46 protein-coding genes and 2 pseudogenes are annotated in these 46006 nt (G+C 39.1%); 19 read left to right on the top strand and 29 right to left on the bottom strand.

Annotation, left to right across the window (positions count from 1 at the left end; all coding sequences use genetic code 11):
* Window positions 1–250: T9SS sorting signal type C domain-containing protein (locus GR160_RS18680; RefSeq protein ID WP_160751427.1), on the top strand; the 250-nt coding region annotated here is incomplete at its 5' end.
* A 234-nt stretch (window positions 251–484) separates the two neighbouring features.
* Here the strand turns inward: GR160_RS18680 and GR160_RS18675 are convergent.
* The 6 genes from GR160_RS18675 to GR160_RS18650 form a co-directional block, all read right to left on the bottom strand.
* The gene (locus GR160_RS18675; protein ID WP_160751426.1) at window positions 485–874 is read right to left on the bottom strand and encodes a hypothetical protein; all 390 of its coding nucleotides are present in this window, start codon (window positions 872–874) and stop codon (window positions 485–487) included.
* A gap of 12 nt (window positions 875–886) precedes the next feature.
* Window positions 887–1627, bottom strand: coding sequence for a hypothetical protein (locus GR160_RS18670; protein WP_160751425.1), 741 nt, complete (start codon window positions 1625–1627; stop codon window positions 887–889).
* A 132-nt stretch (window positions 1628–1759) separates the two neighbouring features.
* Window positions 1760–2521, bottom strand: coding sequence for a LytTR family DNA-binding domain-containing protein (locus GR160_RS18665; protein WP_160751424.1), 762 nt, complete (start codon window positions 2519–2521; stop codon window positions 1760–1762).
* Window positions 2518–3549 (bottom strand): sensor histidine kinase, encoded by a 1032-nt coding sequence (locus GR160_RS18660; protein ID WP_160751423.1) that lies wholly within the window; start codon window positions 3547–3549, stop codon window positions 2518–2520. The genes GR160_RS18665 and GR160_RS18660 overlap by 4 nt, the downstream gene beginning before the upstream one ends.
* Window positions 3550–3679: 130 nt before the next feature.
* Window positions 3680–4060 carry a hypothetical protein gene (locus GR160_RS18655; RefSeq protein ID WP_160751422.1) on the bottom strand — a complete coding sequence of 127 codons (381 nt, stop codon included), beginning with the start codon at window positions 4058–4060 and terminating at the stop codon, window positions 3680–3682.
* 87 nt (window positions 4061–4147) lie between these two features.
* On the bottom strand, window positions 4148–5731 hold the full coding sequence (locus GR160_RS18650; RefSeq protein ID WP_160751421.1) for an FMN-binding glutamate synthase family protein: 1584 nt from the start codon (window positions 5729–5731) through the stop codon (window positions 4148–4150).
* Window positions 5732–6003: 272 nt separating this feature from the next.
* Between GR160_RS18650 and GR160_RS18645 the strand changes: the two genes are divergently transcribed.
* Together GR160_RS18645 and GR160_RS18640 are read left to right on the top strand one after the other, a co-directional pair.
* Complete coding sequence (locus GR160_RS18645; RefSeq protein WP_160751420.1) at window positions 6004–6492, top strand: hypothetical protein; 489 nt, start codon at window positions 6004–6006, stop codon at window positions 6490–6492.
* A 183-nt stretch (window positions 6493–6675) separates the two neighbouring features.
* Complete coding sequence (locus GR160_RS18640) at window positions 6676–7146, top strand: hypothetical protein (protein ID WP_160751419.1); 471 nt, start codon at window positions 6676–6678, stop codon at window positions 7144–7146.
* 83 nt (window positions 7147–7229) lie between these two features.
* Here GR160_RS18640 and GR160_RS18635 read toward each other — a convergent pair whose 3' ends face one another.
* The 6 genes from GR160_RS18635 to GR160_RS18610 all read right to left on the bottom strand — a co-directional run bounded on the left by GR160_RS18635 (window position 7230) and on the right by GR160_RS18610 (window position 13298).
* Window positions 7230–8426, bottom strand: coding sequence for an aminopeptidase C (locus tag GR160_RS18635; RefSeq protein WP_160751418.1), 1197 nt, complete (start codon window positions 8424–8426; stop codon window positions 7230–7232).
* Window positions 8427–8562: 136 nt separating this feature from the next.
* Window positions 8563–9003, bottom strand: a complete 441-nt coding sequence (locus GR160_RS18630) for a VOC family protein (protein ID WP_160751417.1) — start codon at window positions 9001–9003, stop codon at window positions 8563–8565.
* Window positions 9004–9007: 4 nt separating this feature from the next.
* Window positions 9008–9541, bottom strand: coding sequence for a DUF4199 domain-containing protein (locus GR160_RS18625; protein WP_160751416.1), 534 nt, complete (start codon window positions 9539–9541; stop codon window positions 9008–9010).
* A gap of 113 nt (window positions 9542–9654) precedes the next feature.
* Window positions 9655–10134, bottom strand: a complete 480-nt coding sequence (locus GR160_RS18620; RefSeq protein WP_160751415.1) for a response regulator transcription factor — start codon at window positions 10132–10134, stop codon at window positions 9655–9657.
* Window positions 10135–10143: 9 nt separating this feature from the next.
* Entirely contained in the window at window positions 10144–11187 is a 1044-nt protein-coding gene (locus GR160_RS18615; RefSeq protein ID WP_160751414.1) for a nucleoside hydrolase, read from the bottom strand.
* Window positions 11188–11396: 209 nt separating this feature from the next.
* Window positions 11397–13298, bottom strand: a complete 1902-nt coding sequence (locus tag GR160_RS18610; RefSeq protein WP_160751413.1) for a S9 family peptidase — start codon at window positions 13296–13298, stop codon at window positions 11397–11399.
* Between the two features lie 264 nt (window positions 13299–13562).
* Here GR160_RS18610 and GR160_RS18605 point away from each other — a divergent pair, with 264 nt between their 5' ends.
* The 5 genes from GR160_RS18605 to GR160_RS18585 all read left to right on the top strand — a co-directional run bounded on the left by GR160_RS18605 (window position 13563) and on the right by GR160_RS18585 (window position 19000).
* Window positions 13563–14789, top strand: coding sequence for a dicarboxylate/amino acid:cation symporter (locus tag GR160_RS18605; protein ID WP_160751412.1), 1227 nt, complete (start codon window positions 13563–13565; stop codon window positions 14787–14789).
* Between the two features lie 28 nt (window positions 14790–14817).
* Complete coding sequence (locus tag GR160_RS18600; protein WP_160751411.1) at window positions 14818–15546, top strand: DedA family protein; 729 nt, start codon at window positions 14818–14820, stop codon at window positions 15544–15546.
* Window positions 15547–16671, top strand: a complete 1125-nt coding sequence (locus GR160_RS18595) for an FAD-binding oxidoreductase (RefSeq protein WP_160751410.1) — start codon at window positions 15547–15549, stop codon at window positions 16669–16671.
* Between the two features lie 31 nt (window positions 16672–16702).
* Complete coding sequence (locus GR160_RS18590) at window positions 16703–17476, top strand: AraC family transcriptional regulator (RefSeq protein WP_160751409.1); 774 nt, start codon at window positions 16703–16705, stop codon at window positions 17474–17476.
* Between the two features lie 72 nt (window positions 17477–17548).
* Window positions 17549–19000, top strand: a complete 1452-nt coding sequence (locus GR160_RS18585; protein ID WP_160751408.1) for a S41 family peptidase — start codon at window positions 17549–17551, stop codon at window positions 18998–19000.
* 45 nt (window positions 19001–19045) lie between these two features.
* Here the strand turns inward: GR160_RS18585 and GR160_RS19465 are convergent.
* Both GR160_RS19465 and GR160_RS18575 read right to left on the bottom strand, forming a co-directional pair.
* Window positions 19046–19321, bottom strand: a pseudogene (locus GR160_RS19465) (ORF6N domain-containing protein); the annotation flags it as partial.
* A pseudogene (locus tag GR160_RS18575) lies at window positions 19321–19827 on the bottom strand (RteC domain-containing protein); the annotation flags it as partial. The pseudogenes GR160_RS19465 and GR160_RS18575, both read right to left, overlap by 1 nt.
* A 93-nt stretch (window positions 19828–19920) precedes the next feature.
* Between GR160_RS18575 and GR160_RS18570 the strand changes: the two are divergent.
* The 3 genes from GR160_RS18570 to GR160_RS18560 all read left to right on the top strand — a co-directional run bounded on the left by GR160_RS18570 (window position 19921) and on the right by GR160_RS18560 (window position 21810).
* Complete coding sequence (locus tag GR160_RS18570) at window positions 19921–20112, top strand: transcriptional regulator (RefSeq protein WP_160751407.1); 192 nt, start codon at window positions 19921–19923, stop codon at window positions 20110–20112.
* Window positions 20113–20179: 67 nt separating this feature from the next.
* The gene (gene mtgA, locus GR160_RS18565) at window positions 20180–20857 is read left to right on the top strand and encodes a monofunctional biosynthetic peptidoglycan transglycosylase (RefSeq protein ID WP_160751406.1); all 678 of its coding nucleotides are present in this window, start codon (window positions 20180–20182) and stop codon (window positions 20855–20857) included.
* A 2-nt stretch (window positions 20858–20859) separates the two neighbouring features.
* Window positions 20860–21810 carry a lipid A deacylase LpxR family protein gene (locus GR160_RS18560; RefSeq protein ID WP_160751405.1) on the top strand — a complete coding sequence of 317 codons (951 nt, stop codon included), beginning with the start codon at window positions 20860–20862 and terminating at the stop codon, window positions 21808–21810.
* A gap of 74 nt (window positions 21811–21884) precedes the next feature.
* On the opposite strand, the gene GR160_RS18555 is transcribed toward GR160_RS18560, so the two are convergent.
* The 13 genes from GR160_RS18555 to GR160_RS18495 all read right to left on the bottom strand — a co-directional run bounded on the left by GR160_RS18555 (window position 21885) and on the right by GR160_RS18495 (window position 35703).
* Window positions 21885–23999, bottom strand: coding sequence for a prolyl oligopeptidase family protein (locus GR160_RS18555; protein ID WP_160751404.1), 2115 nt, complete (start codon window positions 23997–23999; stop codon window positions 21885–21887).
* Between the two features lie 44 nt (window positions 24000–24043).
* Window positions 24044–24421, bottom strand: a complete 378-nt coding sequence (locus GR160_RS18550) for a DoxX family membrane protein (protein WP_160751403.1) — start codon at window positions 24419–24421, stop codon at window positions 24044–24046.
* 137 nt (window positions 24422–24558) lie between these two features.
* Window positions 24559–25041, bottom strand: a complete 483-nt coding sequence (locus GR160_RS18545) for a DUF4625 domain-containing protein (protein WP_160751402.1) — start codon at window positions 25039–25041, stop codon at window positions 24559–24561.
* Window positions 25042–25088: 47 nt separating this feature from the next.
* Window positions 25089–25853, bottom strand: coding sequence for a DUF4625 domain-containing protein (locus tag GR160_RS18540; RefSeq protein WP_160751401.1), 765 nt, complete (start codon window positions 25851–25853; stop codon window positions 25089–25091).
* A 41-nt stretch (window positions 25854–25894) separates the two neighbouring features.
* Complete coding sequence (locus GR160_RS18535; RefSeq protein WP_160751400.1) at window positions 25895–26245, bottom strand: hypothetical protein; 351 nt, start codon at window positions 26243–26245, stop codon at window positions 25895–25897.
* Complete coding sequence (locus tag GR160_RS18530) at window positions 26245–28620, bottom strand: TonB-dependent receptor (protein WP_160751399.1); 2376 nt, start codon at window positions 28618–28620, stop codon at window positions 26245–26247. The genes GR160_RS18535 and GR160_RS18530 overlap by 1 nt, the downstream gene beginning before the upstream one ends.
* A gap of 217 nt (window positions 28621–28837) precedes the next feature.
* Entirely contained in the window at window positions 28838–29182 is a 345-nt protein-coding gene (locus tag GR160_RS18525; protein WP_160751398.1) for a hypothetical protein, read from the bottom strand.
* 79 nt (window positions 29183–29261) lie between these two features.
* Window positions 29262–30377, bottom strand: a complete 1116-nt coding sequence (locus tag GR160_RS18520) for a lactonase family protein (protein WP_202390822.1) — start codon at window positions 30375–30377, stop codon at window positions 29262–29264.
* Between the two features lie 168 nt (window positions 30378–30545).
* Entirely contained in the window at window positions 30546–30938 is a 393-nt protein-coding gene (locus tag GR160_RS18515; RefSeq protein WP_160751397.1) for a response regulator, read from the bottom strand.
* A complete protein-coding gene (locus tag GR160_RS18510) occupies window positions 30919–32586 on the bottom strand; it encodes a hypothetical protein (RefSeq protein ID WP_160751396.1) in 1668 nt (555 codons plus the stop codon). Before GR160_RS18510 ends, GR160_RS18515 begins: the two co-directional genes overlap by 20 nt.
* On the bottom strand, window positions 32586–33314 hold the full coding sequence (locus tag GR160_RS18505) for a hypothetical protein (protein ID WP_160751395.1): 729 nt from the start codon (window positions 33312–33314) through the stop codon (window positions 32586–32588). Before GR160_RS18505 ends, GR160_RS18510 begins: the two co-directional genes overlap by 1 nt.
* Before the next feature lie 23 nt (window positions 33315–33337).
* Complete coding sequence (rsmI, locus tag GR160_RS18500) at window positions 33338–34039, bottom strand: 16S rRNA (cytidine(1402)-2'-O)-methyltransferase (RefSeq protein ID WP_160751394.1); 702 nt, start codon at window positions 34037–34039, stop codon at window positions 33338–33340.
* Entirely contained in the window at window positions 34039–35703 is a 1665-nt protein-coding gene (locus tag GR160_RS18495; protein ID WP_160751393.1) for a hypothetical protein, read from the bottom strand. The genes rsmI and GR160_RS18495 overlap by 1 nt, the downstream gene beginning before the upstream one ends.
* Before the next feature lie 102 nt (window positions 35704–35805).
* On the opposite strand from GR160_RS18495, the gene GR160_RS18490 reads away from it, so the two are divergent.
* The 7 genes from GR160_RS18490 (at window position 35806) to recJ (ending at window position 43537) form a co-directional block, all read left to right on the top strand.
* The gene (locus GR160_RS18490; RefSeq protein ID WP_160751392.1) at window positions 35806–36441 is read left to right on the top strand and encodes a thymidine kinase; all 636 of its coding nucleotides are present in this window, start codon (window positions 35806–35808) and stop codon (window positions 36439–36441) included.
* Between the two features lie 46 nt (window positions 36442–36487).
* Window positions 36488–36745, top strand: coding sequence for a DUF6364 family protein (locus GR160_RS18485; RefSeq protein ID WP_160751391.1), 258 nt, complete (start codon window positions 36488–36490; stop codon window positions 36743–36745).
* A 326-nt stretch (window positions 36746–37071) separates the two neighbouring features.
* Window positions 37072–39513, top strand: coding sequence for a bifunctional UDP-N-acetylmuramoyl-tripeptide:D-alanyl-D-alanine ligase/alanine racemase (locus GR160_RS18480; protein ID WP_160751390.1), 2442 nt, complete (start codon window positions 37072–37074; stop codon window positions 39511–39513).
* 57 nt (window positions 39514–39570) lie between these two features.
* The gene (mscL, locus tag GR160_RS18475) at window positions 39571–39957 is read left to right on the top strand and encodes a large conductance mechanosensitive channel protein MscL (protein WP_160751389.1); all 387 of its coding nucleotides are present in this window, start codon (window positions 39571–39573) and stop codon (window positions 39955–39957) included.
* 274 nt (window positions 39958–40231) lie between these two features.
* Entirely contained in the window at window positions 40232–41221 is a 990-nt protein-coding gene (locus tag GR160_RS18470; protein WP_160751388.1) for an aspartate-semialdehyde dehydrogenase, read from the top strand.
* A 66-nt stretch (window positions 41222–41287) separates the two neighbouring features.
* Window positions 41288–41470: a hypothetical protein gene (locus tag GR160_RS18465; protein ID WP_160751387.1), complete on the top strand. Its 183-nt coding sequence runs from the start codon at window positions 41288–41290 to the stop codon at window positions 41468–41470.
* A gap of 366 nt (window positions 41471–41836) precedes the next feature.
* Entirely contained in the window at window positions 41837–43537 is a 1701-nt protein-coding gene (gene recJ, locus GR160_RS18460) for a single-stranded-DNA-specific exonuclease RecJ (RefSeq protein WP_160751386.1), read from the top strand.
* Window positions 43538–43552: 15 nt separating this feature from the next.
* On the opposite strand, the gene GR160_RS18455 is transcribed toward recJ, so the two are convergent.
* Window positions 43553–44158 carry a hypothetical protein gene (locus tag GR160_RS18455; RefSeq protein WP_160751385.1) on the bottom strand — a complete coding sequence of 202 codons (606 nt, stop codon included), beginning with the start codon at window positions 44156–44158 and terminating at the stop codon, window positions 43553–43555.
* Between the two features lie 185 nt (window positions 44159–44343).
* On the opposite strand from GR160_RS18455, the gene GR160_RS18450 reads away from it, so the two are divergent.
* On the top strand, window positions 44344–44697 hold the full coding sequence (locus GR160_RS18450) for a hypothetical protein (RefSeq protein WP_160751384.1): 354 nt from the start codon (window positions 44344–44346) through the stop codon (window positions 44695–44697).
* A gap of 66 nt (window positions 44698–44763) precedes the next feature.
* Here GR160_RS18450 and GR160_RS18445 read toward each other — a convergent pair whose 3' ends face one another.
* Window positions 44764–45513: a UDP-2,3-diacylglucosamine diphosphatase gene (locus tag GR160_RS18445; RefSeq protein ID WP_160751383.1), complete on the bottom strand. Its 750-nt coding sequence runs from the start codon at window positions 45511–45513 to the stop codon at window positions 44764–44766.
* Window positions 45514–46006: the final 493 nt, after the last annotated feature.

The following is a 46006-nucleotide window of genomic DNA, read 5'->3' as shown; positions in this document are numbered from 1 at the left end:
CGGCAACAACCCAAGCCTTGATGCACAAAGCGTGGTAGTGTTTAAACAGGGTACAGCCATAAACATCAAAACACCGGGTGCGGTAATGAGCAGTGTTGCCATCTATGACACCCGCGGCAGGCAGGTGTACCAAAGGGGTGGCATCAATGCCCCAGAAACCGTTATAAGCGGATTACAGGTAGAGCAGCAGGTGCTGATCCTTGAGATCGCTACCGAGAAGGGAAGCGTAAGCAAGAGGATCGTGTTCTAAGCAGATACAGACACTTGTTTTATACATATAAGAATCCTTGGATGGTAAAAAACATCCGGGGATCTTTTTTTGTGGGATGATGGGAAGCCCGCCCTGCCGGAAAGCATCACCCATGGGCGTTAGCCCCCGGGAGCAGCGGTATCCTTTTTTGGAAAGGTAAAAGGTACATTGAATGGCGGAGGGCGAACATAATAAACAAACATTTAATTGGCTTCTCCTGATAGTGCTGATTGGTTATTGTTTTTTGGCTGCTTTCTTTTCCTGCATTCGGGTTTTGATCATTTCCCGGTTTTCTTTTTTCATATCAAGATATGCGGTGTATTGTGTGGAAGAAAGCAGTGGTTTTATTTTAGCGTCTCTGGTCTCTCCAAGAGCTTTTAGGGCTTTTGCTTTTTGAAGTTTTCCTTCACCTGAGTTTTTCAGGGCTTTGGCCTGGGTTAAAAAATCATGGTTAATGGTATAGATACTTTTATACTGGCTTTCGTTTAGCTCCAGTTTGGTTTTCATATTGTCTGTAAGAGCGGTGGCTGCTTCGCCGATATTGTCCTGTGCAGTTGCACAAGCTGTAAATGTCAGGGTTACTAAGAGTATAAAATATAGTTTCTTTGCAATGAATTTTGTCATGATGAATAGGGATTAGAGGTTAATAGTATAGATCGTTCCATTTAATGTTAGAGTTGCGGTATTGTTGGTGTTAAAAGTAATGCTGCCACTGTAGTTGTAGCTGTTGCCGCCTGATCCTGTACCTGCAAATGTAACAGATGCAGTACCACTTTGTATTTGTCGAGTGGATTTATTTACTGTAATGGCATTGACGGTGTAAGTGAGAACACTATTAAAATTGCGTCTTTGCCTTATTTTGCTTTCCTGATAGCCGTTACGTACATAACTGCCATTAAAAACCGCAAGTGTTTGAGTAGGAGAGAGGCCGCTTATGGTTAGTGCACTCTCTGAACTGTCGTTTGAATACATTCGTGGGGTGTCGTAGGTTCCCTGAAGGGCTGTGTTATATTGAAATTCTGAAGGCTCATTGTCCAGGCAGTGCAGTGTGTAATTTCTTGAGCCAGAATAATTGTAAGTGTAGACCGATTGTGATGCCGCAGCGTTGTATGAACCAGTGTATTGGCGGTTGCAGTCTAAATTGGCGTTGGTGGTATATACTGCCTCGGTGGCAGCAAGTGCCGATGCATCGGTCATGGTTTTTGCAAGCCCGTTTGTTTGAGAAGTTACAGATGCCGATATGGCTTCGGCAGCATCTTCCTGGGTTATTGCCGATAATGAGGAAGCATCATCATTATTGCAGGCAACAGTTAGTGCCAACAGCATTATGCCGCAAAAAGGCAATGCTGTTTTTTTGATGGTTTTTACATTTAACATAACTACGTTTTTTATTGATTTATTTATTGTCAAATGTAGCTTGCCTGATCTTTGTTTTTAATAAAACCAATGCGATCGGGACATTTTGTATTATGAATGGGACACCAGTGTGAATGGACGAATTGTGTGGTTTTATTGCCCCATCCATTTTATAAAAGCCGGGGTACGGGCTTTGCTTACAACAATGGGTGCAGGGGTTTTTAAGGCTGTTTTTATCAGAAGCCTGCGTGAGAAATAATGTTCGGCAACTTCGATAGTTTTGCGGTTTACAATATATTGGCGATTAACTTTAAAAAATACATCCGGATTCATCATGTTTTCAAGTTCGTCGAGAGTGTGGTTTACATTATAATGACTGTTACCCATTGTGTAAAGAGCCACTATGCCATTCTCCGAATGGGCAAATGCTACATCTTCAAGTTTAAGAGGTATTATTTTATCGCGGTGATGTATGAGCAGGCTTGTTTTGTATGGTGCGGTTAAATGATTAAGTGTGGCCTGTAAACGGTTTTGGTAATTGGTTGCCGAAGAAAACAGAGAGGAAAGGTTATTGTATTTTGCAAGTGCCTGATCGAGCTTAATCTGCTCTATGGGTTTTAACAGATAGTCTATTCCGTTGGACTCAAAGGCCTGTATGGCATATTCATCAAAAGCAGTACAAAAAATTACGGGCACTATGGTTTGCACCTGCCTGAAAATTTCGAAGCTTAATCCATCGGCTAACTGTATATCGCTAAAAATGAGGTTCACACTGTTTGTACCCAGCCATTGTACTGCCGTTCTTACCGATGCAACAGTGTGCACTACTTTAAAACCTGCATTGGCTTGTTCTATGAGGGTTTTAATTTGCCGGGCAGTTTTTATTTCATCTTCTATAATTAAAACTGTTGTCATGCTATGAGTGGTAGTTTTACTATAAAGTTACTGTTGTTTTTTTGAATGCTAATACTGTTTTGAGAAAGGAGCTTGTAGCGTTCGTTAATATTGTGAAGGCCAATGCCGGTACTGCTGCCACTATTGTAAGGTTTAGGATTGAAGTTGTTTGATACCACAATAAAATTATCCTGGGTAAAGATGTTTATTTGCAGAGGTTCTTCTGCTAAGAGTATGTTATGCTTTATGGCATTTTCTATGAGCAGTTGTAAAGATGCTGAAGGTATTTTTTTAGTCAGATGGTTGGGGGCAATAGTAATGTTTACCTGTAAAGCATCTTCAAAACGTTCTTTAAGTATGTAGAGGTATGACTCTATAAATGCCATTTCGTCTGTTAATGTTGCCAGATGATTGGTATTGCTGTTAAGCAAATACCGATAAATGTTTGAAAGTTGCACAATGTAGCGGTGCACATTTTCATCGGCAGTGAGTGTGTTTAGGATGCCCAGCGAGTTAAATAAAAAATGAGGGCTTAATTGCTGTTTGAGTATAAAAAGGCGTGCCTCCAGATTTTCGTGCTTTAGTATTTCGTTTTCGAGCAGTGACTTTTGATTTTTAGCCGAAAGAAAGAACACGTATGATAAAAAATAAAGGAATGCGTTTACAAAAGTGCCCCTAACAAGAACCATGCGCAGCATTGCCCTTTTTCCTTTGAGCTCCCTGAAAAAGAAAAAGGTTTGTGTGGTTACATGTTTCCTGAAAAGAAAAATCAGAATGAAAGACAATAAAAGGCTTGCCGCAAAGCTGAGAGTTATTTTTATTAATTGTCCTGTTATACCATGAGGTATGCGACCTGATTGTACCAAACGCTGATTGATGAGCCAGCACGCAACCGAGAAAATAAAAATAAGCAATACATTGACAAAAAAGGTGGCTGTAGTAGGCGAAGCATCCTGAGCCATGCGCGGAATAAAGGCAAGCAGGGCAATAAACACCGAAATGATGCACCCTGTTTTTAAATGATAGTTTTTTATACTTTGTTCCTGCATCCTGCAAAGTTATTATTCTAATAATGTACTGGGTATATAATTATAATGAAACAGGCATTTATGCCAATGAGTGGGCAGCATTTTAAATCAACAGGCATAAAAAAACCGGAGGGTTAGCTCCGGTTGAATGTTATTTGGTTTTTTCGGGTAAAAGTTCTTTTAATCTTTTGGTATTTTCTGCCCTGTTAGCAATAAAGGTTTTGTACTGGTCTTTTGTAAGCACCGACTGTAATTTTTTATCCCTTTCTTCTTCATAAAGCTTTATTTTTTTTGCTTTGTCAAGCTTGCTAAGGCTGGTTTTTTCATTGTCTTTTGCTTTTTGCATAAAGGCACGATTGATTTCGTTAATCTTAGCACTTTGGCTTTCGTTTAAAGAAAGCTGTTCTTTCATATAATTATTTAGCGTTGCAAGGGCATCTTTATCCTGGGCGGCCACTGTAGTAGTGGTAAACATAAACAATAAAGCTGCTGCTGCAAGTATTGATTTTAAAGCCGTGATCTTTTTGGTCATTGTGCTGTTTTAATTTTATAGGTTAATGATCTATGCGTTACCTGCAAAAATATAAGATATTTTGGATTGACTGATATTGAAATTATTTTAAAAATGCTCAGCACTTGCTTTTTTCCAGAAATAGAACATATCTGTAGGAACAGAGTGTCCTTCAAGCATACAGCCCGGCACAGGCTCGGGGTAGGTTTGTTCGTATGTTTTTATGGTGGTGCGGTCTGTGCGCATACTCACTACGCTTCGGTCTACATCATCAGGGTGTGCAATGCCTGCCGACGCCATTAAATCCATAGCACTTTTTACTGTTTCGTGCTGAAAACGGTACACACGCACGCTTTTTTCTTCGGGAACCAAACCTTTAACCAATTGCGGATCCTGAGTGGCAACCCCGGTAGGGCAGGTGTTGTTGTGGCACTCCAAAGCCTGGATGCAGCCAAGGGCAAACATCATTCCGCGGGCAGAGTTACAAACGTCTGCACCAATAGAGAGTGCTTTTATAATGTCGAACCCTGTAATTATTTTTCCGCTGCAAATAATTTTAATTTCCTCTTTAATGCCATAGCCTACAAGGCAGTCGTACACAAAGGCAACGGCATCGCGAAGGGGCATACCCACGTGGTCGCTGTATTCCTGTGGGGCAGCACCGGTTCCGCCCTCACCACCATCTACAGTAATAAAATCAAAATAAGTGCGGGTTTGTACCATGGCTTTACAAATGGCAATAAATTCGTGCTTGTTGCCTATACAAATTTTCATTCCAATGGGTTTGCCGCCACTGCCTTTTCGCAGTAGTTTTATAAAGTCCATCAACTCTAAAGGGGTTGTAAAAGCAGAGTGGTAGGGCGGAGAAACAATATCGTGTCCTTTGCTTACCAAACGGATGTTAGATATTTCATCGGTCACTTTTTCTTTAGGCAATATACCGCCATGACCGGGTTTGGCACCCTGAGAGAATTTTATTTCTATCATTTTTACGCTGTCGAGCACGGCACGTTTGGAATATTCCTCATAGCTGAATTTTCCGTCTTTATCGCGGCAGCTAAAATAGCCCGTACCTATATTCCAAACCACATCGCCACCTTCCTGTAAATGGTAGGGCGATAGGCCACCCTCGCCAGTGTTGTGATAAAAGCCTCCCTGTTTGGCACCCCTGTTTAATGCTATTATGGCATTTTTACTCAACGACCCGTAGCTCATGGCACTGATGTTAAAAAGGCTGCTCATATAGGGCTGTGTGCACTGGGAAGAACCTATTTTAACCCTTGGTGAAAGATCTATCTGGCTAAAAGGAATGGCGCGAATGCTGTGGTTTATCCATTCATAGCCTTCGTTGTAAACATCGAGCTGGGTTCCAAAAGGCATAGTATCCGGATCTTTTTTGCTGCGTTGGTACACGAGGCTTCGTTGTAAACGGTTAAAAGGTTTACCATCAAGATCAGTTTCAAAAAAATACTGCCTCATTTCAGGGCCTATAGATTCTAAAAGATAGCGCATGCGCCCAAGCAGCGGAAAGTTGCGGCGTATTGTTTTTTTAGACTGGTACATATCATACAAACCCATTAAAATAAGTGGTAAAAATATGGCAAGCAGCAGTATGGATTTCCAGGTTATGTAAGTAAGCAGGGCTATAATAGCCAGTGATGTTATGCTGAAAACAATGAATATTTTTCTCATAATACAATTAACACGGCACAATTTGAGTGCAGCTATACAAAAATAAAGAATAGAGCCAATATTGGTCTATCGCCTATTCTAAAAGTTAGTTTTAACGGCTTATTTTGAATTGTTCTTTATAATATTGAGGTTCACAAAATGTTTGTTTTGTAAAATAATTGCCCTTAGTTGTTTGTTTTTAGCGGTTTATGTTAAGGAATCTTGTGAATATGTTAAGTTTTATTGCAGCGGAAAAAATACCTATATTTTTATGTTGCTATAAAATAAGAAAGATGAAAAATTTGCAACAACCCATTTTTGGTAATACCTGCGGCAAGCTTTATGAAGAATATATTGTTCTTGCTTCAGCTAACCGTGAAAAAACACTTCCCCTAAATTCTATAAAGTCAATTGCTTTAAGTAGCAGTATTTCGCTTAACAGCCTGCTTTTTATGTTACTCCCGTTAATGTTACTGTTATTACCCCAACTTATGGGTAAAGAAGACGGTGTTATTAAAATATCGTTTTATGTAATGGGATGCCTGTTTTTAGTTTTGAGCATAATTAAGGCACAGAGAAAATACAGGATAAAAATAATCACATCAAACGGAGGCGCTCTTAAGATCAGGGTTGCCCGGGAAAATTTAAAAGATGCACAAAAGTTTACGGCATCGGTGTCTAAACAGCTTTTAAAAAATGATGCAAAAAGCAAAGCTATACTTGCCGAAGAACGCCTTGCAAGTGCTGTTTTTTCTACGGCAAATGTTTTGCCCGGAAAATGAAATAGGATTACTCCTCGAACATATCTTCGCATTAAATATAACATAAGCTTTGTGTAGTGTTATAATAATTTATGATTAAGTTGTTGTTAGTTAAGGTTTTGAGTGTTTGATGTTGATGGAGTGTTAAAAAAATGTTTAGTTTTAATTTTTTTTCTTATTTTGTAGTACCCCAAAAATAATGAAATGAATACACAGGAAGTTCCTTTTTTTAGCAACAATTGCGGAAAGATCTACAAAAACAAAGTTGTTTTTGCATCGCACAAGCAGTTCATAGAGCCGCAAAACATTAAAAGCATATCGGTAGGCAGAGCCATTACAAATAGTGGTAAGTTTTTTACATTGCTGCCGTCGGTTTTTTTTATTATACCCTTTTTTGTGCACGAAGTATATGAAAAAATACTTTTTGCAGGTGCAGGCGTTGGCATAATGATATTGGCCTATACAATGTCCCAAAAATATACATATATAAACGTAGGCCTTATAAACGGTAAAATCCATCGTTTTAAAGTATGGGAGTCTTATGGAAAAGAAGCCCAAAAGTTTGTTAGCGAGACAAAAAAACTTATTGCCAGGAGGTCTCAGCCATTATTTACAGAAGATATGCAGGATGATGATATGGTTGTACAAAACCACGGAGTACCCGTTGTTAAATAAACAGATAGCATTTTACTTATAAAAAACAATCCCGGAGTTGTCAAAAACAGCTCCGGGATTATATTTTGCAATAAACAATAAAATTATTTAATGTTCATTTGTTTGGCAAGAGGGGCAGGTATGCCGCCTTTGTTTACCAATATTGCTGTGCTTTTATACTTTACATAGTTTTTGGTCATGTACAGGTATCCTTTGTAATCGTTACTTGCACCCCATGAGTTTTTAACTATGTAGTACTCTTTGCCGTTTTGGTCTTTGCTTACGCCTACAATGTGCATGCCGTGATCATCCTGAGTCTGGTAGTTGTCAAAAGCTTTCTGGCGCATATCTTCAGTAATGTCAAGTTCCGGTTGCGGCCCCCTGAAAATTCCTTCTTTTTCTTCGGCAGTCATTTCAGTAAATGGTTTTTTAGGTATGTAAGCCACACCGTTTTTCCAGCTAAAGCCTTTTTCGCTCACATCTCCGGCCCAGCCTACAGTATATCCTTTTTTAAGTGCATTGTCTATAATATCGGTAAGGTCGTTCATCTTTACATTATATATAAGATCAAGAGACCAGTTGTCCGGCACCATTAGTACCATTTTTTCATAGTAAGGATGATCGTTAAAAGACGATATCTCTACATACTCATCCGGGTTAATGCCTACAACTTCTTTAGCAAAAGTTTGTGGGGTATATTTTTTTCCTTTGTAGTCAAAAGTTTCTGGAACTGCACCAAGATAGCTGTCTAAAACGGCAGTGTAGGCTTTAACCCAGTTAGGGGTAAGTTCTCCGTTAGGATTTTTAACAACAGCGGCAAGCAGGCCTTCGTTTATGGCAGCCATTTCGGCAAATTTATTGTTTGCAGTGCCATAGTTAAGACCTGTGTACACACTTTGCGGCACAGCACCATACTGGCGATACATGTTTATAACGTCGTGCAGTGCACCACCATCTCCAAGTGTAATGGCACCATGCATGCGCACATAGTTTTTGCCTTTTTCTATATAAGCATTGCGTGCAGTATATATTTGAGAAAGCTCTACAGGCTGTTTGCCCATACGGATCATTTCTGACTCAAGGAATGAGTTCGCAGAGTAGCTCCAGCATGTGCCCGATGATCCCTGGTTTTTTACCGATGTATTATCAAGACTTAGAACGTCTTTAAAAATAAAAGAGTCTTTACTGTTTGCGCTCAGGTTTCCGTTAAGTGAGTTAACAAGGTTATCCTGTGCAAAAGCAGTAAGGCTGCCAAGCAAAAGTGCCGAGGCTACAAACGGCTTTATAGAAAATGTGTACATAATTGCAGTAGTTTTTAATTTATTCGTTTTGAGGTGCTAAAATACATAAAATTTACAAAACGATAACTATTGATGAACATTATACAGATATAACATGAATTGCACGAATTTTCATTAATTTAAGAGCATATGTTTTTTATCCCTCGCTTGTGTTATTACCTGCTTTAGCAGGTTCCCACAATTCTATCTTGTTGCCCTGAGTGTCTATTATATGCACAAACTTGCCATAATCATAGCTCGCAATATCATCAAGAACGGTAACGCCGTTTTGCTTAAGTTTTTCTACCAGCCCTTCAATATTCTGAACAGTGTAGTTAATCATGAACTCTTTTTTAGAAGGAGCAAAATAGCCGCTCTCTCTTTTAAAAGGAGCCCATTGCAGTGGTATTATTTCTTCGGGGTTGTTTATGTTCCTGTATTCAAAGCTCGATGTACCCCAGTCGTTAATGTCTATACCTAAATTTTTAGTGTACCACTCTTTTGTTTCGGCTGCATCGTCAGAATAAAAAAATATCCCTCCAATCCCGGTTACTTTTGGAGTAGTATTGTCATCAATTTCGTTTTGCTTATTGTCCATTGTTTTAAGAATTAGCGGTTTTCTTTTTCAAAATTAACGAACTTATAAGTGTTACAATTATGCCTACAGGTAAAATTTCCATATAGGTCATCAGTACATGAAAAAATGGGTTTTTAAGCATTTTAACCATACCTTCCATTTCTTTTGCCTGTTTGTCTAATTCTGCCTGGCCTGCACCGCTTGCCTTGAGCTGTTCGATTGAATGCGCAGCATATTTTTCCATAAAATCGGGCGCAAAAAAATGCGAATAAATAAGCCAGGTAACAACATAAAATGTAGAAGCTATTAAAGCAATTAAAAATCCTGTTTTAAATGCATTGCCAAAATTTATTACGCCACCATTGTATTTGTCTCTGTAATTACGGATGCCTGTAAATATGAGAGAAAAAGCGATAAGCATAGACGCATACCCAATAAGCATGCTTGTGTCATAATCTACATTGCCTTCGCAATAGCTAAAGTAATTCATGCTGATAAGCATCAAAGCAGCAACAATAACGCCTGCAATAACACCATAAATAAGAATAGTTTTTTTCATTGTTTAATGTTTTTAGAAAGAGCAAATATGGTCAATTACGATTGTTCTATCACTCATACTTTTGGCTGTTTATAGCGTTTTAAGGCAAGTTTCATACTAAAGTATGATTTTTCTTAAGCTATTATATTCAGCTTTTTTGCCTTATCCACGGCTTGGGTGCGCCTCTTTACCTCTAATTTTTCAAAAAGGTTTTGGTTATGGGTTTTAACGGTGCTTAGGGATACAAAAAGTCTCTCGGCAATTTCCTGATTGCTGAGCCCAGCTGCCAGTAAATCTAAAATTTCAAGTTCGCGTTTGCTTATATCGTGTTGGGCAATGGCCAATGCATCCGGCACAAATTTTTCGCGGTGGTTTGCCGGTATTTCTTTTTCTATTATAACAGTTTCTATTTTAGGCTTAGAGAGTTTCAGGGCAAGCCATATACCCAAAGCCGTAAAAATAATGGCTATGCAGCCTATATAAATTTCTAACGAATGATTAAAAATAATAAAACGGAGCTCCAGCCATTTAAGGAAGAATAACAAAATTGCTAAACAGATACTATACAATATCGTAGCCTTATTTTGCTGCCATATATTTTTAATGCCGGGCATCTGTTGTTTTTATTTTTTATTGAACAATGCAAGTTTAGCATAAAAATCCTGCATCATGAGGCGAATGTCTAATTTATTGTACACCCTGATATTCCTGCCCTTATGGTTTGTCATATACTGGCCTGCATCGTTTATTTTGGGTGCCTGAACAGTAACATAGCTGCTGGAAGATGGATCTGCCTCCCAACCCGACTGCAATGCGGTTAAGAGCACAAGCGGACTGTCGCCCAAAACATAAGCCTCGCCTAAATTATTGTTGGCTCTTTTTAAAAGATCTTCAATTCTTTCCACTAAAAACTTTCCGGTCCTGCCTTTATCACCAACTTCATGCAGCAGCTCGGCATAAGATACCAAAGCCTGCCTGTAAGCATCGCGCGGTATTTGCCAAATAGGCATATCAGAAGTATTAAAAACTACCTGTCCCGCTTTAAGGTCAATGCTCAGGTTATATTCAAACGCCTGATAATTGGGTGGGGGTACAGCCATTCCGGCATATTCAGGACCGCCTATCCATACTAATATTATCTTTTCGGCAATTTTTGGTTCTATCAGGTAGGCACTGGCAATATTAGTAAGTCCTGCACCGCAAAGTACATATAAAGGTAATTTGGTATCTGTACGCATAGCCTCACGCACAATAGCCTCGGCACCCTCAGATCTTATGGGTGTTTTAAGATCTGTCAACCCTGTATCGGCACCTTTGTAAACTATGGGGGAGTTTGGCAAAGCCATAGTTTTAAGCAATGCTTTTGCCTGTTCGCAGGCAAAGTCAGGATTTCCGGGCGCGCCATAAAAACCGCCTTTGTGCAGGTGGGAACCTATGATAGCTTCTACCTTTGCCGACGGCGAAAGCAGTTGGTGCGCCAGTTGAAACAAACCATCGGGGTCGCCACCAAAATCATTGTCTATAATAACCCTCATGCGGGTTGTGGTAAATTTGCTTACAGTTTCAGTGTATTTAGACTGTGCGCATAGCTGTAACCCAAAAAGTAAAGCCGTAGCAAACGCCGTAGCTTTACCGATATGTAATAATGTAAGTAACTTTTTAATCATTTTATTGAGGGTAAAGAGATTTACAGCAAGATTACAAAAAATACTATATCGTTTGATATAAAGAATTTTAAATTCTGCCATTAAATAAAAAACTCCGCATATAGCGGAGTAATATATTTTTAAGATAAAACATGTTTAACCTTTTTCAACAAAGCTAAAAGATCTGAGTGTAGCTCCTCCCTCTCCAAAGGAGAGGGTTGGGGAGAGGCTTACAACGTCTCTTTAAGCCATTTAAAATATTCACGTTGCCAAACCATGGCATTCTGCGGTTTCAGTACCCAGTGGTTCTCATCAGGGAAATAAAGGAAGCGGCTTTTTATACCTCGCAACTGCGCTGCCTGAAATGCTTCCTGCCCCTGCCCAATAGGTACACGGAAATCTTTGCCACCCTGAACAATAAGTATAGGGGTGTCCCACTTGTCTACAAAATTAACCGGGTTAAACTGCGAGTACGTTTTTTGGGCTGCGGCATTGTCTTTTTCCCAATAAGGGCCACCACTGTCCCAGTTGGTAAAGAAAACCTCTTCGGTAGTGCCATACATGCTTTGCAGATTAAACACCCCATCGTGTGCAATAAGGGTTTTAAAACGTTTGTTGTGTATGCCTGCAAGATAGAATACTGAGTATCCGCCATAGCTTGCACCCACGGCTGCAAGACGGCTTTTATCTACATACGGTTCTTTGGCTACATCATCAATAGCGCGAAGATAGTCGTTCATTACCTGTCCGCCCCAGTCTTTGCTAATGGCTTCGTTCCACTCCACACCGTGGCCGGGCATGCCCCTGCGGTTTGGTGCAACAACTATATATCCCTGTGCAGCCATAAGCTGGAAATTCCATCGGTACGAATAAAACTGCGTTAGCGCGCTTTGCGGCCCACCCTGGCAATACAATAGCGTTGGATATTTTTTCTTAGCATCAAAGTTAGGTGGCAGGATTACCCAAACCAGCATTTTTTTGCCATCGGTAGTAGTAACGTAGCGTTTTTCGGTTTTGCTCAATGCAAGGGTTTTATAGGTAGCGTCGTTAACGGTTGTTAGCTGTTTCCACGATTTCTTTTTAAGGTCATAGCTGTAAATCTCAGAAGCGTGGTTAGTATCGGCACGTTCTACAATAATGCTGTTGCCGCTAAAACCAACAATGCCATTCACGTCCCAAAAGCCATCTGTAAGTTGTGTTACTTTTATTGCAATTTTTGTAAGTCCCGGAAAGTTTACTTCAAATAGTTGCTTGGTGCCATCAATAGGGGCAAGGAAATATACTTTTTTGCCATCGTTGCTCCATGTAAAGCTGTCAACGGTGCCATCCCATGCGGCAGTAAGGTTTATGGCGGTACCCTTATGTCGCACAATAATATCGTTTTTGTCGGCCTCATAGCCATCGCGTTTCATTTGCAGCCATGTCAGGTCGCCCTGTGGTGAAAATGCAGGGTAAGTATCATACCCGGGGTTGTTTGGGGTAAGGTTCGTGGTTTTTTTTGTAGCCAGATTATACTCATACAAATTAGTGTCGGTACTTGTGGCATAAGCAGTTCCGGCTTTCTTTTTACAAACGTAAATGATGCTTTTGCCATTTGGGCTCCACGTATAATCTTCCTCGCCGCCAAAAGGTTTTTGAGGAGAATCATAAGATTCGCCCTCCATAATATCTGTAAACTTGTCTTTGTCGTTTACAGGATGAAAACCCACATGGTTGTGGCTGCCGTCGTTCCAGGTGTCCCAGTGGCGGTAGTCAAGGCCGTCATAAATTTGCGCTGTGGTTTTATCAAGGTCGGTATAAATATCGTTGCCGTAAAATTTTTCTACTTTAACTTCTTTAGAAGTAAGTTGCAATTTGCCGTCAGCCGAAAGGTATTTATCCGCAAGCAGGTCTTTGATTTCTTTAACCTCGGTAGCGGTGCCCCCTGCAACGGGTATGGTATAAAATTTAGAGTCTGATTTATTCTCGGCCACATTGGGCGTAGATACTTTATATACAATAGATTTTCCGTCTTTAGATATGCCTACGGCACTCACGCGGCCAAGGCTCCAGAGCAACTCCGGGGTCATTGTTTGTTGCGCCGAGGCAGATAATCCCATAATGCTTAAAGTTAAAATAAGTATGCGTTTCATTTAAATAAAATTTGAAGCCTTAAAAGTAATCAAAATCTCAACATCGGTTTTATATAATTGCTGTTCTATGGTTAACAGAATACAGAGATGCTATTTTAAAGTATAGTTGCTTAGATTTTCTAACCTTTAGCTATAAATACATAGTAGCGTGCGTTAAGCAGCTGTTACCGAAACATGAAAATAAAAAAACAGCCTGTATAATAAAGTAAATAAACCTTTGTTTAAAAAAATATCAGTAATTTCACGCACTTAAAACAACTGTATTTGAAAAGCAATAATAAGATATTTATTTTTATCGTAGCAGGCCTGGTGCTGGGTGTAGCCCTTGGCGGACTTGTACATTACCAATATTCTGATAGTGCTGCTGCTTTTGCAAAAAATATAAAATTACTGGGTACTCTCTTTATACGCCTGGTACAAATGATCATTGCTCCGCTTGTTTTTAGTACCCTTGTGGTGGGTATTGCAAAAATGGGCGATATAAAAATGGTGGGTCGTGTAGGCGGCAAAGCCATGGCATGGTTTCTTTCGGCATCGTTCATGTCATTACTGTTGGGTATGGCACTTGTAAACTGGCTTAAACCCGGTAAGAACACCAGTGTTACAATGGAGAGCGTTGCTCCCGCAACAGATTTGGTAAGTAATACAGGCTCTTTTTCCCTAGAAAATTTTGTTATCCATATAGTGCCCAAAAGCCTTTTTGAAGCTTTGGCGACGAACGAAATATTACAGATAGTTATTTTTTCTATTATGTTTGGCATTGCCCTGTCTTCTTTGGGCGAAGTGGCAAAACCTGTTATACGCACGCTCGATACCATTGCACATGTGGTTTTAAAGATGGTGTCTTACATTATGTGGGTTGCACCACTGGGCGTTTTTGGTGCGGTGGCAGGTGCTGTAGCCATTTATGGCTTTGATATATGGAAACTGTATTACAATTATCTTACTGCTTTTGCGTTGGGTATACTGTCTTTATGGGTAGTGCTCCTTAGCGTGGGGTATCTTATATTGGGAAAAAAATTGCCTGCCCTGTTAAAAAGAATTGCAAGTCCGCTGCTTATAGCATTTTCTACTACAAGCAGCGAAGCCGTGTTCCCTAAACTTACAGAAGAGCTGGAACGTTTTGGCTGCGACCCTAAAATAGTATCGTTTACATTGCCTTTAGGATATTCTTTTAACCTGGATGGCAGCATGATGTACATGACTTTTGCCTCGCTTTTTATAGCCCAGGTTTACGGTATAGATATGCCTATAGAAAAACAGTTGTTAATGCTTTTGGTATTAATGCTTACCAGTAAAGGTATTGCGGGTGTGCCCAGGGCATCGCTTATAGTTGTGGTGGCTACCTGTGGCATGTTTGATATTCCTGCCGAAGGGATAGCGCTTATACTGCCCATAGACCACTTTTGCGATATGGCACGCACCGCTACAAATGTATTAGGAAATGCCCTTGCTACTACAGCGGTAGATAAATGGGAAACAAAAAATTGAATTAACTAAAAATAAATACACAAAAAAAATGGGCTTTCAGTGGACCGACTTGCTTAATCCGGAGTTTTATATTAACCTAAAAGTAGGTTCTGTGCCTATTGGCATATATGTAGTATTGTTTATTGTTTTTGCCGAAACAGGTCTTTTTGCAGGTTTTTTCCTGCCTGGCGACAGCCTTTTGTTCCTTGCAGGTATTTACAGCGAGTCGTTAATGGAAACCGTGGTAGATTTTGGCAGCGAGCACGTAAATGTGGTCATGCTATCGGTAATGGTGGCAATAGCAGGTATTATTGGTAACACTTTTGGTTACTGGTTTGGTTCTAAAAGCGGAACTTATCTATACACACGTAAAGACTCTTTTTGGTTTAAAAAGAAATACCTGATACAGTCTCAGGAGTTTTTTGAAAAGCATGGTGGCCGTGCCATTATTTTTGCGCGCTTTTTACCGATAATCCGTACGTTTGCACCCATAATTGCAGGTGTGGTGGGTATGAACAAACAAAGGTTCATGTTCTTTAATATCGTAAGCTCTTTTGCATGGGCATTTGCCTTAATACTTGCAGGACACTACCTTTCTACATTGTTTATGACCCAGTTTAATATAGATCTTAAACACTACATAGAATATATAATCATCATCATTGTATTAATGACAACTGTGCCGCTTATTCTTAATGCCATTAAAGGCAATAAAGTAACCGAAGAGGAAGCAGTTGATGAGGCTAATGATGACGAAACCAACATAATGCCGCGATAAATGCAACTTAGCTGGTGGGAAATAAACAGTTGGTTTGCCAATGTAGATTATACCATTGTAGGCAGTGGCATAACCGGGTTGCATACTGCATTGCGCCTGCGCGAGCGCTTCCCTGCCAGTAAAATACTTATTATAGAAAAAGGGCCTTTGCCTCAGGGAGCCAGCACCAAAAATGCTGGCTTTGCCTGTTTTGGCAGCCTCTCAGAAATTATAGACGACCTTAATTTTCATAACGAAGAAGAGGTAATATCGCTCATACAAAAACGTTGGGAAGGTTTAAAGCTTTTGCGCAAACGCCTTGGCGATGAGATAATCGATTTTAAGCCCTACGGAGGTTATGAGTTATTTTTAAACAGCGATACAGAAGGTTTTGAAAACTGCCTGCGCCGTCTGTCTTTTGTAAACGATGTACTGCGACCGCTTTTTAAAGCCGATGTTTTTGCTAAAGAAACCGATAGGTTTGGCTTTAAAGACACCCAGGATTATTTGATATTCAATCCGTTTGAAGGGCAGATAGATACAGGACGCATGATGCAGGCTTTGCTTAAAGAGGCCATAGCCAATAACATTTTGATATTGAACAGCCAAACGGTTACTGCCTGCCATGAAAAAAGTGATGGCGTTGAGGTTAGCCTTGGTGATTTTTCTTTTACTACAAAAAAACTGCTGTTTGCCACTAACGGTTTTGCCGAAAGCCTAACGGGAGGCGAAGTAAAGCCGGCGCGGGCTCAGGTGCTCATAACAGAGCCCATACCCGGTCTTGATATTCGCGGTACATTTCACATAGACCGGGGGTATTATTACTTTAGGAATGTGGGCGACCGCATACTGTTTGGTGGAGCGCGCAACCTTGATTTTGAAGGTGAGAATACAACAAGTTTCGGCAACACGGCTATTATTCAAAACCAGCTCGAAAAATTATTGCGTGAAGTGATTTTACCCGATACCGATTTTACTGTTGCCCACCGCTGGAGTGGTATTATGGGTATGGGAGCCAGTAAATACCCCATTGTAAAACAACTGAGCAACCATGTATACTGCGGCGTGCGCCTTGGAGGTATGGGGATTGCCATAGGCAGTATAATAGGGCAGGATTTGGCGGATTTGTCTATTCAGGTAGATTAATTTGTATTTTTGTACTTTATATATTGTAAGATTGACAAAAGTACAAGACATCAGTTTCATTTCCATAGAAAATCAGAAATGTGATTTTCCAAAACATTTCCACGAAACCTTCTGCATATCATTGATAAAAAGAGGAATTGAAAAAATAGAATTGGAAAACGAATTTTTATATAGCAATGAAAATTGTATTTCAATAACTAATCCTTATGAAATACACGCTAATCCGATTGTTGACAAGGATATAGAAGTTTGTTTTGACACTATTTATATTTCAACGGAGTTAATGTCATACATACTTAAAAAACGTGAAATAGAATTCTCTTCAAGACAAATTCAAAACAGCCAAATCAATAAATCATTTGTTCAAGTATTTGAGTATTTGAAATCAGAAAATATTAAGACGACAGAAACATCATTGAAAAAATTCATTTACCAAATTTTTCCATATTCCCAAATCGTTAAAGAAAATAGTCAATCACCTCTTCAATCAGAATATTTATCCGAACTTATCACTTTTATAGAACATAATTTGGATAATAAAATTTACTTAAATGAATTGGCAAAAATTGCGCATCTTAATAAATTCTCTTTTTCCAAGAAATTCAAATCACTAACAGGAATGACACCGATGAGCTATGTGTTGATGAAAAAAGTATTTTCTGCAAAAAATCAATTTACTACCGATTGCGACATTACAGATATTGCTTATTCATACAATTTTGCCGATGTTGCCCATTTCTCACACGCTTTCAAAAAATATGTGGGAATATCCCCAAAAGAATACAGAACTCAACTAAAAAAATAAATACCAATTTTTTACAAGTCTGTTATTTAATGTCCTTCTATATTTGGCTCTTAACTTTATAAGAGAATTTGAATGAAAAAATTAATTTCAGGTCTTGTATCATTATTCATCTCTTTCGGGTGTATCGCACAAGAAAAATTACCAACAGAAAAACTTATTGAAGACTATGATATTTTTCAAAGCATTTTTGAAAAAGCCAATGCAGGACTTTACAAATATCATTTAAAAAAAGAAATTGATAGTGCATTTTCTACAAACAGAAAACTGATAAATAATAAAACTACTTATAGAGAATTTTACAACATCATTTGGAATGTAATTGATTATACAGGAAGTTCTCATAATAGATTGACTTATCCTGATTCTTTTGATAAAGCTCTAAGTAAGCAAAAAATATTCTTTCCTATTCCGCTCAAATATTTGAATGGTAAACTTTATTCAATTTCTGATAGTGTACAAATTCCGTTAGGAAGTGAAATTTTATCTGTCAATAAAATTAATGCTGAACAGTTCTCAAAAGGCGTATCAAAATATATGAGTACAGATGGTCATAACCTTACAGGAAAATACGCTTTTCTTGAAACAGATTGGTTGCCGTTCTACGTTTATCTTGCTTATGGAGAGCAAACTGATTTTATCATTGAATATAAAAAAGACAATATCGTAAAAACCGCAACATTAAAAGCAGTTGATTATAAAACTACAATCATCAATTATAAAAAGAGATTCGTATCGACTTACGAGAAAGAAAATCAACAAGAATATTCCTTTAAATACCTCAGTAATAAAACAGGATTACTAAACGTAAATACATTTGCTTTAGGAGGTGCAAAAAGTGAAGGACATAAAAAATATGCTTCGTTTCTTGATTCTGTTTTTGTTGAATTAAAAAATCGAAATATAGAAAACCTTATTGTAGATGTCAGACAAAATGGTGGAGGAAATGACCCGAATGATTTAATACTTTATTCATATCTAACCAAAAGAAATTTCAGAGAAAATTTGTCGGCTTTTACACTTTTTAATAGCGTTCCTTTAAAACAATATTTTGTAGAAGAAGAAAAGGACGAAATCCGAGATTTGGAAAAAGAATTAAAAGAAGAACATAGCATTTTTAAAAACGGAGAATTCTATCAAAACGATACTTTCAATAAAGTGTGGCAACCTAATCCTAATGCGTTCAAGGGAAAGGTTTATCTTTTAATCAGTCCTTTCGTAGCTTCGGCAGGTTCGCTATTTGCAAGTATGGTAAAAAGCGATGATAATTCTGTAGTAATTGGGGAAGAAACTTTGGGAGGATATTACGGACATACAGGACATATACCAATTACTTACAGATTACCAAATTCAGGACTTTTAATAACTTTCTCTATCGTTGATTTGGAACAAGATGTTCAAGAACTTCCAGACCAAAAATATGGAGATGGCGTAAAACCTGATTACAAAATTGAGCCAACAATTAAAGATTATATAAAAGGCAAAGACGTTGTATTAGATTTTGCAAAACAACTGACTGAAAAATAAAAGCATCTAACCCATAAATAAATCCTCCATACTCGGAGGGTTTTATTATTTATTCAAGATTTGAAGCATCCTACCGACTTCAATATCCATTCTCGAAAAAGCAGACCATTTTTTGCCCAGGTCTTTGAGTGATGCCCCGATGTGGTAAAGTTCCGTCCCATCAATGATTAAAAATCGGTCGTGAGCATCGGAGAAAATATCAATCCGTGGATATTGGCTGTTGTATCGTTGTAAATCTAATCTTAACTGATCGTTGATGCTTTTGGTATAGATAATTGCAGTTACATTATCATCACGTTTGCCCAATAAGGTCAGTACCGTAAGGGCGTTCGGAACAGCACTTGGAAAATCAAAGCCAATTTTCGGATACCGATTTTTCCGTAGGCAATGGATTTCGAGGCGTAAAGAGCGTATATCAATTCGATAAGCGCATTTTGAGAATTGGTCTACGAAATATCCTTGTTCACTTCCAGATCCTGTAGAATCGTATCGGGATTTTCTTCAGGGTTCATTTTGGTAAGCATATAAGTGTAAAGTAATTCGTTGGCTATAATATGGGTTATCTTGTTATCATAATAGGTTGAGAAACTGAAGTCAATTTCAACGACACCGCTCTTTAACTCATTGCGGTAATTGATTTGCCCGAGTTTGAAATAAATATGGTCGCGGTCTTTCCTGCCTGCACGGTAGTACCTATAAAAATCCTCATTGCAGATACTTTCCTTATATTCTGATTTGAGGTTTTTTAGTAGGTTCTCATAATAGTTTTGGTGTATTTTTCCATTGCTGACCGGGCAGGTTGTTTCGATGCGAAATACCTTATTATAAGTATTGAGTTCCTCAAATTCTTTTTTCCCTTTTAAACCACACCACATTAAAATGTATGCCATAACTTTGAATCAAAATTAAAACACGCATTTATGAGCCTTCAGCCAATAACCAACGAAGAAGAATACCAAAAAGCAACAGCACGTATAATAGAATTGTTTAATGCTGAACCCGGGACTGCCGAAGAGGAAGAACTGGAACAATTATTGGAACTGGTTTCTGATTATGAAGGCGAATATGAGGATGGCGAAGACGATGACGATGAAGATGGGGAGGAAGAATAGTTTCCCCACAAATTCACTTTTTAGTAATCTCTAAATTCGTAATTTCGCATTTGCTAAGCCCTTTTGTATGGTTCAAAAAATACTCCGTTTTTTCTATAAAATTTTAATGTGGTTCGTAGTGCTGTCCGTGTTTGGAGTGGTAGTTTTTCGTTTTGTGCCTGTGCCATTTACGTGGCTTATGGTAACGCGTGCTTTTGAGCAAAAAGCCAATGGCGAAGAAATGCACAGCAGCCATGATTGGGTACCTATAGAACAAATTTCGCAAAACCTGCAAAAGGCCGTTATTGCCAGCGAAGACGATCGTTTTTTAATTCATCACGGTTTTAACTTCGATGCTATGTTCAAGGCATATAAAAATAATAGTAAAGGCAAGCGCATAAAAGGAGGGAGTACCATTAGCCAGCAAACAGCCAAGAATGTTTTTTTATGGCAGGGCAGAAGCTACGTGCGTAAAATATTAGAGGCTTATTTTACCGTGCTTATAGAGTTGCTTTGGAGCAAAGAGCGCATTATGGAGGTCTACCTTAACAGTATAGAAATGGGCGATGGTGTATATGGCGCACAGGCAGCCACGCAACACTGGTACAAAAAAGACTGTTCCAGCCTTACAAAAAGAGAAGCCGCCGGAATTGCAGCTATTTTGCCCAACCCCTTAAAGTTTAAGGCATTAAACTCTTCGGCTTATACAGAGAGACGCAAAAGCAGGATAGTAAAGCTAATGCGCTATGTAAAGCTTGAATATTAGTCATGAAATCTCTGTATTGGTTAATCCCTGCGTTATTGTGTACTGTTGTATGTACCTCCCAAAAACCAGCAGAGATAAGTATTATTAGCGATAACGATTCTTACACATCTCCCATAAACGACCAGTATTACACTAATGGTATTGAGTTTATTTATCGCTATTTGGGTAATTCAGATAACGAAGAAGTAGCTAAGAAAATAACCGAGTTTCGTGCAGGACAGTACATTTATAGTCCTCAGTCGGTTAGGGCAGAGGATATCAATATACACGACCGCCCTTTTGCAGGCTATCTTTTTACAGAAGCAGGGATAAACACATTTTATAGAAATGAAAGCGTATTAAAGCTTAATTTTCAGGTTGGGGTTATAGGTCCCGAAGCAATGGGCGAAGAGTTTCAGAAGGGGCTGCATAAAACATTAGGATTGCCCACTGTAAACGGCTGGCAATACCAAATACCCACTACGTTTGCTTTACAGGCTCAGGCGGTTTACTCGCACAAAGTACTGTCTGAAAAATATCATGAAAAAGTAGATTTTCATATACAGGGCGAGCTCAATGTGGGCACAGTGTGGATGGGTGCGTCTATAGGGCCCATGGCACGAATTAGCCTTAAAAGAAATCTTTTGCCCATGTATGACAGCGCGTTGCATAATGCGGAACTAAACTGCAATAAAGAATTATATAAAGAACAACGTGAACTATTTTTGTATATAAATCCTGTTATAAATTATCAAAGGTATGATGCCACAATGCAGGGCAGCATGTTTGCCGATACTAATCCTCCGGTTACGTTTCCTTTAATACCGTTCAGGTTTAATGCTGAGGTTGGGGTAAAGTACAGATATAATAACTGGACATACTCCTACTCTTTTAATTATCGGGGCAAAGAGCTCAGCAATCGTGTAATATCAGGTTACTATTACGGATCAATTATGTTGAGTTACAGATTATAAATGCCGCAGTCGCGGTTTACAGTTATTCCAATTAATCGGCTGCAACTGTAAACCGCGACTGCGGCTGTAAACTTTTATTTACCCGATTTAGGGGAAGCACCCATATTGTATAGCGTAAATGCCTGTAAGTCGGCATTCTCGGCAATAGTCTGTGCTACCGATTTTCCTGCTCCATGCCCTGCATTAACTTCTATACGGATTAAGACAGGTGCAGGCCCTGCCTGGTATTCCTGCAAAGTGGCTGCATACTTAAAGCTGTGTGCAGGAACCACACGGTCGTCATGATCGCCGGTAGTTATAAAGGTTGCAGGGTATTTAACATCTTTTTTAATGCTGTGTACCGGAGAATATTTTTTAAGGTATTCAAACATTTCTTTGCTGTCTTCAGATGTGCCGTAGTCGTATGCCCAGCCTGCACCTGCCGTAAAAGTGTGGTAGCGAAGCATATCCATAACGCCTACAGCCGGGAGTGCCACTTTAAATAGATCGGGGCGCTGTGTGGTAACGGCACCTACAAGTAAGCCTCCGTTTGAACCACCTCTTACCGCAAGATAATCGCCAGACGTATATTTTTTTTCAATCAAAAACTCGGCTGCGGCAATAAAGTCATCAAACACGTTTTGTTTTTGCAGTTTAGTACCTGCATCGTGCCATTTTTTGCCATATTCGCCACCACCACGCAGGTTTGCAACGGCATAGATGCCTCCGTTTTCTAACCACACGGCATTCGCAATGCTAAAGGCAGGGGTAAGGCTTACATTAAAACCGCCATAGGCATAAAGTATAGTTGGGTTAGTGCCGTTAAGCTTCGTACCTTTTTTATACGTAATTATCATAGGTACTTTTGTACCGTCTTTGCTGGTGTAAAATACCTGCTCAGATGTATAATCGTCGGAATTGAAATCAACATTGGGTTTTCTGTATACTGCCGATTTTCCTGTCTTTGGGTTAAAGGCAAAAATAGTGCCCGGTGTTGTATAGTTGGTAAAAGAGTAGTACAGTGTTTTTTCGTTCTTTTTGCCGCCAAAACCACCTGCGCTGCCAATGCCCGGCAGTTCTATGTTGCGCACCAGTTTGCCGCTATGGTCGTATTGTTTTATAGAACTTATGGCATCCTTTATATAATGTGCAAAAATATAGCCGCTTCCTGCACTGGCCGAAAGCACGTTCTCAGTTTCCGGAATAAGGTCTTTCCAGTTGGCCTGCTGAGGGTTTGCAGCATCTACGGTTACAATACGTGTATTGGGAGCCTTGTAGTTTGTAGATATGTATAGCGTAGAGCCCACATTGTCTATAATATGGCTGTCGCTGTCAAAGTTGTCGGCCATTGTAATTATAGGGCTTCCCGGTTTGCTCAGGTCCTGTATGTAAAGCTCGCCACCCGAAGAAGAGTTTGCTGCCGATATAATTAAAAAACGTTCATCTTCAGTAAGCATTCCGCCTATGTAACGCCTTTTTTTATCGTTGCCAAAAACCACCCTGTCTTCTTTTTGGGGTGCACCAAGCTTATGGTAGTATAGTTTGTGTTCGTCTGTTTTAGCCGATAGGAGGCTGCCGTCGGGCTTATCATAAGTAGAATAATAAAAGCCCTCGCTGCCTTTCCAGGCAATACCGCTAAATTTTACGTTCTCTATAGTTTCGCCTAAAGGTTTTTTGGTAATGGCATCCATCAGGATTATTTTACCCCAGTCGCTGCCGCCTTCGGATATCATGTAGGCAAGAAGTGTTCCTGTTTTGTTAAACTCTATGTTAGATAATGATGTGGTGCCGTCTTTACTAAATGTATTTGGGTCAAGAAAAACCTCTTCTTTGCCACTTTTGTCTTTTCGGTATAATACTGACTGGTTTTGCAGACCGTTGTTCTTAAAGTAATAGGTATAGCTGCCTTCGTTAAACGGAGCCGATATGCGCTCGTAGTTCCACAGCTTTTCTAAACGCGTTTTTATCGCATCCCTAAAAGGTATTTTTTTCAGATAGTTAAAAGTAACTTCATTTTCTGCTTTAACCCATGCTGCGGTTTCGGCACTGCGGTCGTCTTCCAGCCAGCGGTAAGGATCCGGTACTGTGGTTCCAAAATAATTATCTGTTACAGTACCTTTTTGTGTTTTTGGGTATGGTATATTCTGATTCATTTGTGCTGCCACGCCAAGGCCGGAAACCATAGCTAAGGTTACGATTGTTTTTTTCATTTGCATATTGTTGATTAAAACAAAAGTAACAAAAAATAAATGGTTTATTCGCTAAACAACGGCTTGTATTTTCGTCTGTGCTTGTATAGTAAAATACCATTAAGTGCCACCACCAGCAATGCCGCCCCTATGGCAGGAATGTCTAAAAACAAATGAAAAAGTAAAATATTAAGCGAAATGGGAACCAAAACCAATAGCGCAAAGGGTACATAAAGTTTTAAAATGAGCATTATCCCTATCATGATCTCTAAGATGGCAACTACAGTAAGTACATAGCCGGTGTCTGCAAGAGATTCCATAAAGCGGGCAGCTTCGGCAGGAGGTTGGGGTAGGGGGATGAAAGCGTAAATTTTATTGGTTCCGAATACAATAAGGATGAGTCCTAAAAGAATCCTGATGATTTTAGTAAACTGTGAATTCATAAGCACAAGTTTTGAGTTAATATCAAATTCTAAATCATTCCTAAATTTAATAATTTAATTTGTAATTTTTTAATGAAATTTTTATAAAATAAAAAATCCTTACCGCAGCAAGGATTTTTTACAATGATGAATTTAAATTATTCTATAATTTTAAAGCTTATGCCCCTCATAGTGGCCCAGCCCTGGGCATCGGTAAGTTGTATCATAAAATGATAATCGCCCGTATCTATATCAGCCGGAACAGTAATTTCCTGTTGCGCTGTAAACTCTTTCGAGTTGACAGGTATAGTAAATGTTAGTGTTTGCGTCCACGGGTTTACAGGTGTTTTTATGGCATCAAAAGGGCACGAATCTACTTCGGTATCATGCGAATGATGGTCGAAGTTGTTGTGAATGTTAATGCTGTAAGCACCCAAAGCCACATTGTCTGAGAACAGTGCTTTAAATGGTATAACACTACCTCTTCTTACCGTTGCGCAACTTGTTGGGAACGCGCCCGATATTGACGTGTCTATTGCAGGCTTAACATCATCTATAGATGATGATGAATCGTCGCTGCTGCATGAGTTTAATGCAAAGGCTGTCGCCATAATAAAGGCTGCAAATTTTATATTTTTCATAATCATTGTAAAATTTTGTGCGGAGGCTGTGCCTCCGCACAGGGTTATTATTCTATTTCAAGTTCATACTCTTCTGTATGCGAATGTCCTTCATCATCAGTCACAGTAATGTGAAAATGGTAATGACCTGTAGGCTGGTTTGTAGGTATGGCTATATGTTCGTGGAACTCAGCATTGGTTTGTCCGGCATAGTTAGTATATGTTTGCTCAATTTCAGGAGCTGTGGCATCACTTTCGTTATGTATCTCTACAACTACGGTGGCAATGGCATGTTCAGATGTTATTGTGCCTTCTACATGCATTTCTTCGCCAACATGCGTGTGAAAACTGCCGGCAGTGCCATGTCCAAGTTCGGTTATTTCGATAGCAATAGAACTATCGGTTTCAGCGGGAAGTATTTCAAGGTTAGATTCTGCCGTTTTTGTCTGGCCATTAGCATCAGTTACTGTTAGGTGAAGGTGGTAAATACCTGCAGGCTGTGTTGCAGGAATATCTACATGCTTATGGAATGTAGCATTGCGAAGCCCGTTGTAATCGCTGTAAGCTGCTGTAATTTCAGGAGCCGAAGCGTCGGTTTCGCTATGTATTTCTATAACCACATTTGCAATTTTTGCTTCTGCTAAAATTTCTGCTTCAAGGTGCAGGTCTTCGCCTGCATGCGCGTGTGGCGGAGTGCCCCCGTGGCCTACTTCGGTAAACTCTACCGTTAATGCGGCCACCGGTGCGGCATCATCGTCATTACTACATGAAGTTAATGAGGCGATTGCTATTAAAGAAAAAATTGCGGTTATTTTAGATATGTATTTTGTCATTTTTATGATTGTATTCTTATTGATATATGTTTAAATGGCATTTATGGGAAGCTTAAAAGTACGGTTACCATTGGTGGTGCCCTGCCTGAATAAAGCCTGATTATAAAAACAGGTACAATGCAATAAGTAAAAGCGGTAACAGCTTTGTAAAGGTGGTTTATAAAATGGGTTGGCTCATATAATTGAAAGCCTGTTATAAACCCCGAAAAATGAAAATCGCAATAGCTGCAATCCTGTTCTTTTTCTGCTACCATAGCTTTAACACCGCTATGGTTATGTGGCGTTTTATGCTTGACAAATACAAAATGCAGCGGGTTTACGAGCAGGGGTGCCGTAAACAAAAGCACCAGTACAATGGCGCGCATGCTGTATATGTATTTTTTTTGTTTCACTATTTAAACGTAAACGGAATTTTAGCCGATACTACTATATTGCGCCCCGGATCGGGCACGCCTATTATGCGGTAGAAGCTTGTATGGTTAAGGTTGCTTGCATTAAGCAGGTTTTGCACCTGCAGGTTTAATGTTATATGTTGTTTATAAAACGGTATATCTCCGCCAAACGACAGGTTGATAAGGCTATAGCCGGGTGTTTTATTCTCGGGCGGAACAATAAGGTTTTGTCTTGCTGTAAGCCTGTAGTCTATACCTGCATACAGGTTTTTAAAATTCTTAATATCTGTATTGTAGTTAAAGCTGAATAAGGCCGATGCCGGTGGCGAGAATGGCAGTGTAAACCCTTTTTTAGGCCCTGATTTTTGTTCGCTGTACACATATTCGCCCACAACGCCCACGGTGTAATGGCTGTAGAATGTGTAATTTGCCTTTACTTCTCCACCATAGCGCAATACCCTGCTTTGTGTATAATTAAATATCTGGTTTCCTGCCCCATAAGCAAAATCATAATTAGGCGTAGGGTTGAGGTATATATAGTTAGGGAAATAGTTGAGGAAAGGCGACACTTCTACCTCAAACCCGTTTTTTTGCCATGATGCACCAAGGTCTAACTGGTACGATTTTTCGGCATCAAGGTCTGCGTTGCCCAGCTCATAGCTAAACTGATGGTAGTTAACCCCGTTTGAGGCCAGCTCTTTTACAATAGGCATCCTGAAGCTTTGCCCTACATTAGCTTTAAAAGACCAGCTTTCAAGATTGTAATTTAATCCCACAGCCCAACTTGGGCTGTTGAAGGAACGGCTCATAGCAAATGCCCTTTGCAGGTATTGTGGGGTGCCATCTACTGTAGTTGCAAACCAATCAAAATAATTTTTGGTTTTTATGTGTCCATAGTCGTATCGGGCACCAAGGTGCAGCAATAGTTTTTGAGAGAATGTTATCTTATCATAAGCAAACACCCCTGCTGACGATTGCACATAACTTGGAATAATAAAGCCCCATCCACCCGAATTGTTGTTCTGATGTTCGGCATTAAAGCCTACGGTTATTTCGTGACTGCCTGCAGTAAATTTGTCTCTTGCGTTAAGCGAATATACATTTTTATTGAATTCCCTTTCCAGCGTTTCAGGGATTACCATATAATCAGGATATACAGGAGACATAGCCCCGTGGCTTATGTAGTCGCTAAATTCCTGCCGGAAGTTGTTTTGGTAACCTGCCTCAATTTCGGCAAAATGGTTGCTGCCTATTTTAAATTTGGTGCGATTGATAATTTTAAAGTGGTCTACATCCTGATATGGGTTTTGTATATCTCTGTCAGACGCATCATGGAGGCCAGTGTTTACATTGCGCGGCTCAAGACCATGTGCATTGGCAAACAGTCCGCTCTTAGTGTGCAGGTTGCTGATGTAGAATATAGAGCTGAAATTATCTGCCACATAACCGGTGCTCAAATGCAGGTTCAGTTCGTTACCTGCCGTGTTCCTCAGCCTGTTTTTGTATAATGGGGCCTTATAAGAATAAATATTGATGTGGTCTACCGGAACCTTATAATCGGCATAATCTAATGCAGTAACCCTGGCATCAAAAAAATAATTGTGGTTACGCCCATACAGGTTTAAAGATGAGCCGTACAGGTTGTTGTTGCTTTTGCCTGTAAGTTCTACAGACCCGCCAAAAGTATTGGGCATTGGAGGTTTGGGTTTCTCTATCTCTATAATCCCGCCAATAGCGTCTGACCCGTACAGTAACGACATCGGGCCTTTAACCAGTTTTACGCTGCCCACGGCATACTGGTCTATTTCCAGCCCATGGTCTGCTCCCCATTGCTGGCCTTCGTGCTTAATGCCGCTTTCGGTTACAACTACGCGGTTAAACCCAAGCCCCCTTATTATGGGTTTAGACTGCCCGGAGCCTATGGCAATGGTACTTATGCCACCTATGTTGTCGAGCGACTGCATAAGGCTGCCCCCCATATTTTTACGTATGTAATCGCTGCTAACGGTCTCAACACTGTTTGCCGTGCTTTTCTTTTCCCTTTGGGAGGCACTTTCGTTCAAAACCACTTCCTGTAGCTGGGTGCTTTCAGGCTGCAGGTTTACATTTAGCGTTTCATTTCCGTAAAATTCAATGTCTTTTACCACGCTTTTATAGCCAATGTAAGACACCACCACATGCTGATTGCCCGACCCAATCCCGGTAAGGGTATAGGTGCCGTCGGGCAGGGTAGTGGCGTGCAGTTGCCCTATATGTATATGTGCCCCATCTAAAGGCTGGTTTTGTACTGTGGTTATTTTGCCCTTTAAAGTATGCTGGGCAAATGCACACAGGCTGCCTGCCAGTAGGAGCAGGAGCGTAAAATAAATTTTCATGTGGAATGTGGGGTAAAAAGAAAGATTCTTTTAAGGTGTGATAGTCTAACCCCTAACCCCTCTACAAAGGAGAGGGTAACTCAAATGTGCTACGTATGTAAACTGTTTCTTCGCATCATGATGTAAACCAATATGCAAAACAACACGTAACTGTAGAATACGAGTGTAGCTACTCCCCTCTCCTTTGGAGAGGGGTCGGGGGTGAGGCTCTTTATACTTAAACGATAGGGGGTGCCCTTAAGGCAAAAAGACTGCCTGCAAAAAACGCATTGCTTTTTGTTGTGGCATAATAGTAAGGAATCTGGAAGAAATCGAAGTCGAGCTTTAGGCAAAATTGCTGTGGCTCAACAAAAAAATCGAAGTGAAAATCACAAACAGAACAGCTTTCATCATCATGAACCTGATCTTGTGCAATAGTATGTTTCGATTGTTTTTTTAGTTCAGTGTGTGTATGCTCAGTGGCATAGTGTGTGTGACTAAAGGCATGAAAAGACTGGTAAGCAATAGCAAACTGTACTATTGCCATTAAGGCCAAATTAAATAATGCAAATTTTCTTTTCATGAATTGCAAAGGTATACACGAAAAGTTTACAAAAACAAAAAAATATACTTTTTAACGAATGGTTTGTTGTGTTTAATGATTAATATTCCGCAATCTGAACGCAAGACACGTGTTCTACAGTAGTATCATTTCCTGCTTTTGTAAGAAGTCCTGTTGCCTTATCCCGTTTAAAAACCACTACACTGTTGCTGTTAACATTCGCAACAATTAAAAATTTACCGTTGGGGCTTATGGCAAAAATGCGGGGATGGTTGCCCAAAGTAGGCTGATAGCCCAAGTGCTTCAGCATGCCGTTTTCTGCAACAGAAAATAGGGCAATGTTGTTTTCTTTACCACGGTTTGTGGCATAAAGAAATTTCCCATCAGGGGAGATATGAATGTCCGAACTCTCAAAACCTTCTGTAAGTGTTTCGGGATGGCTGTAAATGCGCTGAATGTTGTCCAATTTGCCATTGCTATAAGTGTATGCACTAACAGCCCCGCCCATTTCTTCAATACAATAGGCAAACTTGCCGTTAGGATGAAATGTAAAATGCCTTGGCCCACTGCCTGCAACGGTCTTTATAAAAGATTGAGGTGCGGACTGCAATGGTTCTGAGCTTTCGGGGTGGAAACTATATATTCTGATTTTATCAGCACCAAGGTCGGGGGCAAAAAGATAATCGCCTTTTGGGGAGAATACAGTTGAGTGTATATGTGACTTTTCCTGCCTCTTAGGGTCGACACTGCCCTCGGTGTACCTGAAGTTTTGTGTTGTTGCTCCAATACTGCCATCGGGATTTATGGGGTGGAGGGTAACACCTGCCTCGGTATAATTGCCGTTTGCGAGCCATTTGCCCGAAGCATCTGTCGATACATACACCGGATTTTCGCCTTCGCTGTTTTGTTTGTTTATAAAGCTTAGTTTTTTCTTTTTTGGGTCAAATTTATAAGCACTTACGCTGCCTTCGTTAGGAGTTTTTGTGTTGGTACAGGCGTATAGAAAACCATGGTTAGTTACCGTCAGGTAAGACGGGTTGCCCATCTTGGCACTGGTAATTTTTGAGAGATTGCCACTAACCGTATCCAGCTGATATACATAAATACCCTCTTTAACCTGATTTTGATTATAAGACCCTAAAAACACATAGGTGTTTTGCGCATAAGTGTTTATAACAAATAGTAAAAGGAATAGGAGGTAGGGTTTAGCATTCAACAGGATGAGGTTTTAAGGAGGAACGACGAAGCAATCTATTTGTTTTATTACACCAATCCCGCTGGCGAGCGTCTCAGGCTAGTGCTTTACCACAACAATTTATAATGGTTTTTGTTACCAGCATGGGCCTGAGGCTCGCGCCAGCGGGGAAATATAAGATTAAATCATTTACACCTGTTGTCCAATAACCTTATTAATGGAATTGGCTATTTGAATGAAATCAGTTGGTTTAATAATTAATTGAAAAGTATTCGAATCTATACCTTTAGTAGCAAATGCCTCTCTAATTTTATTATTACCCGTCAACACAACAATTTTTTTTGATATTTCTGAATTATTTTCAATTAGATTTTTAATTAAACTATAACCATCAAGAATGCTCTTTACAGATAAATCAATATCAATAAATATTACATCAAATTGATTAATATCGATGGTGTTAGCCGATTGTGAAGAAGCAAATACAATAAATTCGATATTATTATTAAACTCGATTAAGTTTGCTGTTTCAAAAGCAATCCTAACTGACTCATACTCATTTTCAAATATTGCTACTTTCATATTCATAAATTTTAAATTTTAAAGTAAGCATTAAGTTTTTTCCTTCTTCCTTTACATCATAATCTATATTCATTTCATTTAATAATGATTTAATCGTATATAGCCCATGAGTTGTTCTTTTTAATATCTCATTTTTATCGTTCGAAACCAAATCTTTTATCAAATTTGTTATTTCTTCTTTAGATTGAGCATGATCGTTTTCAAAAATAATATACAAATATTCTTCATCTTCTGTAAAAGTACATTTAATATATTTAATGTAATACTTTTTAATATTATTTAACCAATCAGAAATGAAAATTTCGTAACCCTCAATATTTAGTTTTATAATAAACTTACTTTTTTGTGGTTCAATATCAGCAATTATTTCTTCATCTGGAAAAATATTTGTAAAACTTCTCTTAAATATTGTGTAAGCTCTAACTATTGAGATATCTTCTAAAATAGAATAAAAAAAAGGATTTTTACTTTTTTCAAGCATATCGTCTGCTCTATCAGTAATATTCTTTAACTCGATTTTAGCTCTATTATTTTGCTCGTTCAGCTTTTTCTTGTAATCATCTAAAATATTTTGATTCACTTTAGGGAGTGTTTCAAGCATGGCAGTTAAATTTGCAAATGGACTTAGCCTATTTCTAATAAAATGCATCATATTATTTGCTCTATTTACATATTGACGCTTTTCAGAAAGTGTTGTAATCTCATCATATCTTATCTGCTGAACTATTTTTTCACTCAATAAAATGTTAGATATTTTATTTAATACAGGCTGTATAAAACCTAAAAAACCTATTATAGAATAGTATAGTGGTATTCGTTTATTTAAGGTGAAAAGATAAAAATACTCATTATCACCGAGTTGAGTATGCATAAGTAAACTTAAGTTTACTTGTCTCTCTTCAATTAACACCTCTTCACCAAAAATCTGCTTTTCTTCTCTTATTCTTGCAACCAAGTCTTTTGAAGTAAAAGTGAAATTCCAAATAAAATTCGTGCCATTTACAACTATAATTCTATCTTTAACGATAGTAAAACAATAAATATTTTCTACAATTCTATCTTTAAAAATATTATTAATAGTTACAATAAGTTCTTTATAAATTTTATGCGGCCTCTGTAGATTTTGTTTCGTAGTATAAAATGAGTCAACAACTTCTATAAGGTCATCCTTATAAGCTTGGATTTTGACTCTTAAGTGTGTGTAGTGATTAATAGCTTTTAATCCCAAAACAGGGAGAATTAACAGCATTAATTTATAGTCTAATCTCTCATTAAATAAAAAATACAGAATGACAAAAATTATTATTGACAAAAGATATAATAATTCCGGTCTTTTTTTATTACCTGAGAAATTGACAGAATTTATTATTGGAAGCATTAAATAAATAAAAATATAATATAACTCCGGATTCTTATATATAGTGACAACTGTTATTAATGCAAAATCATTTAATAAACGAATGAAACTTTTGTTAATACAATAAAGGTATAAAGAAACATAAATTAATATGGCCGTAAAGTATGTCCAAAAATTAAAATAGTTATTTTCAACTGTGAGTATTGCAATTGAATATATTACTAATGTAAATCGAAACAGTAGTGAATTTACTTTTCTTTGCAGTAAATCAATTAATAAAAATGTTTTCACTATGTTGTCAATTTATCCGTTACTTTAATGTAAAAATAGTTTGCAATTATTAAAAGAAAAAAAAATTTACAAATAATTTTAATCGCTGCGGCATAACCGTTTAATGGTATAACTTTAAAATCATTATCTATATCTACAAAAGCACTCAAAAGATTTAACAAGTGATTCGAAAGTTGCGATGACGAGTAATTTTCATATTGTATTTCAAAAATCGCATACGGTGGATTTTGAATGGGATATGTAATCGCATATACAATAGAAAATATAAAACCTAAAGTAAACATGAGGGCATAAGCATTCAGTCCTGCAAATAATGGAATAATTTTATAAAATTTCGACACAGACTTATCACTTAATATTAAATGAATTTCTGCGATATTTTTTCTTTTTAGAAACCATGTTTTGTCATATTCTGGTAACTCATGAGTGATTCGGGAAAGCGTGAATTGCAGTATAGATAATTGTTGTTCATAGGTAAGTTTCTTAAGTAAATCTTCAATTTTATCATTATTAAAATCGTCGTAACCATAATCCGCACTATTAATAACTCTAATGTAATTTTCAATAAGCTTTTTAAAAAGGACATATATATTAGGTTCATTATCATAAAGAAGCTTTAACTGAATAACATTATAAATAATACCGATAGCTGCAGATGGGGAAATAATATTTTTTAAATTATTCTCTTCTCTCTGAATTATTTTTCTTACCTCGTTATTGACTATCATTCTTACACCTTAAAAGCTATTCTTTATTTACTAACTTTCCTCACCTTCCCCTCCGCTACAAAACCACCAACCACCACCACAATTTCACCTTTAGGTTCTTTTGCGATAAAGTGTGCGTGTACTTGGGTAGCGGTGCCGCGCACGGTTTCTTCGTGTAGTTTGCTTAGCTCGCGCGATACCGATACAGGGCGGCTTTCTCCAAAATACTGTATAAACTCAGCAAGGGTTTTAACCAGCTTGTGGGGCGATACATAAAATATCATGGTGCGGGTTTCTTCCTGCAATGCTAAAAAGCGGGTTTGACGCCCTTTCTTATCGGGCAGGAAACCCTCAAAAACAAATTTATCGTTAGGCAGGCCGCTGTTTACCAAGGCAGGCACAAAGGCCGTGGCACCGGGCAGACACTCAATAGCTATATTGTTTTGCACGCAGGCACGGGTAAGCAAAAAACCGGGGTCGGATATGGCAGGTGTGCCTGCATCGCTAATAAGGGCAATGTTTTCGCCACCCTGCAACCGTTGTATAATGCCCTCAACGGTTTTGTGCTCATTGTGCATGTGGTGGCTGTGCATGTGCGTACCAATATCAAAATGCTTAAGCAGTTTGGCACTGGTGCGCGTGTCTTCGGCAAGGATAAGGTTTACTTCTTTAAGCACCTTTATGGCACGAAAAGTCATGTCTTCCAAATTACCGATAGGAGTAGGAACAATGTACAGCTTACCCATTAACTAAATCTTTTTTCTACCAGCGCCATAAAACGCTCTTCATATTCTTCTTTGCCTGTCCAGTTGTTATAGTCGGGCTTAACAAGGTCTTCAATAAAGTTTTGTGCCTCGCGATACGTGTTAAGCGTGTTAAGCTGCGATATTACACGGTTAAGGTCGTCGCCACTGCCTGCAAACAAATGTTTTTCGAACGCTATACGGTCGTTAAGTGCCAGGTTAATTGCTTTGCCAAGGCCTTCGGGCTTAGCAGGGGCAGGTTTAGGCTCTTCGCGCACAGGTTCTGGCTTGGGCTCATCCCAGCTAAAGCCTTGTTTTGGCTGTGCAGGTTCAGGCACATCAAGTTTAAATTCCGGTTCGGCAGGCTTTTCGGGCTCAGCCTCTTTTTTGGGTTCCCAGTTTTGCCAGTCGTCTACCGCAGGTTCTTCTTTTTTAGGCTGTATCGAAGCCTCCCAGTCAAACAAAGGTTTTGGTTTTTCAGCTTCTTCTGTTTTTTTAGGTTCCCAGTTGCGCCAATCGTTCTCTTCCAAAATCTCTTCTTTAACCTCCGGCGGAACGGGTGTGCTGTTTTGCCAATTGTCTACAGCAGTAGCGTTTTGCGTTAACGGTTCTATTTCCTGCTTAACCTCGGGCGGAACAGGTGTACTTATATGTGTATCTAAAGAATCTTTCTTTACAAACTCAGGTTCTTTATAATCAAGGTAATCTTCAAAAGTAATTTCCTTTTGTTTTACAGGTTCTTCTGGAGCCGCCTTACGTTCAAAAAGATCAGGGTCTAATGTTGTTGGTGCTGGCTTAGAAGTGGCATCAGGCTCTATGGTTTTAACTTCTGCATCTACAGCAAAAGCTACTTCTTCTACCGTAGTGTCGCTTTCTTTTTCAAACACCGCTGCCGCCGATTGTTCTTCTGTTTCAACAGTTTCAGCAGGTTTTTTCACCTCAACTTTTATTTCAGGTTCTTCTGTTGCAGGGGGTTCTTCGGGTTGCTGTTCGGCTTCAGACGCTTCTGCTTCTTCTTTTTCATCGGCAGGAGCCTTCTCCTCGGCAGTTTCTGTTTCTTCTTCTGCTTCTTCCTCAGAAGATTCTGTACTTTCAGTTTCTTCAACAGCTTCTGTTTTGGTCTCTTCCTGCTTTACCTCTTCTTTTACTTCCTCGTCAGATTCCTCCGTCAGTTCTTTTTCCTCGTCGCTAACTTCTTCTTCGCCGTTTTCAGCTTCGGGAGTTTCTTCCTCACTATCTTTTGCTTCTTCAGCCTCCGGCTCTGCATCCCCAGCTACTTCGCTTTCCTCTTCGGCATTTACCGGGGCAGTTTCTTCGCTTTCATTTTCTTTAGCCTCCGCAGATTCTGCTATTTTATCTTCCTCCTTTTTAGCCTTGGCATCCTCGGCTTTTTTAGCACGGGCTTCGTCTTCTATTGCTTCCTGCTCGTTTGCCTTAACAGCATCAACATGCTCAATATTATAAATTTCCTCAAGTTCAAATACTGCCGAAGCACGCCCAATGGTAGGCTCTGCGCCGCCAAAATGGTCTTCTACAAACCTTAGCACCGATATTTTTTCATACAGTTTTAAGGTTTCCTGTTGCAGTTGGTCCAGCTCTGCCCTGTTTTTAAGTTTTAGTATGCGGTGGGCAATGCTAATCAGGTCGGCTTCTAACTTTTTCTTCATAACTTTTAGAATAATGAGGGTTGGCGCAATAGTTTTTTAATAAATTTGTTTTCATACAAAGTAACACAAAACATTTTTGTTTTACTCCTATAAAAATGCAAAATGTTTCTTGAAAACACAGTAAATCATAAAGAGCAATTTGGGTGGATCGAAGTCATCTGCGGGTCAATGTTTTCGGGTAAGACCGAAGAGCTTATCCGCAGGCTTAAACGCGCGCAATTTGCCAAACAAAAGGTCGAAATTTTTAAACCCTCTATAGATACGCGCTACCATGAAGAGATGGTAGTGAGCCATGATTCAAATGAAATAAGGTCTACGCCCGTAACTTCCGCATCTATGATACGTCTGCTGGCGCAGGATTGTGAAGTAGTGGGTATAGATGAAGCCCAGTTTTTTGACGATGAGATAGTATCGGTTTGTAACGATCTTGCCAACAGTGGAATCCGCGTAATTGTGGCTGGGCTTGATATGGATTTTAAAGGTAACCCTTTTGGTCCTATGCCAGCTCTTATGGCTACTGCTGAGTATGTTACAAAAGTGCATGCCGTATGCACCCGTACAGGCAACCTTGCCAACTACAGTTTTAGAAAAGCCAATAACAATAACCTGGTTATGCTTGGCGAAACCGAAGAGTATGAACCCCTGAGCCGCGCTGCTTATTTTGAGGCTATGAGAACACATAATGTTTTACCCAATAAAGGCGGAAGTTTGGAGGAACCAAAATCGGAGTTGTTGTGAGATGGCTTCTTGGTTTCTCTATAATCTTTTTACTATTACATTTTTTATGAAAGCCCGATTAACACTTACATTAGATGAAGAGCTTATTGCTAAAGCCAAAGATTATGCTAATAAAAGTGGCAGAAGTCTTTCTGAAATAGTTGAAAACTACCTGAAAGCTATTTTGATATTAGATAAAAATAAAGATTTAGGAAAAATAGAAATATCTCCTTTTGTAAAAAGTTTATCCATAGGTTCGGGGTTGTCTGCAGATCTTGATTATAAAAAAGAATATACGGATTATCTAATTGAGAAATATAAGTGACTTATTCTTGTTCATTTCGGTTTCAAATTAGCAATGGCGATTTTGAGATTCAGGATTATGAATCACAGAATTTCACTAATTTTATAAAAAATTCAGTCCATGGAATCAGGCAGGGAAGATATAGTTGGATACAATATAGATGGTACACCAATAACCCATAAAGAATTTATGGCCGACATTAATTTAGCACTGCAATAGCTTAAAGACGGAACACTTGTAACCTATACCAGCGAGGAAGTTAGAAAAAAGATTTTTCGAGAAGGAGAATAAGTATTCTAATCCGGAAAAATTATAGCTAATTTTACCTTTCGATTTATACTAATCCCTTGAGCGTACACATACACAACATAATACCCGCCATGCACTCACGCTTTGAAGGTGTGCAGTCCAACATGGAAATAGACAACGTGTCTATAGACAGCCGTAGCCTGCAAAACAATGCAGGTACTTTGTTTTTTGCACTGCAGGGTCAAAACCGCGACGGCCACCAGTACATATCTTCGCTAATTAATAAAGGCGTAGTAAACTTTGTAGTAAGCCACATTCCGGCAGATGTTGTTGATAAAGCTAACTTTTTCGTTGTTGGAAACACTCTTACAGCTTTACAGGATTTTGCCCTGTATTACCGCAAACTGTACAGCTTTCCGGTAGTTGCCATTACAGGCAGTAACGGTAAGACCATTGTAAAAGAGTGGCTAAACTATCTGTTAAGTCCTGATTATACCATAATACGCAGCCCAAAGAGTTACAACAGCCAGGTGGGCGTTGCGCTATCCATAATAGGCATTAACGAACGCCATAACCTGGGCATTTTTGAAGCAGGTATTTCTACTACGAGCGAAATGGAGAAGCTTGAGCCTATTATTCGTCCCGACATCGGGATACTGACCAACATCGGGTCGGCACACGATGAGGGCTTTGCCCACCGCGAAGAAAAGATTGCCGAAAAACTCAAGCTATTTGCGCATGTAAGGCTGCTTATACTCCAAAAAAACACGGAGGTCGAGGCCCTGCTTAATCCGCTTATAAAAACATTTACATGGGGAAATGAAGCTGATGTCGATGTGCTTATCAACACAAAACATTCCGGTAGCAATACTGTAATTTCAGCTACCTATAATAAAGAAACTTTTGAGGTTACAATCCCATTTACCGATGATGCTTCTGTAGAAAACGCCATAAACTGCCTTATGCTGCTGCTGTATTTTGACTACAACCCCGCCATAATTGCAGCGCGCATGGCAGGTTTGTATCCGGTAGAGCTGCGTTTGCAGGTTAAGAACGGCATTAACGGCTGCACCATTATAGATGACAGTTTCAGCAGCGACTACCAGTCGCTTAAAATTGCGCTCGACTTTTTAGAGCAGCACAAAACCCACCAAAAGAAAACCGTTATCCTTTCGGATGTCTTCCAGAGCGGGTTCGATGCCGATGTGCTTTATGCTAAAGTAGCTAAGTTACTGGCCAGCCACGGCATTAGCCAGCTAATAGGTATTGGCGAAAAAATAAGCCGCATGCTGGCCGATTACCCTAACTTTCATGGCTACAAAACCACACAAGAATTTCTGTCGCACTACAAAGCCAACGCCTTTGAGAACGAAACCATACTCGTAAAGGGTGCGCGAAGCTTTAGGTTTGATGAAATTGTGGTGTATCTTGAAGAAAAAACCCACGAAACAGTACTTGAAATCAACCTGAACGCCATTATCCATAACCTCAACTTTTATAAATCAAGGCTTAAGCCCGAAACTAAAATAATGGTTATGGTAAAAGCCTTTGGCTACGGCAGCGGCAGCTATGAAATTGCCAAGGCACTAAGCCACCAAAAGGTAGACTATCTTGGGGTTGCCTTTGCAGACGAGGGTATATCGCTGCGCAATGCGGGCATAAACACGCCTATTATTGTAATGAACCCTGAAAGCAGTGCCTTTGCCGCCATGGCAGCCTACAACCTTGAGCCAGAGATTTACTCAGCTAAAGAGCTGCGTGCGTTTATTGCGGTGGCACAGCAGAAGAATTTATCCAACTACCCCATACACCTAAAGCTCGATACTGGTATGCACCGCTTGGGCTTTGAGGGCTACCAGCTGGATGAACTTATAGACCTCCTTAAAAACAACAACCTTGTATCGGTAGCCAGTATATTCTCGCACCTGTCGTCGAGCGATGTACCGGAATTTAAAGAATTTACTCTGGCGCAAATAGAGAAGTTTGAAAGTTGGTCTACAGCCATAATACAGGCGTTGGAAATAAACCCTATCCGCCATATACTCAACACATCGGGCATATACCATTACCCGGAGGCACAGTATAACATGGTTCGCCTGGGCATCGGCCTGTATGGTGTGGGCAATGACGAAACCGAGCGCAAAAGCCTTGAAAACGTGGGAACGCTTAAAACCATCATCCTTCAGATAAAAGAAATTTCCGCAGGCGAAAGCATTGGCTACAGCCGCAGGTTCCGCACAGATGAGCCTATAACCATAGCCACATTGCCTATAGGCTATGCCGACGGAATACCACGCCGTTGGGGCAACGAAACCGGATATGTACTTATTAAGGGTAAAAAGGCACAAATTACCGGAACCATAAGTATGGACATGATGATGGTAAACATAACCGGAATAGATTGCAAAGAGGGCGATACCGCCATAATTTTTGGCAAAGACCCATCGGTAGTAACCATTGCAAAGGCATTGGGAACCATACCGTATGAAATTTTAACAGGAATTTCGCAAAGGGTGAAGAGGGTTTTTTACAAAGAATAAGTTTTGTTTTTTGTAACTTAGCAAAACAACCAGTTATAAAAACAAAAAATTAAGACTATGGCATTATTAAAAGAATTTAAAGATTTCGCACTTAAAGGCAATGTATTAGACCTTGCTATTGGTGTAATTATAGGTGCTGCTTTTGGTGCTATTGTAAAATCGATGGTGGAAGACCTGATAACGCCACTCATACTTTCGCCCATACTTGAAAAAGCCGGACTCGAAGATATTAAAGAGCTTACCTGGGGTGCCGGGGTTAAATATGGCAATTTTTTGAGCAATGTAATTTCGTTCATTATCGTGGCTTTTGTTTTATTCCTTATAGTTAAGGCTGTAAACAGTACCCGTAAAAAGGAAGCTCCGGCTCCTGCTGCACCACCGGCTCCAAGCAACGAAGAAAAACTGCTTATGGAAATTCGCGATGCTTTAAAAGCTAAACAGTAATATAAGACACTAATTTCACGAATTCATAATGATTTTTATTCATCATCAGTGAATTTGATAACCAATAAACTAAATACGGTTAAGCTTTGTGTAAATTCGTGAAATTAGTGTCTAAACAATGCACTTGTTAAACAAGACGTTTCCGTTACACTATATATTCTATTGTTTCACAAAACCGCCTCTAAAAGGCGGTTTTTCTTTGTTATATTTTTGTGTTTCCAAACACTTTTATAACTAATTTTGCCTGAAACGTTTAATAAATAATCATCACGATATGAAAGTTGCTGTTGTAGGCGCTACCGGAATGGTAGGCGAAGTAATGCTTAAAGTACTGGCAGAAAGAAATTTCCCAATAACCGAACTGATACCTGTTGCCAGCGAGCGCAGTGTGGGTAAGGAAGTAGCCTATAAGGGAAACAAGTATAAGGTGGTAAGCCTTGAAACTGCCGTTAGCATGAAGCCGCAAATAGCATTGTTCTCGGCGGGAGGCGGCACTTCTTTAGAGTGGGCTCCTAAATTTGCCGAAGCAGGCACTACCGTTATAGACAACTCAAGTGCATGGCGTATGGATCCTGCTAAAAAATTGGTAGTGCCCGAAATTAATGCCAACAAGCTAACCAAAGAAGATAAAATTATAGCCAACCCAAACTGCTCTACCATACAAATGGTATTGGCATTGGCTCCGCTACACAAAAAATACAACATTAAGCGCGTGGTGGTTTCTACTTATCAGAGTGTTACCGGAACAGGAGTTAAAGCCGTAAAACAGTTAGAAAATGAGTATGCAGGCATAGAGGGCGAAATGGCTTATAAATATCCTATTCACCGCAACGCAATACCTCAGATAGACGTTTTTGAGGACAACGGATATACTAAAGAGGAAATGAAAATGACCCGCGAAACCAAGAAGATAATTGGTGACGATTCTATTCAGGTTACTGCAACCACGGTGCGCATACCTACTGTAGGCGGACATAGCGAAGCGGTAAACGTAGAGTTTAGCAACGACTATGAACTGGCCGACATACGCTCTATTCTTGAAACTACCGATGGGATAACCGTTCAGGATAACATTGCGTTATTTGACTATCCTATGCCGTTATATGCTGAGGGTAAAGATGATGTTTTTGTAGGCCGTATCCGCCGCGATGAAAGCCAGCCAAACACCCTGAACCTTTGGATAGTTGCCGACAACCTGCGCAAGGGCGCTGCCACAAATGCCGTACAAATTGCAGAGTATTTGGTAGAGCATAAACTGGTTTAATATACTTTTTCACAATAAATTTATAACCCGCAGTATTTTAGGATGCTGCGGGTTATCTGTTAAATAATGAAAAAACATCACAAACAATCAATCGTAGCAATAGTTCTTATAGTGTCAGGCTGGCTTTCAGGAGGTATTGGTTACGGCAGCAGTAATTTAGGATCTATACTTCCCGGGCTGCTTTTTTATGGAGGGGGAATATTGTTTTTTTTAGGAATTATTGTTCTTGTAATATCCGCAAAAGCCTAATGGCTAAGTAGGAGTTTGTCTGCTCCGCAAAGTCAGAGACTTTGAGGCTGTGTTAAACAATCTCTGACCGGAATATAATGGCAGGTTAACTGCTTCGTGCTTCGGGGTGACAACATGTGAAAAACGTAACTGTATATCCTGTTGATGAGTTATCGCGAGGTACGAAGCAATCTGTTACTACATTTATATTATACTATTATGTGATTGCTTTGTCGTTTCTCCTTACAAAGACAGTGTGTGGATAGTGGGATAGCTATACTGAATAGCAGATGCAATTAAAATAGATTACTCATCACTAAAACAATTCCTGAAAACCACCCTATATCCCCTTCGCATTTTTTATTTTTGTAGGCCTTAACCCTAACTATGCGCTGGAATCTTAAACCACAACCCAATCCTATAAATGTAGAATATTTAGCCAACGCCCTTGGGGTAGATGCTGTAGTAGCATCCTTGTTGGTGCAGCGTGGCATAACCACGTTCGATGAGGCAAGGCAGTTCTTTCGTCCGTCGCTTGACGATTTGCACAATCCGTATTTAATGAAAGATATGGACAGGGCGGTAGACAGGATAGAAAGTGCAATTGCCAATGGCGAAAACATACTTGTTTTTGGTGATTATGATGTAGATGGTACCACAGCAGTATCGCTCATGTCGTCTTACCTGAAATCATTTTATCCTAATGTAGATACTTATATTCCGGACAGGTATAATGAGGGGTATGGGGTGTCCTTTGCTGGTATAGACTATGCCGATGATAATGGTTGCACCCTGATTATTGCATTGGATTGCGGTATAAAATCTATTGACAAGGTTGATTATGCTAAAAGTAAAAGTATCGATTTTATTATATGCGACCACCACCGCCCCGGAGATACATTGCCCAATGCTATAGCAGTGCTCGATCCTAAGCGGGAGGATTGCAACTATCCTTATGACGAGCTTTGCGGATGTGGTGTAGGATTTAAGCTTATACAGGCACTGGCTGCGAACAAAGGGCAAACTATTAATGATCTTATTCCGTACCTCGATCTTGTTGCTACAGCCATTGCTGCTGATATTGTTCCTATAACAGGAGAGAATCGCGTGTTGGCAAAATTTGGTCTCGATGTTATAAATAGTAATCCCAGGCCGGGCATTAAAGCATTGGTGCAAAATGTAAAAAAGCAAATATTAAGCATTAGTGATGTAGTGTTTATAATTGCACCGCGTATTAATGCTGCCGGACGCATTAAGCATGGTAACTATGCTGTACAGCTTTTAACGGAATTTAATTTGAATGAAGCTGAAGGTTTTGCTGCCCAAATAGAAGGACTTAATGCGGATAGAAAAGACCTTGACAAACAAATCACTCAAGAGGCTTTATTGCAGATAGAGCAAAACAGTGACCATGATAAATTTACGACTGTAGTGTTTCAGGAAGACTGGCATAAAGGAGTAATAGGTATTGTAGCTTCGAGGCTGATAGAAACCTATTACCGCCCTACGCTGGTATTTACACGCAGTGGCGACAAGCTGGCTGCTTCGGCACGTTCGGTTAAAGATTTTGACGTATATAATGCCCTCGAAGCCTGTGCCGAATATTTAGAGCAGTTTGGCGGACACATGTATGCAGCAGGTTTAACGCTTAAAGAAGAGCAATATCCCTTATTCCGTCAAAAGTTTGAAGAGGTGGTGGCTAATACTATCCACCCGGATCTGCTTATTCCGGAAATTTCGATTGATGCCGAAATATTGCTTGAAGATATTACGCCTAAATTTTTCAGGATACTAAAGCAGTTCGAGCCCTTTGGTCCTGGCAACATGACACCCGTCTTTATGTCTAAAGATCTTACCGACAGTGGTTATGGTAAGGCTATTGGTAAGGATGAAGAACACCTTAAGCTTTTTATAAAACAAAATGGTTCAGAGGGTTTTGGTGCAGTTGGGTTTGGTCTTGCTTCAAAAAAAGAACTGGCCTGTAATGGCAGTACTTTTGATGCTGCCTATTCTATAGATGAGAATGTTTGGAACGGCCAAACAAGCCTGCAGTTGAGGTTGAGGGATATTAGGGATGCCGAAAACTAATACAGCAATTTTAGGTTATTTGTTATATTCTTCCACAACAGCTACTACATCTTTGTAAGTGAAGGTTTCATTTTTAATTTTTTCAGTAATGGATTCATTATCTGAAAAATAATTTGCTGCTGCGGTTTTAAATCCATCATTTTTATTGAAATTATCAAAATCATAATGAATCATAGTTGCAGCATCCTCGCTATCTTTTTGGCAATAATATACATTTCGTTTAAAAAATATAGGGCCGTTTGCAAAAGGATCCGGTTCCTGTACAGTATAAGTATCACAATAAAGGTTTACTTTGCCTAAAACTACAACTCTTAGAAGTTTTTTGTTTTTCAGAATCCTTTTGCCCGATGGGCTGTAGACGTTTTTGTTTACATACACATCATTCTCTACAAACATCTTTTCGATATTTTTCTTTTTAATCTTCCTGATTCGGTCACCTTCTTTAACCTTGATGTAATTCAAATCAAATTTAATTGGAAATGGAATCAAAGTAGTTTCTAAAACTTCTCCACTGGTCATAATGATTTTTGCAGAGAGAGCTTTTGAATTAGTATGCACTTGCGCAAAGCTGAAAATTATGCACCCAATGAAAAGTAAAGAGGCTAAAATATATTTTTTCATAACAAAACGCTTTTAGGTTAATTTGTTGATTGTTATAAATTTATGGAAATAAAGTGAATTTGCCTCCATAATAGCTGTAGTTTTTTCTGCTTTATGAACAGAAGTTTTTAAGGTGTGAATAAAAAAATAGGTTTTATTTAGAATGGTTTTAAATAATTATTATTTTTGTTCAAAATCAATTCGGGATGAAAGAAGTAGAGCAGGTATATTATAACGACTTTGGGGTCGCATTTCACTGGAGGAAAGAAGGGGAGGTTTTGAGAGATAAGGTTCAGATCATATTTAAAGAAACCGGGTTTTATTTTACGGCAACACAGGTGGCAAAGTTTGCCGATATTATAGATCAAACCTGTCAGGATATCAGTTGTTCTTCATGCTGCCAAAGGGCGCATTGCCATCGTTTTTTGCTGAAAACACCTCTCAACCAAATAGATCTTGCTGTAAACAAAGCAGAGCTGATGCAAATAAAAGATCTTATAGACGGCACACTATTTAATTTAAACCTTATGGACTATTTGGATACAATTGGCCGGAATTAATGTATTATTGAGGCTTATATCGCACTAATTGTACGTTTGCCCTGTTTCTGGATGTAATGCCTTTTTCTATTTATAGGTTTTGAGTTCAAACTCATTTCCATCGAAAACACCATAAGTAAAATAGCCAATCCAGTCGCCAAGGTTTACATAACTGCTGTTTTCGTTTAGTTTAATAACCATAGGCAGGTGGCGATGACCAAATATAAAGTAGTCGTAATGCTTGGTTTGTAGCTTGCGCTTGCTGTAAAGCACCAGCCATTCTTTGTCTTCGCCTAAAAACACCACATCTTCGTTGCCCGATATAAGTTTGTTTTTTACAGACAGATATTGCGCAAGCTTTACTCCAATATCAGGGTGCATCCAACGAAACAGCCATTTAGAAAAAGGGTTGGTAAAAACCTTCTTCATGCGTTTGTAGCCTTTGTCGCCTGGGCCAAGTCCGTCTCCATGTCCAATAAAAAACTGTTTTCCGTTAAATGTAAACTCTTTGGGACGATGATATACCGGGATATTAAGTTCTTTTTCAAAGTAGTCGTCCATCCAAAGATCGTGGTTGCCTGTAAAAAAGTGTATTTGAATGCCGCTGTCGCGCAATTCGGCAAGTTTACCTAATACTCTTATAAAGCCCTTAGGTACAACGGTTTTGTATTCAAACCAAAAGTCAAAAAGATCACCAACTAAAAATAAAACGTCAGCGTCTTTTTTAATCTCATCAAGCCAGGCTACGAATTTTTGTTCTCTTGGAAAGCTTAATTCGGGTGTAGGGGCACCAAAATGCTGGTCTGATGCAAAGTATATTTTTTGTGTACTATTCATTTTTTTACTTAGTGCATACAAATATATAAAGACTTGTTGGCATGACAGAGTAATTCTAAGATTTTAAAAATCATAACAAATAAAAACAAATTTGTTTCTTTTGGTTAAAATTTACATTATGTTTAAGGTAAGCTTTAAAGCTTGATTTTTTTTACTTATTTTCGAAAACTAAACAGCTAAATGAGTTTTTTTGCATAAAAAACTATAATTTTATGCGATTTTAAGTGTAAGGCTTGAATTTTACAGAGGTTTGGATGATGTTTTAATTTTATAAGAATGCAGTTGAGTGGTTGTTGGGGTCTTATAATCAGTAGTTTATGTTTTTGTGTGTAAAGTAATTGTAAACAATAATTTAAATTAATTCTGAATACGTCATAAATTAAAATAAACTTTGTTTTTTTGGCTTCTTATTGGTATAAATGTCGCTTTTCGTGGTTACGTTTTTTTCTGATAGGGTATTTTAAGCCATAAATGTTTAATATAAAACTATAAT

It is taken from the genome of Flavobacterium sp. Sd200 (assembly GCF_009826935.1).
Taxonomy (GTDB): domain Bacteria; phylum Bacteroidota; class Bacteroidia; order Flavobacteriales; family Flavobacteriaceae; genus Flavobacterium.
The sequence above is the reverse complement of the archived record's forward strand: the minus strand, read 5'-3'. Positions and strand labels throughout refer to the sequence as shown.

What these genes read in the sequence shown, in the direction of transcription:
- GR160_RS18640 (WP_160751419.1), top strand. Translation starts at nt 6,676, where the DNA reads ATGAATACACAGGAAGTTCCTTTTTTTAGCAACAATTGCGGAAAGATC.
- GR160_RS18550 (WP_160751403.1), bottom strand. Translation starts at nt 24,421, where the DNA reads ATGAATTCACAGTTTACTAAAATCATCAGGATTCTTTTAGGACTCATC.
- GR160_RS18465 (WP_160751387.1), top strand. Translation starts at nt 41,288, where the DNA reads ATGAAAAAACATCACAAACAATCAATCGTAGCAATAGTTCTTATAGTG.
- GR160_RS18665 (WP_160751424.1), bottom strand. Translation starts at nt 2,521, where the DNA reads ATGACAACAGTTTTAATTATAGAAGATGAAATAAAAACTGCCCGGCAA.
- GR160_RS18635 (WP_160751418.1), bottom strand. Translation starts at nt 8,426, where the DNA reads ATGTACACATTTTCTATAAAGCCGTTTGTAGCCTCGGCACTTTTGCTT.
- GR160_RS18495 (WP_160751393.1), bottom strand. Translation starts at nt 35,703, where the DNA reads ATGAAGAAAAAGTTAGAAGCCGACCTGATTAGCATTGCCCACCGCATA.
- GR160_RS18515 (WP_160751397.1), bottom strand. Translation starts at nt 30,938, where the DNA reads ATGAAAGTAGCAATATTTGAAAATGAGTATGAGTCAGTTAGGATTGCT.
- GR160_RS18540 (WP_160751401.1), bottom strand. Translation starts at nt 25,853, where the DNA reads ATGACAAAATACATATCTAAAATAACCGCAATTTTTTCTTTAATAGCA.
- mscL (WP_160751389.1), top strand. Translation starts at nt 39,571, where the DNA reads ATGGCATTATTAAAAGAATTTAAAGATTTCGCACTTAAAGGCAATGTA.
- GR160_RS18670 (WP_160751425.1), bottom strand. Translation starts at nt 1,627, where the DNA reads ATGTTAAATGTAAAAACCATCAAAAAAACAGCATTGCCTTTTTGCGGC.
- GR160_RS18505 (WP_160751395.1), bottom strand. Translation starts at nt 33,314, where the DNA reads ATGATAGTCAATAACGAGGTAAGAAAAATAATTCAGAGAGAAGAGAAT.
- GR160_RS18525 (WP_160751398.1), bottom strand. Translation starts at nt 29,182, where the DNA reads ATGAAAAGAAAATTTGCATTATTTAATTTGGCCTTAATGGCAATAGTA.
- GR160_RS18675 (WP_160751426.1), bottom strand. Translation starts at nt 874, where the DNA reads ATGACAAAATTCATTGCAAAGAAACTATATTTTATACTCTTAGTAACC.
- GR160_RS18485 (WP_160751391.1), top strand. Translation starts at nt 36,488, where the DNA reads ATGAAAGCCCGATTAACACTTACATTAGATGAAGAGCTTATTGCTAAA.
- GR160_RS18645 (WP_160751420.1), top strand. Translation starts at nt 6,004, where the DNA reads ATGAAAAATTTGCAACAACCCATTTTTGGTAATACCTGCGGCAAGCTT.
- GR160_RS18600 (WP_160751411.1), top strand. Translation starts at nt 14,818, where the DNA reads ATGGGCTTTCAGTGGACCGACTTGCTTAATCCGGAGTTTTATATTAAC.
- GR160_RS18615 (WP_160751414.1), bottom strand. Translation starts at nt 11,187, where the DNA reads ATGATTAAAAAGTTACTTACATTATTACATATCGGTAAAGCTACGGCG.
- GR160_RS18650 (WP_160751421.1), bottom strand. Translation starts at nt 5,731, where the DNA reads ATGAGAAAAATATTCATTGTTTTCAGCATAACATCACTGGCTATTATA.
- GR160_RS18490 (WP_160751392.1), top strand. Translation starts at nt 35,806, where the DNA reads ATGTTTCTTGAAAACACAGTAAATCATAAAGAGCAATTTGGGTGGATC.
- GR160_RS18630 (WP_160751417.1), bottom strand. Translation starts at nt 9,003, where the DNA reads ATGGACAATAAGCAAAACGAAATTGATGACAATACTACTCCAAAAGTA.
- GR160_RS18470 (WP_160751388.1), top strand. Translation starts at nt 40,232, where the DNA reads ATGAAAGTTGCTGTTGTAGGCGCTACCGGAATGGTAGGCGAAGTAATG.
- GR160_RS18660 (WP_160751423.1), bottom strand. Translation starts at nt 3,549, where the DNA reads ATGCAGGAACAAAGTATAAAAAACTATCATTTAAAAACAGGGTGCATC.
- GR160_RS18595 (WP_160751410.1), top strand. Translation starts at nt 15,547, where the DNA reads ATGCAACTTAGCTGGTGGGAAATAAACAGTTGGTTTGCCAATGTAGAT.
- GR160_RS18445 (WP_160751383.1), bottom strand. Translation starts at nt 45,513, where the DNA reads ATGAATAGTACACAAAAAATATACTTTGCATCAGACCAGCATTTTGGT.
- GR160_RS18560 (WP_160751405.1), top strand. Translation starts at nt 20,860, where the DNA reads ATGAAATCTCTGTATTGGTTAATCCCTGCGTTATTGTGTACTGTTGTA.
- recJ (WP_160751386.1), top strand. Translation starts at nt 41,837, where the DNA reads ATGCGCTGGAATCTTAAACCACAACCCAATCCTATAAATGTAGAATAT.
- GR160_RS18555 (WP_160751404.1), bottom strand. Translation starts at nt 23,999, where the DNA reads ATGAAAAAAACAATCGTAACCTTAGCTATGGTTTCCGGCCTTGGCGTG.
- GR160_RS18625 (WP_160751416.1), bottom strand. Translation starts at nt 9,541, where the DNA reads ATGAAAAAAACTATTCTTATTTATGGTGTTATTGCAGGCGTTATTGTT.
- mtgA (WP_160751406.1), top strand. Translation starts at nt 20,180, where the DNA reads ATGGTTCAAAAAATACTCCGTTTTTTCTATAAAATTTTAATGTGGTTC.
- GR160_RS18585 (WP_160751408.1), top strand. Translation starts at nt 17,549, where the DNA reads ATGAAAAAATTAATTTCAGGTCTTGTATCATTATTCATCTCTTTCGGG.
- rsmI (WP_160751394.1), bottom strand. Translation starts at nt 34,039, where the DNA reads ATGGGTAAGCTGTACATTGTTCCTACTCCTATCGGTAATTTGGAAGAC.
- GR160_RS18610 (WP_160751413.1), bottom strand. Translation starts at nt 13,298, where the DNA reads ATGAAACGCATACTTATTTTAACTTTAAGCATTATGGGATTATCTGCC.
- GR160_RS18620 (WP_160751415.1), bottom strand. Translation starts at nt 10,134, where the DNA reads ATGCCCGGCATTAAAAATATATGGCAGCAAAATAAGGCTACGATATTG.
- GR160_RS18570 (WP_160751407.1), top strand. Translation starts at nt 19,921, where the DNA reads ATGAGCCTTCAGCCAATAACCAACGAAGAAGAATACCAAAAAGCAACA.
- GR160_RS18455 (WP_160751385.1), bottom strand. Translation starts at nt 44,158, where the DNA reads ATGAAAAAATATATTTTAGCCTCTTTACTTTTCATTGGGTGCATAATT.
- GR160_RS18530 (WP_160751399.1), bottom strand. Translation starts at nt 28,620, where the DNA reads ATGAAAATTTATTTTACGCTCCTGCTCCTACTGGCAGGCAGCCTGTGT.
- GR160_RS18545 (WP_160751402.1), bottom strand. Translation starts at nt 25,041, where the DNA reads ATGAAAAATATAAAATTTGCAGCCTTTATTATGGCGACAGCCTTTGCA.
- GR160_RS18655 (WP_160751422.1), bottom strand. Translation starts at nt 4,060, where the DNA reads ATGACCAAAAAGATCACGGCTTTAAAATCAATACTTGCAGCAGCAGCT.
- GR160_RS18450 (WP_160751384.1), top strand. Translation starts at nt 44,344, where the DNA reads ATGAAAGAAGTAGAGCAGGTATATTATAACGACTTTGGGGTCGCATTT.